The 57,459-nt window shown below is 54.7% G+C and carries 58 protein-coding genes (2 of these 58 cut by a window edge); 20 read left to right on the top strand and 38 right to left on the bottom strand.

Translation table 11 applies throughout. The annotated features are described in order from the left end of the window. Window positions 1–745 carry the 5' portion of a LysR family transcriptional regulator gene (locus tag LF95_RS14545; RefSeq protein ID WP_073955752.1) on the bottom strand. Its footprint begins 143 nt before the window's first position, so only the first 745 of its 888 coding nucleotides appear in the window; its start codon is at window positions 743–745; its stop codon lies off the left edge, out of view. A 250-nt stretch (window positions 746–995) separates the two neighbouring features. Between LF95_RS14545 and msrP the strand changes: the two genes are divergently transcribed. Then, a complete protein-coding gene (gene msrP / locus LF95_RS14540; RefSeq protein ID WP_073955751.1) occupies window positions 996–1,964 on the top strand; it encodes a protein-methionine-sulfoxide reductase catalytic subunit MsrP in 969 nt (322 codons plus the stop codon). 114 nt (window positions 1,965–2,078) lie between these two features. Continuing rightward, a complete protein-coding gene (locus LF95_RS14535; protein ID WP_073955750.1) occupies window positions 2,079–2,438 on the top strand; it encodes a cupin domain-containing protein in 360 nt (119 codons plus the stop codon). Window positions 2,439–2,524: 86 nt separating this feature from the next. Here the strand turns inward: LF95_RS14535 and uvrB are convergent, their stop codons facing one another. The 7 genes from uvrB to LF95_RS14500 all read right to left on the bottom strand — a co-directional run bounded on the left by uvrB (window position 2,525) and on the right by LF95_RS14500 (window position 10,858). Further along, window positions 2,525–4,672 carry an excinuclease ABC subunit UvrB gene (gene uvrB / locus LF95_RS14530; protein ID WP_073955749.1) on the bottom strand — a complete coding sequence of 716 codons (2,148 nt, stop codon included), beginning with the start codon at window positions 4,670–4,672 and terminating at the stop codon, window positions 2,525–2,527. A 150-nt stretch (window positions 4,673–4,822) separates the two neighbouring features. Further along, the gene (locus LF95_RS14525; RefSeq protein ID WP_073955748.1) at window positions 4,823–5,653 is read right to left on the bottom strand and encodes an ABC transporter permease; all 831 of its coding nucleotides are present in this window, start codon (window positions 5,651–5,653) and stop codon (window positions 4,823–4,825) included. A gap of 4 nt (window positions 5,654–5,657) precedes the next feature. Further along, window positions 5,658–6,695 carry an extracellular solute-binding protein gene (locus LF95_RS14520; protein WP_073955747.1) on the bottom strand — a complete coding sequence of 346 codons (1,038 nt, stop codon included), beginning with the start codon at window positions 6,693–6,695 and terminating at the stop codon, window positions 5,658–5,660. A 44-nt stretch (window positions 6,696–6,739) separates the two neighbouring features. Next, window positions 6,740–7,783 (bottom strand): ABC transporter ATP-binding protein, encoded by a 1,044-nt coding sequence (locus tag LF95_RS14515; RefSeq protein ID WP_073955746.1) that lies wholly within the window; start codon window positions 7,781–7,783, stop codon window positions 6,740–6,742. 17 nt (window positions 7,784–7,800) lie between these two features. After that, the gene (locus LF95_RS14510) at window positions 7,801–8,601 is read right to left on the bottom strand and encodes an ABC transporter permease (protein WP_143182049.1); all 801 of its coding nucleotides are present in this window, start codon (window positions 8,599–8,601) and stop codon (window positions 7,801–7,803) included. Beyond that, window positions 8,601–9,047 carry a GAF domain-containing protein gene (locus tag LF95_RS14505; RefSeq protein WP_073955744.1) on the bottom strand — a complete coding sequence of 149 codons (447 nt, stop codon included), beginning with the start codon at window positions 9,045–9,047 and terminating at the stop codon, window positions 8,601–8,603. Before LF95_RS14505 ends, LF95_RS14510 begins: the two co-directional genes overlap by 1 nt. Further along, entirely contained in the window at window positions 9,044–10,858 is a 1,815-nt protein-coding gene (locus LF95_RS14500) for a CocE/NonD family hydrolase (protein ID WP_073955743.1), read from the bottom strand. Before LF95_RS14500 ends, LF95_RS14505 begins: the two co-directional genes overlap by 4 nt. A 101-nt stretch (window positions 10,859–10,959) precedes the next feature. On the opposite strand from LF95_RS14500, the gene LF95_RS14495 reads away from it, so the two are divergent. Together LF95_RS14495 and LF95_RS14490 are read left to right on the top strand one after the other, a co-directional pair. Next, the gene (locus LF95_RS14495) at window positions 10,960–11,925 is read left to right on the top strand and encodes a LysR family transcriptional regulator (RefSeq protein WP_143182048.1); all 966 of its coding nucleotides are present in this window, start codon (window positions 10,960–10,962) and stop codon (window positions 11,923–11,925) included. A gap of 281 nt (window positions 11,926–12,206) precedes the next feature. Next, entirely contained in the window at window positions 12,207–13,409 is a 1,203-nt protein-coding gene (locus tag LF95_RS14490; protein WP_073955741.1) for an aspartate transaminase, read from the top strand. 87 nt (window positions 13,410–13,496) lie between these two features. Here the strand turns inward: LF95_RS14490 and LF95_RS14485 are convergent, their stop codons facing one another. The 8 genes from LF95_RS14485 to LF95_RS14450 form a co-directional block, all read right to left on the bottom strand. Next, window positions 13,497–13,907, bottom strand: coding sequence for a DUF3830 family protein (locus LF95_RS14485; RefSeq protein ID WP_073955740.1), 411 nt, complete (start codon window positions 13,905–13,907; stop codon window positions 13,497–13,499). A 13-nt stretch (window positions 13,908–13,920) separates the two neighbouring features. Then, entirely contained in the window at window positions 13,921–15,462 is a 1,542-nt protein-coding gene (gene hydA / locus LF95_RS14480) for a dihydropyrimidinase (RefSeq protein ID WP_256359960.1), read from the bottom strand. After that, window positions 15,368–16,096, bottom strand: a complete 729-nt coding sequence (locus tag LF95_RS14475; RefSeq protein WP_073955738.1) for an amino acid ABC transporter ATP-binding protein — start codon at window positions 16,094–16,096, stop codon at window positions 15,368–15,370. Before LF95_RS14475 ends, hydA begins: the two co-directional genes overlap by 95 nt. Continuing rightward, window positions 16,093–19,074 (bottom strand): FAD-dependent oxidoreductase, encoded by a 2,982-nt coding sequence (locus LF95_RS14470; RefSeq protein WP_073955737.1) that lies wholly within the window; start codon window positions 19,072–19,074, stop codon window positions 16,093–16,095. Before LF95_RS14470 ends, LF95_RS14475 begins: the two co-directional genes overlap by 4 nt. A 13-nt stretch (window positions 19,075–19,087) precedes the next feature. Further along, window positions 19,088–19,978, bottom strand: coding sequence for a 4-hydroxy-tetrahydrodipicolinate synthase (gene dapA / locus LF95_RS14465; RefSeq protein WP_073955736.1), 891 nt, complete (start codon window positions 19,976–19,978; stop codon window positions 19,088–19,090). Window positions 19,979–19,998: 20 nt separating this feature from the next. Further along, on the bottom strand, window positions 19,999–20,691 hold the full coding sequence (locus tag LF95_RS14460; protein ID WP_073955735.1) for an amino acid ABC transporter permease: 693 nt from the start codon (window positions 20,689–20,691) through the stop codon (window positions 19,999–20,001). Window positions 20,692–20,838: 147 nt separating this feature from the next. Then, on the bottom strand, window positions 20,839–21,663 hold the full coding sequence (locus LF95_RS14455) for an ABC transporter substrate-binding protein (protein ID WP_073956301.1): 825 nt from the start codon (window positions 21,661–21,663) through the stop codon (window positions 20,839–20,841). Window positions 21,664–21,797: 134 nt separating this feature from the next. Next, entirely contained in the window at window positions 21,798–22,448 is a 651-nt protein-coding gene (locus LF95_RS14450; protein WP_073955734.1) for a GntR family transcriptional regulator, read from the bottom strand. Between the two features lie 78 nt (window positions 22,449–22,526). Between LF95_RS14450 and LF95_RS14445 the strand changes: the two genes are divergently transcribed. Next, window positions 22,527–23,219: a GntR family transcriptional regulator gene (locus tag LF95_RS14445; protein ID WP_252509772.1), complete on the top strand. Its 693-nt coding sequence runs from the start codon at window positions 22,527–22,529 to the stop codon at window positions 23,217–23,219. On the opposite strand, the gene LF95_RS14440 is transcribed toward LF95_RS14445, so the two are convergent. Next, complete coding sequence (locus LF95_RS14440) at window positions 23,185–23,535, bottom strand: hypothetical protein (RefSeq protein ID WP_143182047.1); 351 nt, start codon at window positions 23,533–23,535, stop codon at window positions 23,185–23,187. The two genes, LF95_RS14445 and LF95_RS14440, sit on opposite strands and share 35 nt — an antisense overlap. Before the next feature lie 26 nt (window positions 23,536–23,561). Here LF95_RS14440 and LF95_RS14435 point away from each other — a divergent pair, with 26 nt between their 5' ends. Next, window positions 23,562–24,374 carry an alpha/beta fold hydrolase gene (locus LF95_RS14435; RefSeq protein ID WP_073955732.1) on the top strand — a complete coding sequence of 271 codons (813 nt, stop codon included), beginning with the start codon at window positions 23,562–23,564 and terminating at the stop codon, window positions 24,372–24,374. Between the two features lie 163 nt (window positions 24,375–24,537). Here the strand turns inward: LF95_RS14435 and LF95_RS14430 are convergent, their stop codons facing one another. Together LF95_RS14430 and LF95_RS14425 are read right to left on the bottom strand one after the other, a co-directional pair. Beyond that, on the bottom strand, window positions 24,538–25,071 hold the full coding sequence (locus tag LF95_RS14430; RefSeq protein ID WP_073955731.1) for an alkylhydroperoxidase, AhpD family: 534 nt from the start codon (window positions 25,069–25,071) through the stop codon (window positions 24,538–24,540). A 177-nt stretch (window positions 25,072–25,248) separates the two neighbouring features. Beyond that, window positions 25,249–25,776: a peroxiredoxin gene (locus LF95_RS14425; RefSeq protein WP_073955730.1), complete on the bottom strand. Its 528-nt coding sequence runs from the start codon at window positions 25,774–25,776 to the stop codon at window positions 25,249–25,251. Between the two features lie 166 nt (window positions 25,777–25,942). On the opposite strand from LF95_RS14425, the gene LF95_RS14420 reads away from it, so the two are divergent. The 3 genes from LF95_RS14420 to LF95_RS14410 all read left to right on the top strand — a co-directional run bounded on the left by LF95_RS14420 (window position 25,943) and on the right by LF95_RS14410 (window position 29,291). Continuing rightward, window positions 25,943–26,866 carry a LysR substrate-binding domain-containing protein gene (locus LF95_RS14420; protein WP_073955729.1) on the top strand — a complete coding sequence of 308 codons (924 nt, stop codon included), beginning with the start codon at window positions 25,943–25,945 and terminating at the stop codon, window positions 26,864–26,866. 116 nt (window positions 26,867–26,982) lie between these two features. Continuing rightward, window positions 26,983–28,077, top strand: coding sequence for a rhomboid family intramembrane serine protease (locus LF95_RS14415; RefSeq protein ID WP_083607696.1), 1,095 nt, complete (start codon window positions 26,983–26,985; stop codon window positions 28,075–28,077). A gap of 173 nt (window positions 28,078–28,250) precedes the next feature. Next, a complete protein-coding gene (locus tag LF95_RS14410) occupies window positions 28,251–29,291 on the top strand; it encodes a zinc-dependent alcohol dehydrogenase family protein (protein WP_073955728.1) in 1,041 nt (346 codons plus the stop codon). 106 nt (window positions 29,292–29,397) lie between these two features. On the opposite strand, the gene LF95_RS14405 is transcribed toward LF95_RS14410, so the two are convergent. The 11 genes from LF95_RS14405 to rfaD all read right to left on the bottom strand — a co-directional run bounded on the left by LF95_RS14405 (window position 29,398) and on the right by rfaD (window position 40,098). Then, window positions 29,398–29,940 (bottom strand): invasion associated locus B family protein, encoded by a 543-nt coding sequence (locus tag LF95_RS14405; RefSeq protein WP_073955727.1) that lies wholly within the window; start codon window positions 29,938–29,940, stop codon window positions 29,398–29,400. A gap of 92 nt (window positions 29,941–30,032) precedes the next feature. After that, window positions 30,033–30,773, bottom strand: coding sequence for a glutamine amidotransferase-related protein (locus tag LF95_RS14400; RefSeq protein ID WP_073955726.1), 741 nt, complete (start codon window positions 30,771–30,773; stop codon window positions 30,033–30,035). A 248-nt stretch (window positions 30,774–31,021) separates the two neighbouring features. Further along, complete coding sequence (gene ychF, locus LF95_RS14395) at window positions 31,022–32,125, bottom strand: redox-regulated ATPase YchF (RefSeq protein WP_073955725.1); 1,104 nt, start codon at window positions 32,123–32,125, stop codon at window positions 31,022–31,024. 88 nt (window positions 32,126–32,213) lie between these two features. Then, window positions 32,214–32,987, bottom strand: a complete 774-nt coding sequence (gene pth / locus LF95_RS14390) for an aminoacyl-tRNA hydrolase (protein WP_073955724.1) — start codon at window positions 32,985–32,987, stop codon at window positions 32,214–32,216. Between the two features lie 15 nt (window positions 32,988–33,002). Further along, window positions 33,003–33,620, bottom strand: a complete 618-nt coding sequence (locus tag LF95_RS14385; RefSeq protein ID WP_073955723.1) for a 50S ribosomal protein L25/general stress protein Ctc — start codon at window positions 33,618–33,620, stop codon at window positions 33,003–33,005. Window positions 33,621–33,743: 123 nt separating this feature from the next. Beyond that, entirely contained in the window at window positions 33,744–34,676 is a 933-nt protein-coding gene (locus LF95_RS14380) for a ribose-phosphate pyrophosphokinase (RefSeq protein WP_073955722.1), read from the bottom strand. Window positions 34,677–35,020: 344 nt separating this feature from the next. Beyond that, the gene (locus LF95_RS14375) at window positions 35,021–36,019 is read right to left on the bottom strand and encodes a hypothetical protein (protein ID WP_252509771.1); all 999 of its coding nucleotides are present in this window, start codon (window positions 36,017–36,019) and stop codon (window positions 35,021–35,023) included. Window positions 36,020–36,137: 118 nt separating this feature from the next. Next, complete coding sequence (gene pgeF, locus LF95_RS14370; protein ID WP_215905686.1) at window positions 36,138–36,941, bottom strand: peptidoglycan editing factor PgeF; 804 nt, start codon at window positions 36,939–36,941, stop codon at window positions 36,138–36,140. Between the two features lie 52 nt (window positions 36,942–36,993). Continuing rightward, window positions 36,994–38,127 (bottom strand): class I SAM-dependent methyltransferase, encoded by a 1,134-nt coding sequence (locus LF95_RS14365; RefSeq protein ID WP_073955720.1) that lies wholly within the window; start codon window positions 38,125–38,127, stop codon window positions 36,994–36,996. 3 nt (window positions 38,128–38,130) lie between these two features. After that, window positions 38,131–38,976, bottom strand: a complete 846-nt coding sequence (gene lgt, locus LF95_RS14360; RefSeq protein ID WP_073955719.1) for a prolipoprotein diacylglyceryl transferase — start codon at window positions 38,974–38,976, stop codon at window positions 38,131–38,133. Window positions 38,977–39,111: 135 nt separating this feature from the next. Then, window positions 39,112–40,098, bottom strand: a complete 987-nt coding sequence (rfaD, locus tag LF95_RS14355) for an ADP-glyceromanno-heptose 6-epimerase (protein WP_073955718.1) — start codon at window positions 40,096–40,098, stop codon at window positions 39,112–39,114. Window positions 40,099–40,323: 225 nt separating this feature from the next. Between rfaD and LF95_RS14350 the strand changes: the two genes are divergently transcribed. From LF95_RS14350 to LF95_RS14325, 6 genes are all read left to right on the top strand, one after another. Then, window positions 40,324–40,662: an accessory factor UbiK family protein gene (locus LF95_RS14350; protein ID WP_073955717.1), complete on the top strand. Its 339-nt coding sequence runs from the start codon at window positions 40,324–40,326 to the stop codon at window positions 40,660–40,662. Window positions 40,663–40,933: 271 nt separating this feature from the next. Next, on the top strand, window positions 40,934–41,410 hold the full coding sequence (locus tag LF95_RS14345) for a type III secretion system chaperone family protein (RefSeq protein WP_252509770.1): 477 nt from the start codon (window positions 40,934–40,936) through the stop codon (window positions 41,408–41,410). Between the two features lie 259 nt (window positions 41,411–41,669). After that, window positions 41,670–42,485, top strand: a complete 816-nt coding sequence (gene proC / locus LF95_RS14340; protein ID WP_073955715.1) for a pyrroline-5-carboxylate reductase — start codon at window positions 41,670–41,672, stop codon at window positions 42,483–42,485. Window positions 42,486–42,602: 117 nt separating this feature from the next. Continuing rightward, window positions 42,603–43,274: a TetR family transcriptional regulator gene (locus tag LF95_RS14335; protein ID WP_073955714.1), complete on the top strand. Its 672-nt coding sequence runs from the start codon at window positions 42,603–42,605 to the stop codon at window positions 43,272–43,274. Between the two features lie 275 nt (window positions 43,275–43,549). After that, the gene (locus LF95_RS14330; protein ID WP_073955713.1) at window positions 43,550–44,005 is read left to right on the top strand and encodes a phasin family protein; all 456 of its coding nucleotides are present in this window, start codon (window positions 43,550–43,552) and stop codon (window positions 44,003–44,005) included. A 197-nt stretch (window positions 44,006–44,202) separates the two neighbouring features. Further along, on the top strand, window positions 44,203–44,547 hold the full coding sequence (locus LF95_RS14325; protein WP_073956298.1) for a tRNA-binding protein: 345 nt from the start codon (window positions 44,203–44,205) through the stop codon (window positions 44,545–44,547). 95 nt (window positions 44,548–44,642) lie between these two features. Here LF95_RS14325 and LF95_RS14320 read toward each other — a convergent pair whose 3' ends face one another. Together LF95_RS14320 and LF95_RS14315 are read right to left on the bottom strand one after the other, a co-directional pair. Then, a complete protein-coding gene (locus LF95_RS14320) occupies window positions 44,643–46,133 on the bottom strand; it encodes a methyl-accepting chemotaxis protein (protein ID WP_073955712.1) in 1,491 nt (496 codons plus the stop codon). A 269-nt stretch (window positions 46,134–46,402) separates the two neighbouring features. Next, complete coding sequence (locus tag LF95_RS14315; RefSeq protein WP_073955711.1) at window positions 46,403–47,179, bottom strand: ferredoxin--NADP reductase; 777 nt, start codon at window positions 47,177–47,179, stop codon at window positions 46,403–46,405. 310 nt (window positions 47,180–47,489) lie between these two features. Here LF95_RS14315 and LF95_RS14310 point away from each other — a divergent pair, with 310 nt between their 5' ends. Continuing rightward, a complete protein-coding gene (locus LF95_RS14310) occupies window positions 47,490–48,155 on the top strand; it encodes a GntR family transcriptional regulator (RefSeq protein ID WP_073956297.1) in 666 nt (221 codons plus the stop codon). Window positions 48,156–48,189: 34 nt separating this feature from the next. Here the strand turns inward: LF95_RS14310 and LF95_RS14305 are convergent, their stop codons facing one another. The 3 genes from LF95_RS14305 to LF95_RS14295 form a co-directional block, all read right to left on the bottom strand. Beyond that, window positions 48,190–49,527, bottom strand: coding sequence for an ATP-binding protein (locus tag LF95_RS14305; protein WP_073955710.1), 1,338 nt, complete (start codon window positions 49,525–49,527; stop codon window positions 48,190–48,192). Between the two features lie 58 nt (window positions 49,528–49,585). Further along, on the bottom strand, window positions 49,586–50,311 hold the full coding sequence (locus LF95_RS14300; protein ID WP_073955709.1) for a response regulator: 726 nt from the start codon (window positions 50,309–50,311) through the stop codon (window positions 49,586–49,588). Between the two features lie 95 nt (window positions 50,312–50,406). Next, the gene (locus LF95_RS14295) at window positions 50,407–50,925 is read right to left on the bottom strand and encodes a MarR family winged helix-turn-helix transcriptional regulator (RefSeq protein ID WP_073955708.1); all 519 of its coding nucleotides are present in this window, start codon (window positions 50,923–50,925) and stop codon (window positions 50,407–50,409) included. Between the two features lie 113 nt (window positions 50,926–51,038). Between LF95_RS14295 and LF95_RS14290 the strand changes: the two genes are divergently transcribed. Further along, window positions 51,039–51,935: a branched-chain amino acid aminotransferase gene (locus tag LF95_RS14290; protein WP_073955707.1), complete on the top strand. Its 897-nt coding sequence runs from the start codon at window positions 51,039–51,041 to the stop codon at window positions 51,933–51,935. Between the two features lie 89 nt (window positions 51,936–52,024). On the opposite strand, the gene LF95_RS14285 is transcribed toward LF95_RS14290, so the two are convergent. Then, a complete protein-coding gene (locus LF95_RS14285) occupies window positions 52,025–53,236 on the bottom strand; it encodes a citrate synthase family protein (RefSeq protein ID WP_073956296.1) in 1,212 nt (403 codons plus the stop codon). Between the two features lie 104 nt (window positions 53,237–53,340). On the opposite strand from LF95_RS14285, the gene LF95_RS14280 reads away from it, so the two are divergent. Then, a complete protein-coding gene (locus tag LF95_RS14280) occupies window positions 53,341–54,840 on the top strand; it encodes a CoA transferase (protein ID WP_083607694.1) in 1,500 nt (499 codons plus the stop codon). A gap of 82 nt (window positions 54,841–54,922) precedes the next feature. Here the strand turns inward: LF95_RS14280 and hemF are convergent, their stop codons facing one another. After that, window positions 54,923–55,786 carry an oxygen-dependent coproporphyrinogen oxidase gene (hemF, locus tag LF95_RS14275; protein WP_073955705.1) on the bottom strand — a complete coding sequence of 288 codons (864 nt, stop codon included), beginning with the start codon at window positions 55,784–55,786 and terminating at the stop codon, window positions 54,923–54,925. After that, complete coding sequence (locus tag LF95_RS14270) at window positions 55,783–56,256, bottom strand: tRNA (cytidine(34)-2'-O)-methyltransferase (protein WP_143182046.1); 474 nt, start codon at window positions 56,254–56,256, stop codon at window positions 55,783–55,785. Before LF95_RS14270 ends, hemF begins: the two co-directional genes overlap by 4 nt. 395 nt (window positions 56,257–56,651) lie before the next feature. On the opposite strand from LF95_RS14270, the gene petA reads away from it, so the two are divergent. Both petA and LF95_RS14260 read left to right on the top strand, forming a co-directional pair. Further along, window positions 56,652–57,200, top strand: coding sequence for a ubiquinol-cytochrome c reductase iron-sulfur subunit (petA, locus tag LF95_RS14265; RefSeq protein WP_073955703.1), 549 nt, complete (start codon window positions 56,652–56,654; stop codon window positions 57,198–57,200). Window positions 57,201–57,211: 11 nt separating this feature from the next. After that, a protein-coding gene (locus LF95_RS14260; RefSeq protein WP_073955702.1) for a cytochrome b crosses the window boundary here: on the top strand, window positions 57,212–57,459 show its beginning. 1,021 nt of this gene lie beyond the right edge of the window; only the first 248 of its 1,269 coding nucleotides appear in the window; its start codon is at window positions 57,212–57,214; its stop codon lies beyond the right edge, outside the window.

The following is a 57,459-nucleotide window of genomic DNA, read 5'->3' as shown; positions in this document are numbered from 1 at the left end:
AAACCGAATTTTTGACCATCAAAGTTGGCAAAACACCAATGCCAAAACCATCGCCAACCAGATGCTTTACAGTTGAAAGAGATGCCGACCCATGCAGGGCGGGTGGCGAAATATCCGGGGCGGAAAAAATGCCTTCAACCTCGCGAAAGGGTGGTGTGCCCTTGGGAAAAGTCACAATCGCATGGGCTGCCAGGTCGGCAATCGACAGGGGCGTATCAGGCAGATCCATCGACTCGCTACAGAACCAGCCAAGATGAACCGGCTTCAGGGCCGCTGCAACCGCACCTTGTGGCAACGATTCCCTAAGCAGCACGGCAACATCAAGTGCATCATCGGCCATAGCCGTGGCAAGCTGCGCGGATGTATCGACCGACAGCTCGAAGCGAACATCGGGATAATCATCTTTCAGCTTGTTTAGCATTCCGGTCAGGATGGTATGGACAATCGTTTCGGCAACCCCGATACGGACCGTGCCGCTCAATTTTTCCCGCTGGGTAAATTCCTGCCAGATCCTGTCGCGCGCCCGCGATAATCTTTGCGCTTCCTCCAGAAAACGCCGCCCCGCAGCGGTTAGTCGAACCTGGCGGTTGCTGCGGTCAAACAACATCATGCCCAGTTTCTTTTCCAGGGCGGAAACCCGCGACGAAATTGCCGATTGCGACAAATTGTATTTTTGCGCCGCCGCCCGAAAACCACCGGCCCGGACAATATCCTGCAAAATCTCTATATCTTTGAATTCAAACATTTTTCGCCTGCATATCCTGTTCGCATGCCCCACGTCACAATAGGGGCGACTGTTTTTCGATCATGTTAGCGCCAAACCAATCGCCTGGCACGATCAATCCGATGTTGTGCGCTGAACGTAGGATAAAACAGCTATAAAAAACCGCCTAAACGTGCCGCAAAGCAGGGCATCACTGCCATATCACCCATGTTTGATTTGCCCTAAGCGGGTTTTTGCCGCGAAATCGGCACATGCCATATTGGAGGGTCATATGCTAATCCGCGTTCGGAAGGGATGGGAAATCCCCGAGAGAGAGACCACACCCGAGGCGATTTACCGCAATCGCCGCAAATTCATTCAGGGTATCGCCGCAGGCACGATTGGTGCCGCCGCAAGCACCCTGCCGCTGGGTCGTGCCTTTGCCCAGGCGGCCATGCCAAATGCCGACCTGTACCCGGCCAAACGCAATGATGCCTACAAAGTGGATCGGCCGATTACCCCCAAGGAAAAGGCAACGCATTACAATAATTTCTATGAGTTCGGGTCACACAAATTCATTGCCGATGCCGCACAGGCGCTTAAAATTTCGCCCTGGAAAGTAAAAATCGACGGCATGGTAGAAAAGCCCATCGAAATCGATTTCGACGAACTTGTGCGCAAAATGCCGCTCGAAGAACGGGTTTATCGTTTCCGCTGTGTCGAGGCCTGGGCCATGACCGTGCCCTGGACCGGTTTCCCCATGAAGGCCCTGGTGGATTTTGCCAAGCCGACATCGGGGGCAAAATATGTCGAAATGCAAACCGCCGAACAGGAAGACACCATGCCGGGCCTCAAGCAGTTCTGGTATCCGTGGCCCTATATTGAAGGCCTGACAATGGCCGAGGCCACCAACGAACTGACAATGATTGCCACCGGCCTGTATGGTGAGCCTATCCCCAAACAAAACGGCGCGCCACTAAGGTTGGTCACACCGTGGAAATACGGTTTTAAAAACATCAAATCCATTGTGCGTTTTACCTTTACCGACAAACGCCCGGTCAGTTACTGGCAGCAGATTGCCGATAACGAATATGGTTTCTGGGCCAATGTGAACCCCAAGGTGCCCCATCCCCGCTGGAGCCAGGCCCAGGAACGCCTGCTGTCAAACGGTGAAGAAGTCCCCACCCAGTTGTTTAACGGCTATGCCGACTATGTCGCCGACATGTATAAAGGCATGGAAGGGGAAAAACTTTACATGTAATCGCCATTTGCGTTTAAAACGCATGGCTGCTTTGTCAGGGTCGGCTTTGTGCCGGCCCTTCGTTCCGGTTTATGTTGCGGGCAATCCCCACAACCGGAACGGAGGGTCCTCACGATGCCCGACGCATCACTGGCAAATCTTTTTGCCGCACTTCCAGATGCCAAAAACAGCGAAATCTTCGACGAAATCCTGCGCTCTCCGTGCTTGCGGATCGAACGCATTGTGTCACGCGGCCAATCCTCGCCCGAAACTGGCTGGTATGACCAACAACCGGCCGAATGGGTGATCCTGCTGACTGGCAGTGCCGAAATTGTGTTTGAAGGCGAAGATAACGGCCATGTCCTGAAACCCGGCGACCATCTTTACATCCCGCCCGGATGCCGCCACCGGGTTGCCTGGACAGAAAAAGATACCGACACCGTCTGGCTGGCCGTATTTTTTGACGGACGTGGCGTACATTACAACGCCGCCTGAGAACCCGCCTTTCCTACGCCTGCAAAAAAGGCTGCATTCATCAACGATGCAGCCTTTCGCGTTTGATGCCAAATCCTTCAGCCCCCTTATGGGCCTTTACGCCGCCGCCCCTTGTATTTCGGCTTGTTGGCCGATTTGGAGCCCGGCCCGGCGCTGCCATCTTTGGGCGTGATATCACGCGCCATCGGCCCGGCCTCGGCAAGGCCCAGTTCCTGATTTTCCAGGCGTTTGACTTCATCACGCAGGCGGGCGGCTTCCTCGAATTCAAGGTTGCCCGCAGCTTCGCGCATGCGCTTTTCAAGCTCCTCGATATGGGCACGCAAATTATGCCCAATCATCACATCGCCCGAAACACCGGTATCGACCGTAACATAATCATGCTCGGCCACACTTTCGATCACATCATGGATACGACTGCGGATTGAGGCCGGGGTAATGCCATGTTCCTCGTTATAGGCAACCTGCTTTTCACGGCGCCGGTTGGTTTCCCCAATCGCATATTCCAGGCTGTCGGTCATTTTATCGGCATATAAAATCACCCGGCCATCCAGGTTACGCGCGGCCCGGCCAATCGTCTGCACCAGCGATGTTTTGGAGCGCAAAAAGCCTTCCTTATCCGCATCCAAAATCGCCACCAGCGCACATTCGGGAATATCCAGCCCCTCCCGCAGAAGGTTAATCCCCACCAGCACGTCAAACACGCCAAGGCGCAAATCACGGATGATCTCGATGCGCTCCAATGTATCAATATCGGAATGCAAATAGCGCACCCGCACGCCATTTTCGTGCAGATATTCGGTCAAATCCTCGGCCATGCGCTTGGTCAGGGTTGTCACCAAAACACGCTGGCTTTTCTGCGCACATTCCTTCGCTTCGGCCAGCAAATCATCAACCTGGGTTTCGACCGGGCGAATGATACAAACCGGGTCGATCAGGCCAGTCGGACGAATAACCTGTTCGGCAAAAACGCCACCGGTCTGGTTAATTTCCCACGGGCCCGGTGTGGCCGATACAAACACGCTTTGCGGGCGCATCGCGTCCCATTCGTCAAATTTCAGCGGCCGGTTGTCGACACAGCTAGGCAGGCGAAAGCCATGTTCAGCCAGCGTGAATTTGCGATTATAGTCACCCTTGAACATGCCGCCGATCTGCGGCACGGCAACGTGGCTTTCATCGACAAATAACAGGGCATTTTCAGGCAGATATTCAAACAAAGTCGGCGGCGGTTCACCGGGATTACGGCCCGAAAGCCAGCGGGAATAGTTTTCAATGCCCTTGCAGTGACCCACCGTTTCCATCATTTCCAAATCAAAGGTGGTGCGCTGTTCAATCCGTTCGGCGGCCAGCAATTTGCCTTCCTGCTGAAATTGCGCCAGCCGGTCCTTTAATTCCTGTTTAATGCCGTGCATCGCCTGCACCAGGGTCGGACGTGGTGTCACATGGTGGGAATTGGCATAAACCGTGACCGAATCCATGCTGGCATATTTATGCCCGGTCAGCGGGTCAAATTCGGCCAGTTCCTCGATCTCGTCGCCAAACATCGATACCCGCCAGGCGCGGTCTTCGGAGTGGGCCGGGAAAATTTCCAAAACATCCCCGCGCACGCGAAAGGTGCCACGGGTAAAGGCAGCATCATTGCGGGTATATTGCAGCTCGACCAGACGTTTCATAATGTCGTTGCGGTCAACTTCATCGCCCACCGCAATGCGCTGTGTCATCTCAAGGTAGGTTTCCACCGCGCCAATACCGTAAATGCACGACACCGATGCCACGATGATACAGTCATTGCGCTCTAGAATGGCGCGCGTGGCAGCATGGCGCATCCGGTCGATCTGTTCATTGATCGAACTGTCTTTTTCAATATAGGTGTCGGTCCGCGCCACATAGGCTTCGGGCTGGTAATAGTCGTAATAGGAAACGAAATATTCCACCGCATTTTCCGGGAAGAAGCTTTTCATCTCGGAATAAAGCTGGGCGGCCAGGGTTTTATTCGGCGCCAGCACCAGGGCCGGGCGCTGGGTTTTGGCAATGATATTGGCAATGGTAAATGTCTTGCCCGACCCGGTCACACCCAGCAAAACCTGGTCACGCTCGCCCTGCTCGATGCCGTCATACAGCTCGGCAATCGCCTGCGGCTGGTCGCCCGACGGCTCATATTCCGTCACCAGCTTAAACTTCCGCGATCCTTCAACCGGCGGGCGGCGTTTGGTCAAAAATTCTGGCAGCGCATTCATCGGGCAGACCCCTGTTTTATCCTGCCCCTAGTTATAAGGTAGATAGGACCAATCGCAAGCCCTGCTCCTGACAGTTCCTGACAGGTTTTGTCACTATGCTGTCACCCCCTTGGGCAAAACGACACCAGACAGTAGTCAAAAACCAGGTTCTCAGCCCGCCTTATAACGCTTTGCGATAATGGAACTGCCCACCGTCGTCAAAATAACCGTCACCATCAGCAAGATAAACGCCAGCGCAGCACCAAAAGGCCAGTTTGACGCCTTGGCGAACTGTTCATACACAACAGGTGCCATCATCTGAAACTGCGGCCCTCCAAGCAACAACGGCGTTGCATAGGCATTCATGCAAAGAATGAACACCAGTGAGGCACCGGCCAGCACACCGGGCAGGGACAGCGGGACAAGCACCCGGAAAAAGGCGGTTGTCGGACGCGCGCCCAAATTGGCCGCCGCATCTTCAACCTGGCGCGGGATACTTTCAATAACCGACGCCAGCGTCAGGATCATATAAGGCAGAACGATGCCCACCGTTGCGAAAATCACGGCACCGGGCGTGTAAAGCAACGTCAGGGGCTCGGAAATAATGCCAAGTCCCAACAATGTCGCATTTATAAGCCCGGTGGTGCTTAACAGCGCAATATATCCTGCCGAACGCACCACACCGCCCACAAGCAGTGGAAACATTGTCAGGATTGTCCATTTGCTCTTCCAGCGGCCTTCCATCCGTGCCAGCCAATAGGCAGGGCCATAAGCCAGCAGCGTTGTTAACACCGTACAGGTCAGAGCAATGGTAATCGTCGTTACCAGGATTTTCTGATAGTACGGATCAACGACTGCCTTGGCATAATTCTCGAACGTGAATGCCTGTTGCATGATGTAAAGCGGATCATATTCGTTAAACGAATACCGCAACATCAACAGCATGGGGCCGCCCAACAGAAGAAGGACAAGAAGTCCCGCCGGAAGAACAAGTTTTGCCATTTTGTCAGCCTTTGAGCACGCGGTTCCAGGTATCCAGAAGCTTGGTCTGGTTTTCCAGAATAAAGTCAAAATCGGGTTGCCACAGGCGGTTTTGTTCGGCTTCGGAAAAGCCGATTTTTTCTTCTAGTTCCGGGCTGATATGGCCGTTCTTCACGGTCGGCAAATAGCCCATTTTCTCAGCGAAGGCCTTTTGTACTGCAGGATCAAGCAGCGCATTCATATAGGCCATTCCGCCCTCGGGGTTGCGGGCATTTTTCGGCACCGCAGCCTCGTAAACGGCAGGGAAAGCGCCTTCTTCGGGCACAACCCAGCCCAGATCAATTCCGGATTTGGACCAGCTATACCCACGGGCCGCCGAAATAATCGTGATCCAGATATCGCCCGATGCCAACGCCTGACCAACAGCCTCTGTAGAGGGCAAAAGCTTTGCATCCAGCTCTTTCCAGGCGGCAACACCCTTTTCACTGCCGTCAAAGTCAGACAGCGTGCCGCCATTATGGATCGCCGCATAGGCCATGTTGGACGTATAAAGAAAATCGCTCAGGCCGATCTTGCCTTTATATTTCGGGTTCCACAGCTCTGCGATGGATTGCGGCGGGGTTGTGATCAGGTCCTTGCGATAAACAATCGTATGTGCCGAATAAATCAATGGCACCGAATGCGCCTTTTTCAGAAACGGCAGAATATTGTCGTAATTGGGAACGTTGGACGCATCCAGTTTCTCGACAGCGCCCACCTTGGCGGCGGCGTACATATCAAAATCTGCCAGCAGGGCAGCATCCATGCTGCCGCGACGTTGCATCCGTTCGGAAATCAGTTTGGTACGACGGGGAACCGGACCGGATATTTCCTGAAGAACGTTATAGCCCGCGGACTTCATAACCGTTTCGTCAACATTCGCCTTGAGCAAATCGCCAAAGGTCCCCCCCCATGTCCCGACAACAACATCGTTTGTTTGTGCCATCAATTTTCCGGGCACCATTGAAACAGCCGACAATGCCGCAGCCGTAGCTAGAAAAGAACGACGGGTTAAGTTAGCCATGAGTCTCTCCTGATATATGTTTGATATTTTGATATTTTTTATTGTTAGTGGGTAAGAAGCCGCACCGACGCGACATCCCAGTCAAGCCGAACCGGATCCCCGACACGCAAGCCCGCGCGCTGGTCATCCGGCCCCGGTGTTGCCATAACAACCGAGATCGAAGTGTCACCAACCATCACCGTGTATTCCGTTTGCGCCCCAAGATAGAGACGTTCGCGCAGGGTGCCTTCGACCCCCTCGCCGTCACGCGACAAGCTGATTTTTTCGGGCCGCAAGGTGTAATATTGCGCATCAGCCTGTATCCCGGGCATTGTCGGCATAACGGTGCCGTCTGCAGTCCGGAATTGCCCGTCCTCGACACGGCCCTTAACGACATTTGACCGCCCGACAAAATCGGCGACAAAGGCATCGGCTGGCTGCTCGTATAAATCCTGTGCCGTGCCCGATTGGCGTACACGACCGGCTTCCATCAATACAAGCTTGTCAGACATGGTCAGGGCTTCTTCCTGATCATGCGTCACCATCAGTGTGGTCAGTTCCAAAGACTGCTGAAGCCCGCGAATTTCGCTGCGGACTTCCCCGCGCAATTTGGCATCAAGATTGGAAAGTGGCTCATCAAGCAAAAAGACATCCGGGTTCAGAACAAGCCCGCGTGCCAACGCAACCCGCTGCTGCTGCCCGCCTGAAAGCTGGCGCGGGTAACGGTCTGCAAAGTGATCAAGCCTGACACGTTTGAGTGCCTCGATACTTTTTTCCTCGCGCTCGGCCTTGCCAACTTTGCGCATTTCCAGGCCAAAACCAACATTCTGGGCAACCGTCATGTGGGGAAACAGCGCATAGGACTGAAACACCAGTGCCGTATTGCGTGCATAAGGCGGCAGATTTGTAACATCCCGGCCATTGATCAGGATCGACCCGGCACTGGGCTCGACAAACCCGGCGACCATCCGCAATGTGGTTGTCTTGCCGCATCCCGAAGGCCCAAGAAGCGATACAAGCTCTCCTTTGAGGATGTGCATGCTCATATCGGTTACGGCAACCGCTTCGCCAAATTTCTTGCAGACATTCACAAGTTCCAAAGATTTCATAGATCCGATCTCCAATGTCAGACGATGCGGGAGAGTTTTACGTAACGGTCGGTGATCAACATCATCGCCGCGATGACAACAACCTGAATGGTCGCAACCGCAGCCAGCGTCGGGTCGATCTGGAACTCAAGATAGTTCAGCATCGCGATTGGCAGAGTGCTCATTCCCGGACCAACAAGAAGCAAAGTCAGTTCAAGGTTTTCAAAACTCTGGATAAAGGAAAACATCGAGGCGGCGACAATCGCCGGGCGCATCATCGGCAGCGTCACCCGCACAAAAACAGTCCAGGGGCGGGCGCCAAGGTTGGCGGCGGCCTCTTCTATGCTTTTGTCCAGTCCCTGTAATCCAGCGGTAGCAACCCGCACGGTCCAGGGGATCGTCAGCAAGATATGCGCGGCGACCAGGCCTGGCAAAGTACCGACAATATCCATATCCAACTGGTTCTGCGCGAGCAGAAAAGTAAGATAAAGTGCCGTGCCCGCCACAATACCCGGCACAATAATAGGTCCCAAAAGAAAGGTCGTGATTGCCTGCTTGCCGCGGATTGCACTGCGCGTAAGTGCCAATGCTGCTGCCATCCCCAATGGCACACCAATAATGGTCGCCAGTGCCGCCACCTTGAAACTGACGAAAAATCCGCTCAGAAATTCTTCGCGATCAATTGCGTTCGCATACCATTCCAGCGAAAAGCCCGAAGGCGGAAACGTAATGATGGTGTCTTTGAAAAAGGATGTCAAAACCAGCAAAAACACCGGCAGCAACATGACAAGATAGGCGAGAATAATCACGCCCCGGTAGGTCAGGCGTGTCAACCGCATCAGAGTATCTCCCTTGAAGTCTGATCCAAAAAGCATGACGCATTTTGATCTGCGATCGTTTGCAGGCGGGCAAGGGTTTCTGTCGAAAACCGCCCTGCCCGCGCCATCAAATTAAGCTGTCCCAGCACTTCGCCAGACGGTGCGCGAACCGGAATATTGACGATCGCGTCACACCCCCCATCGACAATTCTTTGCCAGTCCGGAAAACCGGCCTGCAATGCCTCCAGCCCGTTAGTTAATACCGGGGCCTTGGCATCGCGAACGCGCGCCATTGTCGGTGCATCCTCAAATCGCTTGAAACCGGCATCCGGAAAACGATCCGGATGGGTCGAGTAAATCCGTTCGCCTCCGTCGGGGTAATACCGCAGGGCCGTTGCCGCGATGATGTCTGTCACATCGCGCATTTGACCCAGCATCGTATCCATCCCCTTTGCCGTCGCCCTCATGTTGCAGATGTCTCCTGTTCCAGCGGCAACACAAGCCGGGTGTCCGACAATTCAAGCGTGATATTTGCCATTTTGCCGTGGGGCACTTTTTTAAAGTGATCCTTATCCGCCCCGGTAATTGAAAGGCGCAATTTACTGCCTTTCGCCAAGGTCCAGGCCGTCGGCAATAGCGGAATGCGAATGCGCTGTGCCTCGTTCAATGGCAAGGGGCGCGCACTGTCCCGGTGATAGCTGCGAAACGGCCAATTAATGCGAATATTATCCGGTGCGTCCTCTTCATCACGGAAAATCGCCCGCAAAATACCTTCGGTGATGTAACGCTCCGTTCCGTCGGCTTCCACTTCGGTCAAATAAATGAAAAGCCCCGCATCCGGTGCATCAAAACGGGCTGTCATCTCAAGCACCGCATGGCCGGCAAGGGCAATATCTTCCGTCATTGGCGCACTATCGAACGACAACATAAGGCCCGTGCGCCCCTGCCAGTCAAAATAATAGTTCCGTGAATCCAGCCCCGATATGCGTTCGTAACGGGTTTCAAAACCGGTTCCGGTTTCTGGCACACATTGATAGGCTGCCGTCCCGGTTGCGCTGTGCGTGCCAAGTCCGCCCGCCTGATCAGGATGCAAAACAAGCTGTGCCGGTTTTGGTGGCCAGGTTTCGGCCTCGCCCCATGCCTCTTCGTGCAGTTTGAAATAGGCAACAGGTGGCTCGGTCCGCAAACCGGTATCCATGCCCATCAGATATGTATCAAAAAACCGCAAAACGGCCCCCAACATCGAAAATGTCGGGGTTTCCGACGCGCGCCACGGCGAAACATCAATACGGGCACCATGATCCCACGGACCAAGCAAAAGGTGATGCGGGTTTTTATTCAGCGTCAAAAACCGCGAAATCGCCCCATTGGCATAACCCGCCCCATCCATCCAGCCAGACATCGACAAAATCGCGACATCCTCATTTACGCCATCACAATAGGAATAAGGGCTGATGGAGGCACTGGAATAATCGGGGTCATAAGGCAGGCCCTGCTCGCGATAGGACAAATCCGCCATGAAATCGGTCTGGCGGAAATTGGCCTGGTGCTCTGCCACCGCCTCGGCCACCAACGCCCCTGATGGGTCCTCGTCAACCGGTTGCGGCCCCAGATAATCCGGGCTGGCATAATATTTATAGTTCTTGAGATAGGCCCGCTGATCAAGATCGAGCCCCTTCATCAGGTCATCATATACCCGGGTCAGCGAAACGCACTGCATGCCCCCCGGAAAATAATTATCCGAATATGTATCCCAAACAGAAAACAACGGCGCGATGGCCTTTACCGCCGGATGCCCCGTCGATGCCAGAAAATCCGATGCCGCGCCAAGATAGGAAATACCCGTCGCCCCAATAACACCATTGGACCAGTTCTGGTCGATCACCCAATCAGCGACCTCGGCGCTGTCAAAACGCTCTGCCGGGGAACGAAACCCGTCCCGGGTTCCAAAACTGGCCCCGGTACCGCGCACATCAATTACAATCACCGCATATCCACGCGGGACAAAATAATCGCTGAATTTCCCGGTATTCGGGTTTGGAATCTCTGTCGAGCCCGCTGCCAGCTTAAAACGGCGGAAATAGGGAGTAAAAAGCAGCAACGCAGGAAATTTTGCCTCCGGGTCTGCGCCTTGCGGCAAATAAACATCGACCGCTAGTCGGCAGCCGTCGCGCATCGTCACATACAAGGATGCGGGGCTTTCCGGCAATGTGTAAGGCACAGGGCGCTTTGCCTCATAGGCGGCAATTCGGCTTTGCAGGTCCGGGAAGGAGGTCATCAAAATGCTTCCGTGTTTGTTATTCTTATAAGTTAGACAAGCGAATAAATTTACTTGCGTAAAGTGAGTTATTCTTCACTTTAGTTACGTTTTACGAAAGTGTGAGCGTTTATACTGAGGGGGAAATGGCCTTGCCGATCAATCATAAATCGCTGGAGGCTCTGCGCGCCTTTGTCGAAACCGGCTCTGTCAACGGGGCATCGGATCGCCTTTTTAGAACCGCCCCTCAAATAAGCCGCCTGCTTTCTGCGCTGGAGGACGAGGTTGGTTTTCCCGTGTTATCTCGCCGCGGACGACGGCTTCGGCTCACCAAAGAAGGCAAGGAATTTTATCAGGAAGTAGAAAGGCTTATGCTGTGCCACGATGATCTGAATTTACGCGCAGATCAAATCAGGCGCGGCAAAACCGAACATATTCGCATCCTCGCCGCCCCCTTTATTTCCCATGCCGTCATCAACCAGACCCTAGCGCACATCATGATGCGCCGCCCCGATATGACAGCTCAAATCGACTCTCGTGTGCGCCTTGATATTGATGTTTGGGTGACAGAAGAAACCTTTGATCTCGGCATCGCACCCCTGCCAATTAAAGAGGGTGTTTTTAACATCGAACCCTTTCTGGAATTGCCAATGGTCGCGGTTATGAACCCGTCGCATCCCCTGGCTGCCCAAAAAATCGTCACGTTTGATGATTTTTCCAGCCATCAAATCATTGCGACTCACGCGCGTTCCCTGCTAGGTCAGCATCTTCAGTCGCTTGTCAAAAGAACGGGGAAACGCCTTAATGTCCGTGTCGAGGCACGTAACGGCGTTATCGCCTGTCAGATGGCGGGGCTTAACCTTGGCTGCTGCCTTGCCGATCCTTTTGTCGCCCTGTCTAGCGGCGTTGACGATTTGGTGATCCGGCCCTTTGAGCCCGGTGGCATTTTAAAATACGGGTTTCTGTATCCGGCCGGTCGCAATCGAACCGAAATCGTCGATGAAGTCGCCACCGAAATTCGACACCGTACCACCGAGCTTGCGCGTCATATTTTCGATGACGATGTCCGGTTGTCCTTACGACTATAAAGGGCGAAGGCACAGATACCCTTTGCCAGCCTGCCCCTGCACAGTGCAGGCAAAAGCAGGACGCGCCGCCAGTAGCATCAAAACTTTTACGGAACCCACACCGGCCAAGCGCGTTTAACAGGCCGTATCATCGCAGAACCCGTAATCAAGACCTTAAAACATCCCAAAGAACCCGCAAAAGCGCCTAAACCAACTTGAATTGCGTTAAAACCGGGCGTAGGGTCCGAACCGGAAGAACAAGAGTCTTTCCATTTCTCATTTCATTCCAGGGAAACAGACCAATGGCGTTTATTGCCGACCGTTTGAGCCGTATCAAACCTTCTCCTACCATTGCTGTCACCACCAAGGCCGCAGAACTCAAAGCTGCTGGCGTTGATGTTATCGGCCTTGGCGCAGGCGAGCCGGATTTCGATACCCCCGACAACATCAAAAATGCTGCAAAAGCCGCCCTTGATGCTGGCAAGACCAAATACACTCCGGTCGCTGGCACCCCGGAATTGCGCAAGGCGATTGTTGCCAAGTTCAAACGCGAAAACGACCTGGAATACACCATCGACGAAATCACCGTTGGCTGTGGCGGCAAACAGACGCTGTTTAACGCCCTGTTTGCCACGCTGAACCCGGGTGATGAAGTTGTCATTCCGGCCCCTTACTGGGTGTCCTACCCGGACATGACCCTGATGGCCGAAGGCACCCCCGTGGTTGTCGAATGCCAGGAAGAAAACGACTTCAAAATCACCGCTGCCGAACTTGAAGCCGCGATTACGCCGAAAACCAAATGGCTGGTCCTGAACTCGCCCTCCAACCCGACGGGTGCGGCCTATTCACGCGCCGAACTGCGCGCCCTGGCCGATGTTCTGCTGAAACACGACCACGTTTATATCATGTCGGACGACATGTATGAGCACCTGGTCTATGACGGTTTTGAATTCACCACCATCGCCCAGGTCGAACCGAAGCTGAAGGCTCGCACCCTGACGTGCAACGGTGTGTCCAAATCCTATGCCATGACCGGCTGGCGTTTGGGCTATGCCGCAGGCCCGGTTGAACTGATCAAGGCGATCAACAAGGTTCAGTCGCAAAGCAGCACGCATACCTCGTCGATCAGCCAGGCCGCCTCGGTCGAGGCGCTGAACGGCCCGCAGGACTTCCTTGCCGAACGCGCCGAAGTGTTCAAATCGCGCCGCGACCTGGTTGTGGCAAAAATTAACGAATGCGAAGGGCTGAGCTGCAAAACGCCGGAAGGGGCATTTTATGTTTATCCGTCGTGCGCCGGTACCATTGGTAAAACCACGCCGGATGGCAAAAAGATCGAAACCGATACCGATTTCGTGACCTACCTTCTGGAAGCCGAAGGCGTTGCCGCGGTTCAGGGAACGGCCTTTGGCCTGGCCCCTTATTTCCGCATTTCCTATGCCACCTCGACCGAGGCATTGGAAGAAGCCTGCAAGCGCATTAAACGCGCCTGTGCCGCTTTGAAATAAGACGTTTCATCAAGGTTCATCTCATGACAAAGCCCGGTCCAGAAGGACCGGGCTTTGTTGTTTCAGGCGAAAACCCTTTGCCTGTCATCAGGCGGCTTCAAAACGGATTTTATGCGCCCCTTTCCACAAAACCGCATTGCCCAGTTCGGGCAATTTATCAAGGTTTGAGGTGATAGTGATAAAGTGATTGCCGGCCAACTGGCCCATTTTCGATGAAAAATCCACCCCGCCATAGGCCAGCAGAATTTCCGTTTCGCTAATCCCGCCCGGATACAAAATGATGTGGCCCGGTGCCGGGTGGCTGGTGTGGTTTTCATAATCCACGCCAAAGGTGTAATCGCCCAGCGGAATCCAAACCCCTTCACCCGACCAGCGCACATGCACGATATCACCTTCATATGGCAGCAATTTACGAAACGCTTCCGAGGTTTTCGGCGCCTTTTCGCATTCAAGCCAGGCATCGAATTCATAAGGGCCAGCGTAAACTTTCAACTTCATTGCAGTCTCCTGATCAAACGGAAGCGGGGAATAAACGATTATGGGCAGGGCGATAACGGCCATCGCCTTTTTGCCCGGTAAGGATGCCATCCCTGACCATGACCTTGCCACCCAGCACAATTGTGGTGGGCCAGCCGGTCAATTCCAGGCCTTCATAGGGGGAATAATCGGAACCATCATGCAAATCGGCATGGCGCACGGTGCGTTTTTCCGCCGGGTCCCAAATTGCAATATCGGCATCCGCCCCAATGGCAATGGTGCCTTTTTGCGGATACAGCCCATAGGTTTTGGCGTGGTTGGTCGATGTCATGGCAACAAAGCGGTTAATATCAATGCGCCCTTTCATCACCCCTTCGGAAAACAGGATCGGCATGCGGGTTTCAACACCGGGAATGCCGTTGGGGATATGGCGAAAACTGGTAAGGCCCTTGGGGGTTCGCTTGCCTTGCGGGTCATCATAACGAAACGGGCAATGATCGGACGAAAACAGATCAAACACACCGGTTTCAATGCCGCGCCAGCATTCGGCCTGGGCGGCCTTGTCACGCGGTGGGGGCGAGCAGACAAACTTCGCCCCTTCCCAATCCATCCCGTCCAGATCATCAGCCGTTAACATCAGATATTGCGGGCAGGTTTCGCCAACCACCTTTGATCCCCGGCTGCGCGCACGCGATATTTCATCGCGGGCTTCGCCATTGGAAACATGCACAATCACAATCGGCACATCGACAACTTCGGCCAGGGCCAGGGCGCGATGGGTGGCCTCGCGTTCCACCGCAACCGGGCGGGTGGTCGCGTGGGTGCGCGGGGCAACATCACCCACCTTTTCATGCTTTTCGATCAAAAAGCGAATGGCATCCTCGTTTTCACAATGCACCATCACCGTGGCCCCGGTATCACGCGCCACATCCAGGGTGCGCAAAATCGCGGCATCATCCAGGCGCAAATCCTCGTAGGTCATAAAAACCTTAAGCGAAGTATAACCATCAGCAATCAGGGCAGGCAGGTCCTGGCCCAGTACGGCCTGCGTTGGATCACAAATGATCAGATGAAAGCTGACATCGGTGTAACATTTACCCTCCGCCTGATCGTGATAATCCTTCAGTGTTTCACGAAGCGGGGTGCCCTTTTCCTGCAGGCAGAAGGGCATGATGGTGGTGTTTCCGCCAAAAAGAGCCGACAGCGTACCACTTTCAAAATCATCGGCCATGACAATCCCCTCGCCCGAGGGCTGCGAGATATGAACATGGCTATCAATGCCGCCAGGCAGAACATATTTGCCAGCGGCATCAATTTGCTGTGCACCGCCCGACAGGTTGTCGCCCATCTGTACAATCTTTCCATCACGAATGGCGATGTCGCATTTGAAGGTATCCGATGCCGTGGCAACGACACCGTTTTTGATCACAAGATCAAACTGGCTCATGGATCGTCTCTCTTTGCTGGTCGATCGGTTGGGGTTAGTGCGCCAGAATTTTGCTAAGGAACCCTTCGGTGCGCGGGTTGCGGTTTCCGGCAAAGAATTCTTCTGTCGGGCAATCTTCAACAATTTCACCGCGATCAATAAAAATCATGCGGGTGGCAACCCGGCGGGCAAATCCCATTTCGTGGGTCACGACCATCATGGTCATGCCGTCACGGGCAAGCCCGGTCATCACATCGAGCACTTCCGAAATCATTTCCGGGTCCAGGGCGGATGTTGGCTCGTCAAACAGCATCGCCATCGGTTCCATCGCCAGGGCACGGGCAATGGCAACGCGCTGTTGCTGCCCGCCCGAAAGCTGAAGCGGATATTTGGGGGCCTGTGCCGCCAACCCCACCCGATCAAGCAATTCCAGCGCCTTTTTGCGCGACAATTCCGGGCTGCGCCCCAAAACCGTGCGCTGGGCCAGCATGATATTGTCGATGATCGTTAAATGCGGAAAAAGTTCAAAGTTTTGAAAAACCATGCCCACCCGGCTGCGCAAATCTGGCAGGTCGGTTGCCGGGTCGCCCACCTCGATGCCATCCACACGGATGGACCCTTCCTGAAACGGCTCCAGCGCATTGACGCATTTGATCAGGGTGGATTTACCCGACCCGGAAGGCCCGCAAATTACGACCACTTCGCCTTTATCAACACCGGTAGAGCAGTTTTTCAGGACCTGATAATCGCCATACCATTTGCTTACATCGGTTAATTCAATCATGGCTGTCCTTTGGAAAAACGTGAAATCGAAAAGGGTTCAAGCCCGCGTGCCTGCCTTTGGCCGGAAATCAGCCCGGCGGTGATATGCCCCACCAGCGGGCCAAGCGTGTAGCCGTTTGAGGTAACAGCATTAAAGAAGCCGGGCTGGTCGGGGTGTTCCCCCAAAATGGGTGCGCCATCAATATTGATGTTCATCGCCGCCCAGCTGCGAATGATGTGAAGTTTGCGCAAGGCGGGCACCACATGCTGGGCGACCCACAAATTGCCTTCCAGACTATCAAGTAACGGGCGCGGATGGTGATGCACCGGGTCCAGCCCTGCCGTCCAGCCACCGCCAATAATGAAATTACCGTTGCTGGCCTGCTTTAAGGTCAAATGCCGGTCCGCATGGGCAACAAGGCAGCCAATCAGCGGCGCAACGGCTTCGGTCACAACCATTTGCAGGGGTACCCCAAAAACCGGCACCTCCAGGCCCAGCATTTTGCCAATGCGCGATGCGTAAGCCCCCGCCGCATTGACAATATTTTTAGCACGTACGACACCGCGCCCGGTGGTGACGGCAAAATACGCCCCGTCTTTTTCAATACGGGTCACTTCGGCACGGTCAAACACACTGGCACCTGCAACACGGGCGGCATCCAGCACGCATTGGGTGGCAACCAGCGGGTTGATTTTGCCTTCCTGCGGGCAATAGGCCGCACCGGCAAATTTACGTGACAGAGCTGGTTCGAGGGCAAACAATTCATCCCTGCCGATCACCTGGCAATCCACCCCCATGCTGCGTTCCGCGCGGGTTTTCGCCTCCAGAAACCGCATGTCATGGTCGCTTTCGGCCACCATGACGCCACCGGTGATTTTCATTTCAAAATCGGCGGCGAGATCATTTTGCAAATCGGCCCATAACTGGATTGAATCGCGTTGAAGCGGCAGGGTTTGCTGGGCCGGCGTTCCACCGCCTTCGGCCCGTGCACCATGATCAAACGATAAAAGCTGCGCATGCAGGCTGCCCGCATTCCCGCCCGATGCCAGCGAATTGGGATAGGCCCTGTCTATCACCACAACATCACGGCCCGCCTGCGCCAAAAACAATGCCGTCGAAATGCCCGCAATACCTGCGCCAATCACCAGTGTTTCGGTGTGCGATACCGGCAGCGGGTCGGCGCAATAGAGCGGTGGGTTTTGTGGCAAATAGCTGCGTTTGTGCCCGCCCCATTCGGGTTTTTCGCGTGCCAGTGCCGCCAATGGCACCGGTCGCAACGGCATTTGCGGGGCAAGGAAACCGGTTTTTTCACTTATCTGGCGTTTGCCAGGGCCCGTTGGACTGGCATGATGAATGTGGTGGGCTGCGGCAATCGCCTGTACATTGTGGCTGCAATACCGCCCCTGACAACGGCCCATGCCCGCACGCGACAATCGTTTCAGCGTGGCAACATCATCGCAGGCGGTTTGCGCAAGAGCACGCAGGGTTTGCAGGGTCACTTTTTCGCACCGGCAAATTTCGGTATCACCGGGAAGATCATTAACACTGGTTTCATCAACCTGATAAAGCGACCATAGTGCGCGTTGAAACGCCTGATAGCGGGCCAGTTTAGCCGCAATCCCCCCGGTACGGACTGCAAAACCCAGTTTTTGGGCAAGGGTCGCTCCGGTCAATTTGCCCTGGGTCAGGGCAACATGGGCACCACCAAACTGCGCGGCTTCACCAATGCTGTAAATGTCATCCTGGGTGGTTTTGCCTGTCGCATCGCGCCGGGCAACCAGTTGCCCCTTTACCACATCATGCGCGCAGCCCAGCAAACGCGACAGTTCGTTTGATGCTGTAAACCCACCCCCCAAAAGAACGGTATCAGCGTTAAAAACCCGGGCGCCGTCGGGCGTTGCAACCTCGACCGTTTGCACCGTGCCTGTTTCACTGGCCAGAATACGGGTGACGCTGCTGCCCCATAAAACCGGCACGCCTCCCAGCCTAAGGGCGGATACCTGCCGTGCCCCACGCAGGGCCAGTTGCGGGTCCTTTTGAAACAGTTGCAACAAGTTTGCCGGTTGCTGCCACGGCGATGGTGCAGCCTCCAGCACGGCCACCACATCCGCGCCGATTTTGCGCAATTCCGTTGCCACTTGCAAATTTAAGGGGCCATTGCCCGCAATCAGGATACGCTTGCCCGGCGCTGTGCCATAACTGCGCAAAAAGGTTTGCGCTGCCCCTGTGGTCATCACACCGGGCAGGGTCCAGCCGGGGATCGGGGCCGGGCGTTCAAAGGCCCCGGTGGCAATGACCAAAGCCCCGGGAAACACATAAAACGCGCCTTCCGGGCCATACAAACCCACTTTCAGGCGACCATCCCCCTGGCGTTCCGCCCCCCAGACAACGGTTTTTTCGGAAAGACTCACCCCGGCATCACGGGCCTGCGTAATCAGCTTTGCGCCGGCCGATATTTGCGCATCATGCTGATAATGCTGCTGTGCCGTGCCCGATGACGGCTGTTTGAAATATTGCCCCCCCGGTGCGGACCGGTCATCCACCATCATCACCCTGGCCCCTGCCTGTGCAGCCATGACCGCCGCTGCCAACCCGGCAGGCCCGGCCCCAACCACAAGAATGTCGGTTTCATCGCTGGAAATATTCGTCGGTGGGGTGGTGATTTCCGTAATCGTGTTGGTCGTCGCGGCGTAGGGCGTGCCAATCGCGGGCCGGGCCGCCTGCGTGCTGACCTGCATGTTGGGTTCTACCAGCGTCATGCAGGATCGCTGGCTGGCAACATGGTCAATCGTCACCAGGCATTCGTTGCAAACGCCCATGCCGCAAAACACACCCCGGCCCTGCGCTTCGGATACAGGTGCAAGGTTGCGAATGCCCGCCGCATAAAGGGCGGCAGCAACGCTTTGCCCGCGCTGTGCGGTCATGGCACGCCCATCATAAAAGAATTGCACTTCTGTGCTTTCATCCGGGCGGGGTGTGGTTGGGAACGGGCTTTGCATGGGCCAGTTTGCCTTATTGCGCAAAGGTCAGATTAAAATCCGACACCAGTTGTTGCATCACCTGGTCCTGGGCCCTGGGCAAAGGCAAGCGCGGCGGGCGCGGCGGCCCTGCCTGAAACCCCATATGCGACAATAACGATTTTGTCCCCGCGACATAGGCCTGCCCGGCCACTGCCTCAATAATCGGCAGCCATTTCAGGTAAAGCGCACGGGCTTCGTCGATTTTGCCTTCATCGGCAACCAGTTCAAAAATGCGTGCCATTGGCCCAGGCGCGACATTGGATGCCACCGCCACCCAGCCCTGCGCCCCCATGACAAAGGATTCAAACCCAAGAATACCGCCAAACACGGTCATGTTTTCCCCGGCGAACCGGATAATGTCGCGCACGCGCGTGATTTCCAGGGTGGATTCCTTGATATAATCGCAGCCATCAATTTGCGCGATACGGGCCACCAGGTCGGGTTTCAAATCAACATTCGACGTTGCCGGGTTGTTGTAAACCATAACCGGAATGGAAATCGCCTCGGCAATGGTCTGATAATGCACCACAAGTTCATCATCGGTCGGGGTGGAATAAAAGGGCGGGATCACCATCACCCCGTCCGCCCCCATTGTTTGGGCAATCCTGCTGAGCCGGACCGCTTCGCGGGTATCTTCCGCCCCTGTGCCAATCAACACCGGAACACGCCCGGCGACGGTTTCAATCACGGTGCGGGCAACGGCATCGCGTTCTTCCTGTGACAGCGACAAAAATTCGCCGGTTGATCCCAGCGGGATCAGGCCATGAATGCCCTGGCGAATTTGCCAGTCGGTAAAATCGACAAGGGCTTTAAGATCCAGGGAGCCGTCATCGGCAAGGGGGGTAATCATAACGGTGAAAACACCGCGAAACTTGAGGCTCATTTTATCGAAATCCTGGAAAATCAACGTTGTTCTGCAAGCGATACATGGGCCGTCGAACGGCCAAATCTTTTTTCAATTCTGCGCTGCACCAGGTCCCACAATGTGGTCAGAACCAGGTAATAAATGGCGGCAACGGCAAACAGTTCCAGCACCATGAATTTTTCCTGGATCAAAACCTGGGTGCGGCGCAAAAGTTCTTCCATTGAAATAACCGACGTCACAGACGTGGTTTTCAACAGGCCATTCACCGAATTGCCCAAGGGCGGAATAATCACCTTGAAAGCCTGGGGCATCACAATGTGACGCATGATTTTGCGTTCGGTCATGCCCAATGCCCGACCGGCACGGGTTTGCCCCTCGGGCACGGCCTGGATCCCGGAACGGATAATTTCGGCAAGATAGGCCGCCTCGTTCAAAGCCAAGCCCAGCAAGGCGGCCTCAATCACGCTAAAGCGGATGCCAAGCTGGGGAAGGGCTGTGTAAATAATGATCAACTGAACCAGAAGCGGAGTTCCGCGAAACAGCCAGATATAAAAACGGGCAAAAATTTTAACCGGTTGCGCATGTGACCGCCGCATCAGGGCAAGGATAAAGCCCAGCACCAAACCGCCAATCAGGGAAACGACTGTCAGCCAGATTGTTGTGACAACACCGCCCAGGATATAGGAATTAAACAAATATCCGAAAAAGCCGGGCCAGTTCCAAGTTTCCATGTCGTTCGCTTTCGGGAAGTTAGGGCAAGACAGAAGCCGCGCGGGATCGGCCTGTGAACATGATGTTGTCCATGTGAGGGGTGCCGGAAACAGAACAACAAGCAAGGGAGAAAACACGCCTTCCTGTTTCCGGCGGGTGGTTCCGGGTTATTTGATTTCGTATTTGGCCTTGGGAACCGCGATGCCATATTCGCCAAACAGTTTGGCGATGGTGCCATCGGCTTTCATATCGTCCATGACCTTCAGCACGGCTTCGGCCAGTGGACGGTTTTTAAACGCCAGCGCCACCGGGGCCGGATACAGACCGCTTAACACGCGGTCAAAATCGCCACGGGCATCATATTCCTTGGCAACGGCATCAATCGAAACAACACCGTCAACCTGCCCCGCCCGCAAGGCCTGATAGGCCAGAGCGAAATTATCAAACGTGCGAATATCCAGGCCTTTCAGCCCCTCGGCCTTCAGCTCGGCATCCATTGCCCGGGTTTTGCTTTCTTCAAAACCGCCAATTTCAACACCGATAACCTTTCCGGCCAGATCCTCTTTTTTGCTGACAGATTTGCCTGTGCCCGGCGCCATCGAAATGCTGATGGCCTGGTCTTCATACGGGATCATTTCCATGATCTTGGCGCGTTCTTCGTTATAGAAAATGCCGGTATTGATCATGTCCCAGCGTCCCCCTGCGAGGCCCGGAATCATGGCCGAAAATTCGATGCGAATATATTCAGGGGTCAGGCATAAACGCTTGGCAATCATTTTACCCAGCTCCACTCGCATCCCTTTCAAATCGCCATTTGAATCGATGAACTGTAATGGCGGCAAGGTCGGGTTGGTGGACATGATCAGCGTGCCAGGCTTCACCAAGTCGGAATCGGGAACAGCCGGGCTGCAGGATGCCGCAAAAACAGGCGACGTGCCGACACCCAAAACCGCTGCACAAATGGCGGTAGCAAAAAACAGACGTGAAAGCATGATAACCCCTGTGAGTGATATTGTTTCTATGTCATTTTTGCCAATCGCATTCGATTGGTATACCACTTTAATACACAAAAAATATGCACACGACAAGTGCAACAAAATCACCTGCTCAAAAATCATGCAAGATCTTAAAAATTCTCGATAATTTTTTGTCTTATTTCATGCAAATGGCGGTGCATGGCTTCCTTTGCCCCCGCTGCATCATGCACGGCAAGGGCATTCACAATCATCCGGTGATCAGCAGAACCGGGCTTGCCCCGCCCTGAAAGCTGGTGGCGTTCAAAGATGGCAGTATAGCGGCGCATCTCGATAATTGTCTTGAAAATAAAGGGGTTGCCGCTGCTTTCACCAATTGTTTGATGCAATATGTCATCGAAATCCCACAGCACATCCGCCTCGACATCCGATGTGTTTTCGATGTCGCTTAATAACGAGTCGAGCCGCTTTAAATCCGCGGCACTCATGCGCTCTGCCGCCAGCGCGGCCGCCGTAGGCTCGATCAAAAGGCGCAAATTCAGGCAATTCAGATAATCCTCCAGCGTTACCACCCGCACCGTCAGGATACCCCGGCTATTGCGCACCAAAAGCCCCTGCCCCTCCAGACGGCCCAGCGCATCGCGCATGGGCGAACGCGAAACACCCATTTGGTCGGCAAGACGACGTTCCTGCACAATGGTGCCCCCGGCCAGTTGGCCCTCAAGGATGCTTTTTAACAAACGCGCAAAAACACTGTCTGCAAGGCTTTGATTGTCGGGAGTGCTGTTTGATGGCTCTTTCAATTATCTGTACTCACGCTGGATTCTTATTAGTATATATTCGGTATACCGCGTGAAACCGATAGAATGAAAAGGAAATACATGTCGGGGAGCAAGGAAAATTCCATGATCATCGCGCGTGGCGAGGAAACCGGCGGGCCTCATAACCTAGCGACATTAACCTACAAGGCCGTTTCCGAGATGATCCGTCACCGCCGCCTCAATGGGGGCGATGTGATTGTCGAGGCACGTCTGGCCGAAACACTGGGTATTTCCCGCACCCCCCTTCGCGAAGCCCTCCAGCGCCTGGAAGGCGAAGGACTGGTACGCAAGGGCGATGGACGGAATTATGTCGTACGACGTGTTGATGTCGGGGAATATTTGCAAAGCCTGCGCCTGCGTAAAATCATCGAACCCGAAGCCGCCGTTCTTGCCATGAGCGCCATCCCCCGCAAGCAATTGATGTCCGTGCGCCGCGAAATCGAAGACCTGATGGATGGCACAGCCTATCACACCGATGCCCACTGGTTTTCGGACGACAACCTGCACAATATGATCATCGATCATTGTGGCAACGAGGTCATGGCACAAACCCTGCGGGGCCTGCGGGCAACCACGCGGCTGTTTGAAATTGCCCGTCTGAAAGAACGCCTGCAACCGGATTCGTCAGAACATCTCGCCATCATCGAGGCCCTGTCCGCCCATGACGAAGCAAAAGTACGCGAAACGGTTGCCGTCCATGTCCAAAGCCTGATCAGCTTTACCCGCCATCATTTGGGCATTCCATCGGCCTGAAAATGATCGTCCATTTCAGGCGACCTGCCCGTGATAGCAGCGCAATCATGACCAGATTTGCGATTTTGATCGTTGGGGTTTGAAGCCCTTTGGCCTGCCCCTTCCAGAATTCCAACTGGCAGAGCTTCTGAAACGCCCGGCTGTTTAGATCATCCCGCAGTGACGCATATACCACCATGCGCAGATGTTTTTCTTTAATCCAAGACAAAGCTGGCATGAGCACGGGAGCCTTCGGAACACCGCTGCACACTGCTGCACACCGCTGCACTTGCCGGGAGGCATAATCTTCGCCATGATAAAACCAATATTCACGCACCAAAATACCGATAATTCAGGGTTCCCATGCAAAAAGACAATTTCCACGCTATTGTCGACGGTGTTCGCCTTGCCTGTCAGCACCTTGTCCCGGATCATTCCCGGCTTTGCGCCGGGGCGGAGGATCAGGCCGATGCCCCCACCATCATCCTGCTGCATGAGGCCCTGGGCACCATTCGCATGTGGCGCGATTTTCCGCAAAGGCTGGCAAATGCAACCGGGCTCTCCTGCCTGGTATATGAAAGGCGTGGTCATGGCACATCCGACCCGCAAACGGTGGTCCCACGCCCGATAGATTTCCATAACGAGGAAACCGACCGTTTCCTGCATGGCCTGATTTCCAGCCTAAAGCTGAAAAATCCCATCCTGTTTGGTCACAGTGACGGGGCCACCATTGCGCTAAAATATGCCGCCCGTTTTCCCACCGTGCCCCGCGCCGTCATCAGCCTGGCCGCCCATGTTTTTGTCGAGGATGTCACGATCGACGGCATCGAAATGGCGGCCCGAACCTATGCCAGCACAGACTGGAAATCACGGCTTGAACGTCACCATTTTGACCAGACCAACACCGTCTTTCGCGCCTGGGTCGATACCTGGCGCCAACCGGCCTTCCGCGACTGGCAAATGATCGACGAACTGCCTGCCATCACCTGCCCCGCCCTGATCCTGCAGGGCGATGACGACCAGTTTGGCAGTGACGAACAAGTCACCACCATCGCCCACCATGTCAGCGGCCCCGTTACCAGCCACATCATCCCCAGTTGCGGGCACATTCCCCACCTTGAATCCCCCGCTGCCGTTCTCGAGTCGGTTCGTCACTTTCTGGACACTTATTGTTAGTTAAATCAGAATGTTACAATTTTTCCCCAAAACAACAGGCTTCAAATCAGTTACAAAAAAACCCGATGGCCGGGGGCGACCATCGGGTTAGGGTCAAGAATGACAGCACTTTTTTCTTCTGCCATTCTTCCTGTCCTTTTGGGGGAAAAGGACAGGCAATAAATTATCCCTCGAGGGCTTCCTCGGCATCCAGAACGGCAGCGACCGCATGAATGACCGAAGCGATACGCACGGCGTTCTGAACAATTTCCTTGTTGAACCCTGCCTGCTTCAATACCTTTTCGTGGCTATCGATGCACATGCCACAACCGTTGATCGCAGATACTGCAAGAGAAAACAACTCGAAATCCGCTTTATCAATACCCGGCTTGCCAATAATGTTCATGCGCAGGCGGGCAGGCATGGTGGCATATTCTTTTTCCGACACCAGATGCGTGAAGCGATAATAGATATTGTTCATGCCCATAATGGCCGCAGCGCCCTTGGACGCTTCAATCGCTTCGTCTGAGAGTTTCCCGTCGGCTTCGGCGGCTACAGCACGCAGCAATTTTGCATTGCGCGACGCATAGGCACAGGCCAGGGCCGTTCCGTAAATCTGCTGGTCGGTCATGCCCGGGTTGGAAAACAGGGTTCCCAGGTTCAGCTTCAAGTCCTTGGCATAGGCCGGCAAGGAGTCTTTAATTTCAGCGATAGACATCGAAAACATCCTGAATTTTGTGAAGAAATTAACGCTACTTCCGGCACGCCTTGGCGAACCGGCGCAACCTTGTTTGGCTGCGCGTGACCCGAATGGCACGGCAAATTCCGTGCGGGCCAGGATGGACCGGGCATTACCTGCCCGGTCCGAAATTCAAGCGAGGTCCAAGCCAAAGGCTTAGAGGGTGGCTTCACCCTTGTTCCAGTTGCACGGGCAAAGCTCGTCGGTCTGCAGTGCATCGAGAATACGCAGGGTTTCCTGCGGGTTACGACCCACAGAAAGATCGTTCACCTGAACGTGGCGGATAATGCCTTCCGGATCAACGATGAAGGTCGCACGCAGAGCAACGCCTTCGCCCTTTGCGATCACGCCCAGCGCATTTGCCAGTTCTTTCTTTTCGTCAGCCAGCCAGACAAACGGGCTGTCGCCCAGGTCTTCGTGGTGGGTACGCCATGCAGCATGGACAAAATCGGTATCGGTCGAGCAACCGAGCAGAACGGCATCACGATCTTCAAAATCGCCGTTCAGTTCGCCATAACCAACGATTTCGGTCGGGCAGACAAAGGTAAAGTCCTTCGGCCAGAAGAACAGAATCTTCCATTTTCCGTCAAAAGATTTGTCTGTAACCGGGGCAAAGCTGTCTGCGGTTTTGCCCGAAACACCGGTAAGATTGAATTCCGGGAGGGTATCTCCAACGGTGAGCATTGCTGTACTCCTAACGCTTGATGTTTATAATCCCTGTAAGGCCCCCGATGGGCCTCTCTAGATTTAGTTTGCATGTGCAAAAAGCAACATCGCTGGTGGCGATTTGTAGTTAATTGCTTTACCTATGACCAATAAAATAAATCTGGTTTTTCGATAGGAAAAATTTATGGCGGCCCAACCCAGCATCAAACAGCTCAAATATCTGGTCGCGCTGGCGGAAACCGGCCATTTCGGTCGCGCTGCCGAGGCCTGCTTCATCACGCAGCCCAGCCTGTCAGCCGCAATCAGCGAGCTTGAAAACCTGCTGGGTGCACAACTTGTGGAACGCAACAAGCGCCAGGTGCTGATTACCGCCCTGGGGCAGGAAGTTGTTTCGCGGGCGCGGCATATTTTGCGCGAGGTCGACGAACTGGCCGTTGTTGCCCATGCCGCCAACCAGCCATTGGTCGGCCCGATCAATATCGGCGTCATCCCCACCATCGGCCCCTATCTTCTGCCCGATGTCATGGCGCGCCTGCGCAGTGGTTTTCCCAAAATGCAGCCCTTCCTGCGCGAAGACCAGACAGCCAAGCTGGTGGATCTGCTTTTGGGCGGCAAACTGGACCTGGCCCTGATTGCCCTGCCAATAGAGGAAAACGGCCTTGAGGAAATGGACCTGTTTGAAGACAGATTCGTTTTTGCCTGCAGCCCGGACAATCCGTTAACGGCCAAAAAGAAAATCAATATCGACGATATCAAGGACGAAAAGCTGCTGTTGCTTGAAGACGGCCATTGCCTGCGCGATCAGGCACTGGAAATCTGCCAGCGTGCAGGTTGGAGCAAATCCGCCGACTTTCAGGCCAACAGCCTGTCCACCCTGGTGCAAATGGTCGCAGCGGGCATCGGATCGACCCTGTTACCTGAAATGGCCCTGGAAGTTGAGGCTCGCCGCCGCGATACCATCGCCATTTTGCCCTTTGAAAACCCGGTGCCGGTTCGCCGGATTGGCCTGGTGTGGCGTCGCAGCTCGGCCCGCAAGGCCGAATACCGCAAACTGGGAGCCTATTTGCGTGGGTCACTAAACCCTTGTAAAGCCGCCGATGTTGCCTGAAAGTCTCCCGAACATCGCAGCCCGGACACCTAAACTGACATCGTGCCAAAGCTGCACCCAACAAAATATATTTACCAAATTGACCGATCAGAGAATTTTTACGGAACCAAACGCCCATGCTGCCCATCAAGGATAACAATCCCACTACCCTGACACCCTGGGTCACATGGGGCCTGATTGCCGTAAATGTCATTGTTTTCCTGATGACCCTGTCCCTGGGGCACCGTGGCATCATTCGCGCCAATATCGAATATGGGGCGATCCCGGCAGTGCTGTTTGGTCATGTCGAACTACCGTCAGAGCTGGCTGCCTTCCCGCCTGGTTACGAATTTCTGACCATTTTCACCGCCATGTTCATGCATGGGGGTTGGATGCACATTGGCGGCAACATGCTGTATCTGTGGGTTTTTGGCAATAATGTCGAAGATGCGATGGGGCATTGGCGGTTTTTGGCCTTTTATCTTTTGTGCGGTGTGGCGGCCGCCCTGGGCCATGCCCTGGCCGATACATCATCCCAAATCCCCATGATCGGCGCCTCCGGTGCCCTGGCCGGGGTTTTGGGGGCCTATTTTCTGCTTTATCCCAAGGCGCGGGTTCTGGTGTGGTTTTTCTGGGTGCTTATTTTTTATGTTCCGGCCGTTGTTGTGCTGGGATTCTGGATCGGCATGCAGGTGATCAACCTGACAAGCGGGGTCAATGATGGTGTGGCGTGGGCCGCCCATGTTGCCGGTTTTGCCGCCGGTTTGCTTTTGATTCCGTTTTTCAAATATCGCCATGTCCCCCTGTGGCAGGGTGGGCCAAAACAACAACCGGTTTTTGGGGTTTATCGCCCCGGCCGCTATCGCAACAGCAAGGGTGGCACCAGCCCCGAATTCCGCTTTGATGCGCCGCCCTGGGCCGCTGCCTATGAGCGTGAAAAGGCCCAAAAACGCGATGCCCGGCACGGGTTTTCCAGGGCCCCTTCTTCGGGCACGCAACAGTCAAAAGACAATTCACCCCCCTGGACCTGGCGTCCCGGCGATGTGATTTATGGGGATGATCTAAGCGATAAAAACGCCCCTTCAAACAAACCAGGCCCGCAGCCCTGGGGACCATCGCCGGATCAGGAAACAAATAATACCTCGCATGCTTCCCCCGCCAATCGGCCCAAACGGCACGGCATTGGTGTACCGGGCGTGCGTCGCAAACCGCCCAAAGGGAATGCGGATTAAAACACGCCACCAAAACAGGCCGACATGCGAAATCGTCTGGCGTGAAACGTCACACCACTGGTAAAAAGTTCTTTCCCGATGGTTTCGGCACCAGCAAAACCACGATAGACTATTGATATTTAATGGCTTGGGAAGGGTTTCCCGTCGCGTTTTGTTTTCACTGGAGATACCTGATGCGTGCTGCATTTTTTGAGGAATTTCAGGGACCGATCGAAGTCCAGAAACTGCCGGACCCCGAGCCAGCCGAGGATGGTGTGGTGATTGAAGTCGGCGCGACCGGGCTGTGCCGCAGCGACTGGCACGGCTGGATGGGCCACGATCCCGACATTCAGTTGCCCCACGTACCAGGCCACGAATTTGCCGGCAGCATTGTGGCCATTGGCAAAAACGTAAAACGCTTTCGCGTGGGTGACCGCGTCACGGTGCCGTTTGTTTCGGGCTGCGGGCACTGCCCGGAATGCCGCAGTGGTAACCAGCAGGTTTGCGACCGTCAGTTTCAGCCCGGATTCACCGCATGGGGCAGCTTTGCCGAATATGTTGCGATTGATTATGCCGATGGCAACCTTGTCGCCCTGCCCGAAGAACTGGATTACGTCACCGCTGCCAGCCTTGGCTGCCGGTTCGCAACCAGTTTTCGCGGCGTGATTGACCAGGGCCAGGTGCGGGCTGGTCAATGGGTGGCGGTGCATGGCTGTGGCGGTGTTGGTCTTTCGGCCATCATGATTGCGGCTGCCACCGGGGCAAATGTGATTGCCGTGGACATTGACGACGAAAAACTCGCCTTTGCCAAAACCATCGGTGCCAATGCCACCATCAATGCCAAATCGATCAAAGATGTTGCCGGGGCGGTTCGCGATCTTTCTGGCGGCGGGGCCCATATTTCGGTTGACGGGCTTGGCAGTGCTGTAACGTGCTTTAATTCCGTATCCTGCCTGCGCAAACGCGGCAAACATATCCAGATCGGCCTTATGACCGGCGATCATGCCCATGCCAAAATTCCGATGGACCGGGTTGTCGCCCACGAACTTGAAGTTCTGGGCAGCCACGGCATGCAGGCCTTTCGCTATGATGCCATGCTCGACATGATTGCGACAGGCAAGATCGTGCCGCAAAAGCTGATTGGTGATCGCATTACCCTGGCCGAAGGGGCCACCGCCCTTATGAATATGGACAGTTTTGTCGGCACCGGTGTCACGGTCATTGACCGTTTTTAACGCCGTACCCAATCGACAATAACAAAAAATGCCGGGTATCACACACGCGATAACCGGCATCTTTTTCAGACCAAGCCCATGCCGGGGATACCGGCCTTCGGAACCGTTAACTCAAGGAATTCAGCGCAGCGGTAAAGCCGCTCAGCGATGCCTTGATCACCTGGGTCTGTTCGTTCCCCCAGGCGCGGAAGCCGACAAACAGGGTCGCACCAGCCTTCATCGCGCCGACAAGTTCATCATTCATGACCAAAGCGGCATCACAGCCTGCATTGGTGCATTTGCTGTAAATGACCTTGATTTCCTTGCCCTCATCCACCTTGATGACGATGCCCGGACGCAAATCAACGCCCAGCGGCAATTGCATGTTAAGAACCGAGAATTGTTCCTTGGTTTTGGGATTGGTGGCTTTTTGCACCGTCACGGCCAGGATACGACCGACAGTTTCCTTTTTGCCATCCACATCCTTTTGCAGGAACACCTGCTGGCCAATCTGGCAACGGTCCGGGTTCTTTTGGTCACATTCTTTTTTCCACAGCGGGTCCTTGCCGGCATCCTGTGCCATTGCCGGGGCCGATACCGCAGAAACAGCCATAAACGCACCGACGGCGGCAAACACACACCGAACCAGCGTCGCCTTGCCAAACAGCATTCTTATTCTCCCGTTAAAATGAAAAAGCGCATCATGTGACAGGGAGAGACCCTCCCTTTGCGCTTTAAAGACATGTACAATGGTCTAGCGAACTAACGGCCTCGTGTCGAGCACCTTGATACAGAGGTTGCAGGTGATAAAACCTGCCGGGCAAAAGTCGCAAACCATTGACCAAAGGCGGCATCATATTTTTGCCGACCTGCACGTTGCTGATCAGGGTTCTGGGCGTTGGCCTGGGCTGTTTTATCTGCCGCTTTCTCAAGCCAGCTTTCATGTATTTCGTCATCGACTTCGGGATGAAACTGAAGGCCCCAAATTCGATGATCCACATGATAGGCCTGATGGGGAAACACATCGCCCGTCATCAACAATTCACCCCCGGCAGGAACGTCGAAACCTTCACTATGCCAGTGATAGACCATCATATGGGCAGGAAAAAGGTCTCGTCCGGCCGGGGTCACATAGGCCGGATAATAACCGATTTCGGTTTGTTCCCGATCATGCGGGCGCACCGCAGCACCCAGATTGCGCGCCATCATCTGGGCGCCAAGGCAAATGCCCAGATACCACACATCGGCATCCACGACACGCGGCAACCATTCCATGATACGGGCAACGTTGGGTTCGTGATCGTCATTTGCGCTCATGGGGCCACCAAAAACGATTACCCCCTGATAGGCAGAAAGATCCGTTGGCAAATCCTCGCCCTCGCCGGGACGGCGAATATCAAACGTATATCCCATCTCGGCCAGAACCCGGCCCACCCGGCCAGGGCGACCGTGGGCCGAATTAAAAACCAACAGAACCTGTGCTAAACCCGAAAGACAATTCACAGCATCATTCCTGTTTTCATCTTGCCATTTTGCAATCCATCACGGTGCCTGGCAAAGTTCCGACAGAACCAACCGGCATGTGTGGTTTGCATCATTCCAGTTTAGAACAGGGTGACGGTTGCACCGCACAAAGGCAAGGTTCTTGCGACATATTTCTGCCAACAGCCACCATTTTACACCCATGGCGACAAAAAAGGCCGCCATGCACACCACATGACGGCCTGAAATTTCGAAATCACATCGAGTGATCAGACATTGAATTTAAAGTGGAAAATATCGCCGTCCTTGACGATATAGTTTTTCCCTTCCTGGCGCAGCTTGCCAGCCTCGCGCGCCCCGGCCTCGCCGTTGCAAGCGATGAAATCGTCATAGGCCATTGTTTCGGCCTTAATAAAACCGCGCTCGAAATCGGTATGGATCACACCAGCCGCATTCGGCGCAGTTGCGCCGTCAAACACGGTCCAGGCACGGGCCTCTTTCGGACCAACAGTAAAGAAGGTCAGAAGGTTCAGAAGTTTGTAGCCTTCGCGAATAACACGGGCGAGACCGGTTTCTTCAAGGCCCAGGCTTTCCAGAAACTCTTCTTTTTCCTCGGCACTTTCCAGCAGGGCAACTTCGGATTCAATTGCGGCCGAAACCACCACCGAACGTGCCCCCTGAGCGGCCGCCATTTCGGCCACCTTGGCGGAAAATTCGTTGCCGTCCGCCGCACTGTCTTCGTCAACATTACAGGCATACAAAACCGGCTTGCTGGTCAGAAGCTGCAACATGCGAAACGCCTTGGCTTCGTCTTCGTTGTTCACTTCCACAACACGCGCCGGTTTGCCATCACGCAGCACTTCCAGGGTGCGTTCGACCAGTTCCAGGGTCAGCTTGGCATCCTTGTCGTTGCCCTTGGCACGCTTTTGCAGGCCGGTCACACGCTTTTCCAGGCTTTCCATATCGGCCAGCATCAGCTCGGTTTCGATGGTTTCCGCATCGCGCACCGGGTCAACCGAGCCTTCAACATGGGTGATGTCGCCATCTTCAAAGCAGCGCAGCACATGCACAATGGCATCGGTTTCGCGGATATTAGCCAAAAACTGGTTGCCCAGGCCTTCACCCTTGGACGCACCACGCACCAAACCGGCAATATCAACAAATTCCAGCTGGGTCGGAATGATGGTTGCCGACTTGGAAATGGCAACGATTTTATCAAGGCGATCATCGGGAACGCTCACACGGCCGGTATTCGGCTCGATCGTGCAGAACGGAAAATTGGCCGCTTCGGCGGCTGCCGTCTGTGTCAGGGCGTTAAACAGGGTCGATTTCCCAACATTGGGCAAACCAACGATACCACATTTGAATCCCATCTTTTTCGGGCTCCGTCACATCTGAATTTCAATATATCACCCGCAATGCCACACATGGGCAGGGCCGGTCACTCACTTTTGCGCAAACTTATTTTTTCAGGCGAAATGCCTTGGCAAGGGCTGCGGCCATCGAGGTCGGCGCATCGTCCTTCTGGTCGCTTCCGGCGTTCTTCGCCGCAGAATTTTCCTTTGCCGGCTTTTCTTTCACCGGGCCCTGGCCTGTGTTTTTTGCCCCGTCGGGCGCACCAGTTGCTTTTTGCGGCTTTACCGGTTTTTCCGCCTTTGGTTTGGGCGGCGAAACAAAATTGGCAACCTTGCTCATAAAGGCACTTTCATCCCCCTTGATCAGGCGCGGCAATTCCTGCGCGACTCCGTCAAGAAGGGCTGTCAGCCAGCCATTTTGTTCGGATTTGGAAAAATCCCCCAAAACATGACCATGCACCAGCGCCTTGTCGCCCGGATGGCCAATGCCCAGCCGTACCCGGCGATAATCCTTACCACAATGGGCATCGATCGAACGCAGGCCATTATGCCCGCCATGCCCGCCTGCCCGTTTGACCCGCAACTTGCCCGGTGGCAAATCCAGTTCGTCATGCAGGACGATCACATCTTCAATCGGAATTTTATAAAACCGCAGCACTTCCCCGACCGATTGCCCGGACAGGTTCATAAAGGTTTCAGGCTTCAAAACCAAAACCTTGATCCCGTCAATATCGCCTTCGGCCAGTTGCCCCTGAAACTTGCGCCGCCAGGGGCCAAAAGAATAGCGGCGGACGATTTCGTCCGCCGCCATAAAGCCGATATTGTGACGATTGCCGGCATATCCCGAACCCGGGTTTCCCAGTCCAACCACCAAAAACATCGCAAGTCCCCGATTTTATTCTTCGGTTGCGTCTTCTTCATCACCAGCAGCGTTATCTTCGGATTTCAAAGATGACGGTGCAGCAATGGTTGCAACGGTGAAGTCACGGTCGGTAATGGTCGGCTCGGCACCTTTCGGCAGGGTCGTTGCCGAAATGTGAATCGAGTCGCCAACTTCAAAACCGCTCAGATCGAAGACCAGCTCTTCCGGAATTGCCTTCGGATCGCAGTTCAGTTCAACATCATGACGAACGATGTTGAGAACGCCACCGCGTTTCAGGCCCGGAGATTTTTCTTCATTGATAAAGCGAACCGGAACTTCAACCGTCAGCTTGTGATCTTTTGCAAAGCGCAGAAGGTCAACATGGATCGGTTCGTCGGTCACTTTGTCAAACTGAACGTCGCGCGGCAGAACGTCATAGGACGTGCCAGCAACATCAATGGTCAACACGTGCGAGAAGAAACCCGGCTTGTGCAGCAGTTTCACGAGCGGACGCGGGTCAATCTGGAACATAACAGGTTCTTGTTTTGCACCATAGATGACACCAGGGACCATACCGGCACGACGCACGGCACGGGCGGCCCCCTTTCCGGCCCGTTCACGGATTTCCGCAGTAAGAGTGGCATTTGCCATCGGAAAAGCTCCTTGAACTAAGACAGTATCGTTTCCGCAGGTCGGTGTGACTCACCGCTGAAAGCCCACGAAAACAAGCGCGCTGGCCTCCAGGGGTGCCAGCGCAGCGAGGGCCTTATACCCTCAATCAAAAAGAACGGAAACAGATTTTTCTTCCGAAATACGACGAATTGCTTCTGCCATCAGGGGCGCGATGGGCAATTGACGAATTTTCGCACACCCGCGCACTGCTTCGGAGGCTTTGATCGAGTCCGTTGTGACAACTTCGCTCATCGGCGAATTGGCAATACGCTCCACTGCCGGGCCGGACAAAACACCGTGGCTGACATAAGCCGCAACCGACGATGCCCCGCGTTCCTTAAGAGCTGTTGCCGCATTGCACAGGGTACCAGCGGAATCCACAATATCGTCAACCAGGATGCAGGCCGCATCCTTTACATCACCAATAACGTGCATGACTTCGGAAATACCGGCCTTGGGGCGGCGTTTATCGATAATCGCCAGTTCCGCGTCCAGGCGTTTTGCAACCGAACGCGCACGGGCCACACCGCCCACATCCGGGCTGACGATGACCAGTTTCTGGCCTTCAAACTTCGCGCGGATGTCGCTGGTCAAAACAGGCGATGCAAACAGGTTATCAAGCGGAATGTCGAAAAAGCCCTGAATCTGACCGGCATGAAGGTCCATCGTCAAAACGCGGTCGGCACCAGCAACCGTAATCAGGTTGGCAACCAGCTTGGCCGAAATCGGGGTGCGGGGCCCGGATTTGCGGTCCTGGCGGGCATACCCGAAATAGGGCATAACGGCGGTGATACGACGCGCGGAACCGCGACGCAGCGCATCAAGCATCACCAGCAGTTCCATTAAATTGTCATTTGCCGGAAAAGATGTACTCTGAATCACAAAAACGTCCTCACCGCGGACGTTTTCCTGAATTTCACACCAGATTTCCTGATCGGAGAATCGTTTCACATCTGCACGGGTCAACGGCAGATTCAAATGATCCGCAATGGATTCTGCCAACGGCAGATTGCTGTTACAGGCGAGGATTTTCATGTGGGGCCTCGGTTTATGGGTGCCGGGAAAGCGATAAATGTGCCTACGCAGCCCCCCATAGGGACCGCGGCGGCTTTATAACCAGACCTTAACAGTCTGTAAATGGTCGCTATGGCTAACAGGCCGGTCTTTTCACGCATGAAAGATATGCAAAGCCCGTAGGCACGGCCAGTGCATCCTATCAGATTTCACACCAACAAACACAAAACCACGAGTTGCCAGTAGCAACATACCGTTCACCCAAGGGAAGGTTTCACACTGTAACCGAGTCCCCTTGCGCGGCAGCACGGAATTTATCCATTTGTTTTATCACGGGCTTTACCGCACCCTTACGCCAGTGCCCCTTATTTATCGGGACGCAACAACAGGCCTCGGTCCCGGGCAATCTGCCCCAGGGCCCCTTCAAGCGCATCCACCGCCGCCTGGGCGGCCAGGGATGCAACACTGCCCCATTTCTGATCCAGCTTGCCATGCGGGACGGCATTGTTCTGCGTCATTTGGCCCAGTTCATGGCCGCTATCATCTAACAGCACCCAGTCAATCGATACCCGGTCAATCTCGGGCGTGCCCTGGGCCTTTTTCACCGGCTGCACAGTGATCGACGCAGACAGGACAATGGTTTGCGGGCCGATATCATCATCCACCGTAATGCGCTTGGCCTGCAAAAATGCACGGGCGGAGCGCTTCAGGGCCTCATTGCCATCGCCGGGCGCACCGGCAAATGCAACAAGGGCCACCTTTAACGGCTTTGCCATTGCCATTGATGGGCGATCACCGCTGATCTTTGTCACCACCCACGCTGCCGGGGCCTTTACCAACTGGTCAAATTCAAGGGCGGCTGGGTCATCTTGTTGTCCCCCCCCGTTGGAAAGTCTGGAAACCTTGCGGGCAATATCGGGCGGCACATTCATTGACCCGTCTTCGGAGCCGGTTGGCCCACCGGCAAACCAGCTTTGCGCACTGATCTGGCCGGTATTGGACATCGAGTCTATCGCAAGACCCTGATCATTATATAACAGCCACGTCACATCAACATGGGCCTGCCCACCATCATCTAGCCGGGCTGTTACATTGGGATGGAGCACATATTTCCCCGGCGAGGGATCTTCGGAATAAGCGGCGATATCGCCTGCACGCAGGGTACGCACCATTGCCCGGGCCAAATGGCGCGCCGCACCATCGGGCAAATCACGCGCGATATCCACCTTCACGGTTTGGGCATCGGGCACATCAAGAAGTTCCGGGTTGCCTTCGCGCCCCGCCCCTTCAAACGGCCGTGGCAGTTGACCACAGGCTGCCAAAAGCCCAACCAGCATCACAATAGTCAAAAAACGCAAAGCCATTGTCATATCTGTCTTCACATCATCGCCACACAGCCCACCATCGACGCTATGATGATAAAGGCAAATAACATGATCATATGGGGCACGGCCAAAACCCTTTCGTCATCCGCAGTACTGGCTAGCCCAGCATAATCGCCGAAAGCTGGCGCCCATAATCGGGCTCGCCGCGCAATGTGGTGCGACGATAACTGAAAAACAACTGTTCTTCGACCAGTGTATCGCAGGCCAGAAGATCAACCTTTGCAATGCCGGTATCACAGGTGCGCCGATATACATATTCCGGCAAATCAAACATGTAATGCCCGTCACGGTCTGAAGGATCAAACAGGTCATCATCGCCGCGCGGACCAGAAAGGATGCGCGCGCGAAACCCGGCATCCACCTCGTAAGAAGCACGGCCAATGCAGGGGCCAATGGCGGCAACAATATTTGCGCGGCTGGCACCCAGCTTTTCCATCGCCACAACCGTGCTTTCCGACACACCGGCAAAGGACCCGCGCCAGCCCGAATGGCATGCCCCAATCACCTGCTTGACCGGGTCACAAAACAGAACTGGTGTGCAATCGGCCGTTAAAATACCCAGCATGACATTTTCGCGGTCCGTCACCATCGCGTCAGCGCGGGGCAGTTCATCACGCGTAAGCGGACGTTCAAGCACCGCAACATCGGTGCCATGCACCTGGTAAACCGTTGTCAGCCTGTCAGATGTCGTCCCGAAGGCAGCCGCAGCAAGCGCACGGTTACGGGCAACAATTTCCGCATCATCATCCGAGCCAAAACCCACATTCAAACCAGCATGAATACCGTTGCTCATTCCCCCTTCACGGGTGAAAAAGCCGTGTTTAAGGCCGCTCATGCCACCAAAAACATCCGACGTCAGATACGAAATACCGCTATCGGTTTTAATCAGGTTATCTGGCATCAGCTTCCTCCATCCGATTCACCTGCAACGCCTGCAAAATCAGCCTGCATTCTTATCCCTCGGCCCCGCTTACACAGGGGGGCGGCGCACTCTCGCGACCATAGGCGATCAGCACTTTAAAAAGCGTTCCCATCTGGTCGGCATCGACAAGGCGGTTAAGGGCGGCATCAATGGCCTTTGCCTGATCAACCGTGGCGGACTGTTTTAACAATTCCGCCCGCTGCTCGATGCCCAGCATTTTCAAAAATGTTCCCTGACCCAGCACCGCACCCGTGCGGGCATCCGCCTGGGAAAAGGTCCGCGCCAAAGCACCAAAATCAACATGGGTGGTCAAATCGGCATCGCCCGGCATGGCAAGAACAGGATGATATTTGTGATGCCGCAGGGCCTGCAGGGTATCACCAAAGGCACTATGGGGATGACCATAATCAATCATCAGCGCGGCCCCGCCATCGCGGTTGATGCGATGCGCAATCTGGTTGGCAATCGAAATGGCCATTGGCGATGCCTCAAACACATCGCCGACCTTGGCGGTCGGGCGCAATTTCACCGGCACCAGCGCATCGGTCATTGGGGCCAAGGGCCCATTGGTAAAACACAATTCACCACTTTCGGCCGAAATCGCCACCAGCCTTTCGCGCCAGCCATCCTTGCCAAACTGAAACTGGCGCACTGGCAGGGCATCGAAAAACTCGTTGGCGATCACCACCATCGGTGCATTCTGATTTTCGGGAATATCCTCGAAACTGTCATGCCATACAGCGGGAACACCATAAGGCATAATCGAGGTTTGCTGATGGGTGCGCAAAACCGGGCTGGTTTCGACAAAACGCACGGTCAGGGCATCGCAAAAACCAGGCACATTGCGCACCGCGCGCAGGGCATCGGCCATCAGGGTGCCGCGCCCCGGCCCCAGTTCCACCAGCTGCAGGCGCGACGGGCTGCCCATCTGCTGCCAGGTTACAGCAACCCACAGGCCAATCAGTTCACCAAACATCTGGCTGATTTCCGGGGCCGTCACAAAATCGCCCGCCTGGCCGAACGGGTCCTGCTTGCGATAATATCCCCATTGCGGGTGGGCCAGGGCCTCGGTCATATAGTCCGCAACCGAAATCGGCCCGGCAATCGAAATCCGGCGTTTTAAATGATCCAGCAGCGGCGATGTCTGGTTTTCTTTATCGGTCATGGTTCAGGATTTTGCCGTTTTGGAAGTGTTTTCATCGGCGGGTTTCTGCCCCACCAGGGCCGGACGTTTCAAACCATAAATCGCCACACCCGCCCCGATCAGAACCATCGGCACCGACAAAAGCTGCCCCATCGTTGCACCAAACATCAAATAACCAAGCTGCTGATCAGGCTGGCGGAAAAATTCGACGATAATGCGGCTGATGCCATATCCTGCCAGGAACACACCCCCGACAACACCGGTATGGGACCGCATTTTTTCACTGCGTGAAATGGCAAACAAAATACAAAAAAGCGCGATGCCTTCCAGGCCTGCTTCATAAAGCTGGCTGGGATGGCGCGGTTCCGGCCCGCCGCGCGGAAACACCATGCCCCAGGGCACATCGGTGACGCGACCAAACAGCTCACCATTGATGAAATTGGCGATCCGGCCAAAAAACAGGCCTATCGGGGCTGCTGCAGCCACGGCATCGACCACGCCCAAAAACGAAATCCCGCGATGCCGGGCAAACCAGAACACGGCAATAATCACGCCCAGCATCCCGCCATGAAACGACATGCCGCCTTCCCATACCTTGAGGATATGCGACGGGTTCGCCAGATAAAAATCCAGGTTGTAAAACAGCACATACCCCGTGCGCCCGCCCACAATAACCCCAAGGGTCGCCCAAAACAGCAGGTCATCGACCTGGTTGCGCGTCATCACATAGGGGGGCTTGCTGATATAATACAGGGTATAGCGCCACCCGATAATCAGCCCGGCAATATAGGCCAGCGCATACCAGCGAATGGCCAGCGGACCAATGGCAATGGCAACAGGATCAATTGCCGGAAAGGCAAGACTGAGCATCGAGATGCACTCCGTTCGGATGGCATTTAAGGTATCACCGCCCCTGATAATCAGGATAAGGCGGCAGGATCATGGCACTAGGGCGCTATTTATAAAAATGACAAAATATTACGCCCACCACATTGTCAGGCGGATTTAACGAAACGGGTCATCGGTCGCAAGGAAGTCCTGCACATATTGGCGCACCCCTTCCTCCAGCGGTGTCATCGGCGCGTCATAGCCACTGGCACGCAGCTTGGACATATCGGCCTCGGTGAAATACTGGTATTTGTCGCGAATGGCCTCGGGCGTTGGCACAAATTTGATATCGGGTTCCTTGCCCATTGCGGCAAAAACCGCCAGCGCCAAATCCTTGAAACTGCGCGCCTTGCCGGTACCGACATTAAAAAGGTCGGAAACCTCCGGGTGGTCATACAGCCACATGATGATATTGACCACATCACCAACCCAGACAAAATCGCGCAACTGCCCGCCATCTTCATAATCCGGGTGGTGGGATTTAAACAAAGTGGCCTGTTCGCCCGCCGACAGTTTGTCATACATTTGCGACACGACCGACCGCATCCCGCCCTTATGATATTCGTTCGGGCCGTAAACGTTAAAAAACTTCAGCCCGGCCCACTGTTTGGGCCGAAAACCGTTTTGGTCCAGGATTCGGCGAAACCGGCGGTCGGTGGCATGTTTGGACCAGCCATAGGCATTCAATGGCTGCAATTTTGCCAGGTCGTCCTGCTCGAATATATCGGCAAAGCCCTGTTTGCCATCGCCATAAGTTGCCGCAGACGAGGCATAAATCAGCCGGGCCGAATGGCGCGAACACCATTCCCACAAAAAGGTCGTCAGCTTGAAATTATTGGCAACGATCTTGTCAGCATCGCGTTCGGTGGTTGCCGAAATCGCGCCCATATGAAAAATCGCGTCAATGTCATTGGGGTGGGCTTCCAGAAATGCCGGTAATTCATCGGGATGAACAATGTCGCGCAATTCGCGCTTGGCAATATTGCGCCATTTGATGCCATCGCGCAGGCGATCCACAATAACAATGTCGGTTTCCCCGCGATCCTGAAGGGCGGCGACAATATTGGACCCGATAAACCCGGCCCCACCAGTAACGACAAGCATCGTTTTCTCCTGCTTTTGCGGCGGCTTGTCCGGCGAACGGACGCCAGCGGCGCGTGATCATACCCACATAAAAATGCCTGGCGCATTTATAGGCACCCCAACCGGCCACGGCAAGGCAAGTACGTGTCACAAAACGGCGATGGATGTTCATTACTTGCCCGAATGGCAAATAAAACCATATTATAAGCACAGGAAATTCAACCCCCTTACAAGCCGGAGCCTGAAATGCAGATCAATAACCGCCTTCTTGATGACCTTACCCGCGTCACCAACAGTGCCCTGGGCACCATGACCGGCGTCAAGGGCGAGGTTGATGCACTGGTGCGCCAGCAGTTTGAGAAAATCCTGCTCAATATGGACCTCGTCACGCGCGAGGAATTTGACGTGACGCGCGACATCGCCACTAAATCCGCCCAGCGTGCCGAGGCCCTTGAGGCACAGGTCGCCGCCCTTGAAGACCGCCTGGCAAAACTGGAAGCCGCCGAAAACGCACCCAAGGCTGAGGCCAAAACCGGCGCCAAGACCACAAAAACCGCCAAGGCCAAACCAGCCAGCGAGGCATAATCGCCCCGCATCGGGCCATAAAGCGAATTATTTTTCGGTCCGTCTTTCGACGCATTGGCAAAATAACAGCCTAAAAAGCCTTTCACCTGTGCCGGTTAATCAAAATCCACGGCGGATCAACCCCAAGGTTGATCCGCCCTTGTGTTTCACGCAATGCGCCTTTGTATCCACAGTGGTTGCAAGCCCGCCAGGACGGCCCTATAGTGCGCGCCCTTTGGCGATACAGACTGATTGATTTTATATGAACGACCTGATGCAGGATAACGGCGAAATGGACGACGACAATCCGCTGTTGCTTGTCGAAGACATCGCCCAAACCAACCAGTGGAACCTTGAACGGCGCAGCGCAGACGAGATCGTTGTCGAGATTCCAGGGCACTGGTGCACGTATCTTGTGTATTTCACCTGGCGCGACGATGCCGAAGCCCTGCATATCGCCTGCTGCTTCGATTTGTTCGTGCCAGACCCGGTGCGCCCGCGCATGTATGAATTGCTAGCCAAGTGCAATGAACAGCTCTGGATCGGGCATTTTGGCCTGTGGCTGGAAGAAAACATGCCGCTGTTTCGCCACACCCTGCTCTTTGGCGGCGATGTACCGCCCGCAACCGAACAGTTTGAAGAGCTGATCGAAATCGCCATTTCCGAATGCGAACGCTTTTTTCCGGCCTTCAACTTTGTCCTCGGTCATGGAAAAAGCCCGGACGAGGCCCTTGCCAACGCCATGCTCGAACCCGTGGGCCAGGCGTAAACCGGCCAAGCATAAAACATCCCTGGCGGTTTTAAACATCGCCGATCCCGCACCCTGCCCCGGCAGGGTGTTTTTTGCATTTGGGGCAAAAAATGGCAACATCCATTCTTTGGTCCTGTCCCTGGCGGCAAAGCCCGGCTTCTGGTCGCCATCGCTTGACCCACCTTTAGAACACGGGTACGGCTTTAGGGACGCGCATAGGCGGACCAAATTAAAGATCACGCAAAATCTATGTCACCGTCATAAAACAGGGGAAGTCATGAAAACACGGTTGTTGCTGGTTGGCTGCGGTAAAATGGGGGGTGCCATGCTCGAAGGCTGGCTGGCCCGTGGCCTGAATTCCGACAATGTCTATGTCATTGAACAGGCCGACACCGCCGAAAACCTTGAAACCCGGCTGGGGGTTCATGGCCTTACCGACCTTTCCGAAATGCCGGAAAATTTTGTGCCCCAGGTTGTTCTGTTTGCCGTCAAACCACAGGTTTTGCCCGATATTCTTGAACTCTATAAGCCCCTGGTCCGGGCAGAAACGGTGTTTTTGTCGGTCGCAGCGGGTCGGACGACATCGTTCTTTGCCAAGACACTGGGCGACACCGCCCGCATTGTTCGCGCCATGCCCAACACCCCGGCATCGGTTTCGCGCGGCATGACGGTGATGTTCCCGACCGATTATGTCAGCACCGCCCAGCGCGACATGTGTGAAACCCTGCTTCAGGCGGTTGGCGAAGTCTCCTGGCTTGATGATGAAAGCCTGATGGATGCCGTTACCGCCGTCTCGGGCAGCGGCCCGGCTTACGTCTTTCATATGGTCGAGGCCCTGGCCCAGGCGGGTGTAAATGCGGGCCTGCCCGAAGAACAGGCCATGCTGCTGGCCCGGCAAACCATTGTGGGTGCGGGCTTCCTGCTCGATCAAAGCCCTGAAACCGCCGAAACCCTGCGTAAAAACGTCACCAGCCCCGGCGGCACCACGGCGGCAGCCCTAAATGTGCTGATGGACCCGCAAAATGGCCTGACGGAGCTTATGACCAAAGCCGTCGAAGCCGCCCGCAAACGCTCCGTCGAATTGGCCGGATAACCCTGTTTGCCGTGCGCGGGGATTGCATTTGCCGCGATCCCCGCCACATCATAAACAATACCGTTGCGACAAAACCGGAACGGCGCATACCATGCCTTTGCAAGACAGGAGCGTTCCATGCCAGCCAAAAAAGATCCGCGCGACACCGTCATAAACGCTGCAATGGAGCTTGCCGCAGAACGGCGCTGGCATTTGGTCACACTGATCGACATTTCGCAAAAATCCGGCGTTGCGATGGACCGGATATATCCGCTGTTTCAAAACAAAAGCGATATTTTGCGGGCCTTTGTGCAAAGGGTCGATCAGCAGGTTCTGGCCGAACTGGACGCAGATGACTTTGATCAACCCCGCCATGACCGTTTGATCGATATCATCATGGCCCGCTTTGATGCCCTGGCCCCCTATCGCCCGGCGCTCAAATCCATCCTCAAGGATTTTGGCGATGTTGGCCTGGCCGATGGCGCGCGTGCGGCCAAAACCGGTTTTACTTCGATGCGCTGGATGCTGGAAGCGGCCGGTTTTGAAACCGGCGGCCTGCAGGGCTGCCTGCGCGTCACCGGCCTTACGGCCATTTACGCGCGGTGTTTCCGCCAATGGCTGGATGACGATACCCCCGATTACGGGCCGACAATGGCCCTGCTTGACAAAAGCCTGAGCCAGGGCGGCAACTGGGACATGCAATTTGGAAAAGGCCTGTCGCGTGTGGCAGATGTGCGAAACAAATTCACCCAACGCTGCCGCAAAACGGCCACTAATCACAGCGACACTCCTGCACGGGAAAACACCTGACCTGCCTGCCTTTCCCGTCAAACAGCACAATGTCGCTCTGCTGCCCCGCCTGTAAGAAGCGGTTATCATTGGCATAATTCGCCCTGTATAATCGCCTCCGCCATCAAACACCCCAAGTTGTCGACTGCAACAAAAACATAACTCAAGATTTTTTGTGCAGTGCAAAATAATACTTGACCCCCGGGGCAAAATCGGGCACATTGCAGCTGAAATTGTGCGGCGCACAATAGCGCCTCATTAGATAACTCGTCGCATTGAAAATGGAGTGCCCTTCAATGACCGCCGCAAAAAAAGCTACCAACCCGTTTTTTGACGTTGATTTCACCAAATTCACCACCGACTTCAAAATGCCGGGTGTTGACATCAACGAAATGATGGCCTTTCAGCGCAAGAATGTTGAAGCCCTGACCAAAGCAAACAAAATTGCTTTTGATGGCTTCCAGGCTGTTGCACAGCGCCAGAGCGAAATCTTCAAGACCATGATGGAAAAAGCTACCACTCAGGGTAAAGATTTCTCTGCTGCTTCGGGCGAAACCCCGATGGCTGCTGCTGCCAAACAGACCGCTGCTGCGAAAACCGCCTATGAAGAAGCCCTTGCCAACGCAAAGGAACTTTCTGGCCTGGTCAGCAAGTCCCAGGAAGAAGCTCTTGGCCTGCTGCAGGCTCGCTTCACCGAATCGCTGGACGAACTGAAGTCCGCGATCGAAAAAACCGAAGCCGCAGCGAAATAAGTTTCTGATAACTTCCCGTTATCAAACTTCCGGCAGGGCCTTTGGCCCTGCCGTTTTTCTTTGTCTGATGCGCATATTTCAGCCCCCTACTTCATTCGGGCTTTTGCTCAAACTCCTGATTTTACCCCTTAAACTGTCCGGCCTTTGCGCCTTGCCCGCAGGACCGGTATTTTAAGGGCAAACAGATGGAGGACCATATGAGCGAAATCAGTTTTGATGATTTCCTGAAAGTCGATATCCGGGTGGGAACAGTCATTGATGCCCAACCCTTCCCCGAAGCCCGCCGCCCTGCCATCAAACTATGGGTGGATTTTGGCGACGAGATCGGTGTAAAAAAAACTTCGGCACAAATCACCAAATATTACAGCCCGGAAAAACTGATCGGCACGCAGGTGGCTGGCGTTGTCAATTTCCCGCCCCGCCAAATCGGCCCCTTCATGTCGGAGGTTCTATGTCTGGGATTTTCCGATGGAACCGCCGATAACGGCATTGTGCTGATCCGGCCAGAACAGAAAGTCCCCAATGGGGAACGCCTGTTATAAGGCTTCATGCCTTAGGCAATAAAACATAAAACAACCCGCACAAAAAACTGGCCGGTGACAACATCGTCACCGGCCAGCCTTTTTTCGTCTCGAACTTAACGGGCCAGAACCATCGCTGCTTCGCGGGTACGGCCAACCGATCCGGAAACCAGGCCAGAGCCACCTTTGATCTGGTTAATGGTGGCGGCGAAACTTTCCACCGATACCGCCATCGACTGCATGTTAACAGAAACCTCACCCGTCACCGCGCTCTGCTCCTCGACCGCCGAGGAAATGCTGGTGACGTTATTGACCACCCCTTCCACCTCGGAACGGATCTCGGCCAGAACAGAGGCAACTTCTTTGGCAATGCCCTGAACCCCGCCAATATCAGCCGAAATCTGTTCGGTGGCACGGGCCGCCTGTTTGGCAAGGTTTTTAACCTCGTTTGCCACCACGGCAAACCCCTTGCCCGCTTCACCCGCCCGGGCCGATTCGATCGTTGCGTTCAGCGCCAGCAGGTTGATCTGGCTGGCAATATTCTGGATCACCTCAACGATATTCCCCATCGAGGATACAACTTCATCCATGCGTTCAGTTGATTCACCCGCCTTTACCGTTTTATCAAACATCTGGTCAGTAGAGCTTCGTGCTGCCGACATACTGCGCGAAATTTCGGTAATGGATGCCAGCAATTCTTCGGCACTGGCTGCAACTGCCTGAACATTGGCCGACGTTTCTTCGGATGTGCGATAGGCGTGATTTGCCTGGTCATCCAAGTCATGCAGATTGTGATCAATCTCGGCAAAGTTGACATCGATCATCTCTTTGAGATCATCAAGAAGTTCAACCTGCTCGGTAATGTCAGTCGCATATTTCACGACTTTGTATGGTTTGCCGTCCGGATCAAGAATCGGGTTATAGGATGCCTGTATCCATACAACGCGGCCGCCCTTGCCGATGCGCTTGAACTGCTTGGCAATAAAATTCCCCCGCCCCAGTTCACGCCAAAATTCCTGGTAATCGGCGCTGTGCGCATAATCAGCTTCAACAAACATCCGGTGGCTTTTGCCTTTGATTTCCGCCAGCGAATATCCCATTACCGACAGGAAATTCTCGTTGGCATCCAAAATGTTGCCTTTCAGGTCAAATTCAATCACCGCCTGACTGCGCCAGATGGCATTGACCCGGCCATCCTGCTCGGCAGCCCGTTCCCGACGCTCGGTAATATTGGAAGCAAATTTGACAATCTTCACAACCCGGCCCGACTGATCACAAATCGGGTTGTAGCTGGCTTCGATCCAAACGCGACGGCCATCTTTGGTTTTGCGCGGGAATGCAGATTGCTTAAACTTGCCCGCTGCCAAATCAGTCCAGAAATTTCTATAGTCCGCCGAGTTTGCGATTTTATCTTCGACAAACATTGCATGATGCTTGCCCTGAATTTCTTCAATCCGATAGCCCATCAGGTTCAAAAAATTGTCATTCGCCCGAAGAATATGGCCCTTGGGGTCAAACTCGATCACCGCCAGCGATTTTTCCAAAGCCTGAAGAGTTTCCGCTGCCAGAACGTTTTTATCGGACGAGAAGAAATTAAAGTAAGACATAACACACCCTATCTACTGTCTCGCCAGATTCCCGAACCCGTTTCGCATCTGGCATCATTGCCTGAGGGTGAAATTAATACGTATGTATAGATCGCCATATCCCTAAATAGGGATAATCCTTAACATCAGGACTAGATATTCCACTACTCCGCATTAAACCTTTTTATTTCAAATAGATAACATCAAATTTTTGCCCCAAATGCCAAAAAACAAAAGGGCACCGTACGAAACGATGCCCTTTTTGCGACTGTCCAAGTGACAGAAAATGGTTATTTCTCGACAAAGGCCTTTTCAATCACGAAATGCCCCGGTTCGTTCATATTGCCTTCTTTACCACCCCATTCCAGCAACATCGCGCGGGTATCGGCAATCATTTGCGGGTTTCCACACAGCATGAAGCGGTCATTTTCCAGCGTCGGTTTTTCCAGGCCCAGATCTTCGTAGATCTTGCCCGATGCCATCAATTCGGTAATACGCCCCTGATGGGTAAATTCCTCGCGCGTGACGGTCGGATAATACAGAAGCTTCTTCTGCACTTCCTCGCCAAAGAACTCGTTATGAGGCAATTCATTGTGGATGAATTCCTGATAGGCCAGTTCCCGCACTTCGCGACAACCATGAACCAGAATCACCTTTTCATAGCGCTCATAGGTCTCGTAATCACGAATGACGCTCATGAACGGGGCAAGGCCGGTCCCCGTGGATAACAGCCACAGATTTTTGCCCGGCAACAGGTTATCATGGATCAGGGTTCCCGTCGGCTTACGCCCAACCAGGATTTTGTCCCCCACCTTGATATGCTGTAACCGCGAGGTCAAAGGACCATTCGGCACCTTGATCGAGAAAAATTCCAGTTCCTCGTCATAATTGGCGCTGACCATCGAATAGGCGCGAACAAGCGGCTTGCCCTCGACCTCGAGTCCAATCATCGCAAACTGACCATTGAGAAACCGGAAACCCGGGTCCCGCGTGGTTTTGAAGGTGAACAGGGTATCCGTCCAGTGATGAACGTAAGTGACGGTTTCTTCGTTAAAATTGCTAGCCATAGTGCTGCATCAATCCGTTTCGACAGTAGCTTTCAGTCAGACCGTGGCGGGAAAGCAATACACGGTTCCCGGCCCGATATGGATGCCAAGTTGAGGCGATTTAACATCAATACACCGTATATCGCAAGAAAACATTCAATGACGGTGTATTTTTATCAAAACCAACTTTGATCCATATCAATTTTATGTAAAATATTGTCTGACAATATTATGGGTATCTCACATCATCTTGCGCTGCAATATGTGGCCCGCCAACCACAATGGCAAGGACAAGCCAGCCCTGTCGTCCTTTCTGAACGGAAAAACATCCATGCCCTCGCAGAACAATATTCCCACCGTTCAGCATATATGCCAAATCATCACCCAGGCCATTCGCGAAGGCCGCCTTGCCCCTGGACAACGTCTGACCGAGGCGGAATTTACCCGCAAGCTTGCAGTCAGCCGCCCCACCATACGCGAAGCCTTTCGCCAGCTTTGCAATGACGGGCTTTTGCAGTTCGAACCCCATCGCGGGGCAAGTGTGCGTCAGCTGACCCGGCACGAACTTGACGACCTGTTTGTCATTCGTGCCAGTCTGGAGGCCTTGGCCGTGCGTCTCTCCGCCCCGCTGCTAGAACAGGCACCAGGGCCCCTGCTGCAAATTCAGGCCAGTTTGGACAAAGCCGAACAGGAAGGGGATCGAAAAAAAATGGCAAAATATAACATCGCATTTCACCAGCTATTTGCCGAAACCAGCGGCAATACCCTGTTACAATCCATCCTTAACCGGCTGACCAATTCGGTTTATTGGCTACAGTTACAGGCCTTGATCCACGATGAACAGGTAATGCACACCAATAGCCAGCATCAGCAAATTACGGCGGCAATTCTGGCTGGCAGGGGCGATGATGCCGCCCTGATCATGACCGATCATATCGAAAGATCCCGCCAACTGACCCAGTGGCTTGATGATTCGCGTTTTGCACAGGCGGACTAATTCATCAGCCCGCCCGTTAAAGCCTTCTGCCAGATCAGCGATGCCCGATGGGTAAAACCAGTCGTACACGCAGACCACCGCCTGGCGAATCTTCCAGCAACACATCACCGCCATGACCACGGGCAGAATCCCGCGCAATCGTCATGCCCAGACCAACGCCGCCGGTTGCCTGATTGCGAGATTCTTCCAGACGATAAAACGGCTTGAAAACCTCTTCACGTTTTTCCGCTGGAATCCCCGGCCCGTCATCATCGAACAGAATTTCGAAATCATTGCCGCGCCGCCCGGCCCGGATCGACAGGTTCGACGCATAGCGCCCGGCATTGCCAATAATATTGGCAACACAGCGCCGTACCGACTGACGGCGAATTTCCATCATCTGATTATCTTCTACATGCAGGTCAATCTGCTGACCTTCACGCAGGGCTTCGCCCACCAGTTCGGTCAGCAATTTGCCAATATCGGTTTCCACCGCCTGCTCGCCCTCTTCGCCACGGGCAAATGCCAAATAGGCATCCACCATGCGCTCCATATCCTGCACATCCTGCTTTAGGGCATCAACCCCGGGCGACATCCCCTGCATGGCAAGTTCAAGTTTCATACGGGTCAACGGGGTGCGTAAATCGTGTGACACGCCGGCCAAAAGGGCAGTTCGTTGCGACAAATGGCGCTGAATACGATCACGCATGGCCATAAAGGATGTGGCTGCCATGCGCACTTCGGATGCACCTTCGGGCTTGAAATCCGCCACGCTCACCCCCCGACCAAACTGGTCGGCCGCCTTGGCAAGGCGGCGGATGGGACGCACCTGATTGCGCATGAACAAAACCGCCACCCCATAGAGGATCAGGGCGGTCCCGGCGATCCACATAAAGAAAATATATGTCGTCGAGCTATAAAGCCGCTTGCGCGGTGCCACCACGGATAACACCCCGTCACGCAACTGCACCCGAATTTCCAGCAACCGGTCATCAACATCCAGATCAAAATAAAACGGCCGGTCCAACCGTTCCTTCAGGGCAGTAAAAAGCTCCGCCGAGACGAGGCCATAAGGCGGCTGGGTGATCTGCTTTTCCAGAATGGCACCTGGTTCAAAGACAACATCAAGCTGCATGCGCCGCCGGACATTTTCAACCAGGGCATCAAAATGGCCTTCATCGGGATACTGGCCAATATAATCGACCACATAGGCTACGTCGCCCGCCAGCCCACGGCTAAGTTGCTTGGCAATCGTATCCCAGTGCCTCTCGAAAAAGATCAGCACGGTAACGATCTGCAACAGCAGCATCGGCGTCATCAGGATCAGCAAAGACCGGCCCAGAAGGCCCGTCGGCAGCAGGGATTTGACCCATCCAGAAAGTGCGTTGCCCAAAACCGTCACCCTTTATCGATATGATCGATCATTGATTGTATTGCCGCAATGCAGCAGCTCAGTCTGTGTAAAGGACATATCCCCGACCACGTACTGTCTGCAAGTATCTTGGCTGTTTTGGGTCATCCTCAAGTTTCCGGCGCAATCGTGTTACCTGCACATCAATGCTGCGCGATGCCGCAGGATCAGCACTGCCAGTGCCGCCCGTCAACTCAAAAAGCTGTTCGCGCGAGGTGGTTTGCCCGGTCCGCCGCGCAAGGGCTGCCAACAGGTCCTGCTCTGCCGTGGTCAGATAAACATGTTCGTCGCCCCGTTGCAGAACCATGCGTTCCATATCAAAGCAAAAATTACCAAACATCACTTCGGTGGTTTCCACTTTGCCAGGTACATCGTTTTCCGGGCGGGTGCCATAACGGCGCAAAATCGCTTCGATGCGCAAAACAAGCTCGCGCGGTTCAAACGGTTTTGCCAAATAATCATCCGCCCCGGCCTCAAGCCCGGCGATGCGATCATCGGTTTCGGTAAGGGCCGTCAGCATCATGATCGGCACCGTCATACCGCGATCCCGCAAGGACCGCGCCAGGTCAACCCCTTTCTCGCCGGGCATAAGAACATCAATCACCAGCAGGTCAAAGGTAAATGCCTCCAGGCGCGCCCGCGCCTCGGTGGCATCACGGGCGACTGTTACCATAAACCCGTTTTCACCCAGATAGCGTTTGAGCAAATCGCGCAGCCTGTCATCGTCATCAACGACCAGAATATGCGGCAACCCGATCTCGACCATTCAACCCATCCCAAAACTTTATCGCATCAGGGAAATATACCTGCCCGGTCCTTGGGCGCAATCCATGATCACGCGCAAAACACCCGCAGGCAACCTTACCCCATGCGACGACGCAAGCCATTGGGCAACAGCTCGTCTTCAAACCGGGCGCGGTCATTCGGCCCCAGCATGCCCAGCATTACCTTGCGAAATCCCTCAACGGCTTCCGCCCCGGCTTCGCGATAGGCATTGGCAATCAGCACCCGCTGGTTTTCTGACAGTTTGCGTTCCAGTTCCTCGCCTTTTTCCGTTACGGTCAATAATCGCTGGCGACGATCCTGCACGCCGGTTTTCTGTTCAATAAAACCCTCGCGCACCAACTGGCCCAGAACCCGTGACAGGGACTGCTTGGTAATTTGCAAAATTGCCAAAAGCTCGCTGACATTGATGCCGGGATTGCGACTGACAAAATGAATAACCCGATGATGGGCGCGACCGAAATTATATTGCTCCAAAATCAGATCGGCTTCGGCCGTGAAATCACGATAGGCATAAAACAACAGTTCCATGCCCTGACGAAGCTCTTCCTCGCGCAGGAAAAGCGGATTGACCTTGCGTGTCGAGATATCTGCCATGCTGTTCCGTTATGTCAGTTATATTGACATATTAATCTATGAATGTTACTTCGGCTACATGTTTAGGGACATAAAGTTACGTTCAAGCGACCCTTTTAAATGGAATTTGGCAAATGACGACTCCCACCTTTGATAACCGCGACGGTTTTATCTGGTTTAATGGCGAACTGAAACCCTGGCGCGACAGCACGCTGCATGTTCTCAGCCATGCTTTGCATTATGCCAGCGCAGTATTTGAAGGGGAACGCTCTTATAACGGCAAAGTCTTCAAACTTGCTGAACATGGTGAACGCCTGATCAAATCGGGCAAAATTCTCGACATGACCATCCCCTACAGCTCCGCCGAACTGGACGCTGCCGTTCTTGAAACGCTCAAGGCCAACAACATTGTGGATGGCTATGTCCGTCGTATTGCCTGGCGTGGTAGCGAAATGATGGGTGTCGCCGCCCAGACCACCAAAATCAACGTTGCCATCGCAACCTGGCAATGGCCGAGCTATTTCAAACCCGAAGAACGCCTCAAAGGCATTCGTCTGGACCTGTCGAAATGGGCTCGCCCGGCACCGAACACCGCACCGACCGATGCCAAGGCTGCCGGCCTTTACATGATCTGCACCATGTCCAAACACGATGCGGAACGCAAAGGTTACGCCGATGCCATGCTGCTTGATTATCGCGGTCATGTTGCCGAGGCCACCGGTGCCAACGTCTTCTTTGCCAAAGACGGCAAATTGCACACCCCGACCCCGGATTGCTTCCTGAACGGCATTACGCGGCGCACCGTGATCGACCTTGCCAAGGCACGCGGCATCGAAGTCATTGAACGGACGATCCTGCCCGAAGAAATGGCCGGTTTTGAAGAATGCTTCCTGACCGGCACGGCTGCTGAAGTCACCCCGGTTTCAGAAATCGGCCAGTACAAATTTACCCCGGGCCAGATCTGCAAAACCCTAATGGAAGACTATATGGCGCTTGTCACCGGCCAAAAGGCCGCTGTTGCGGCTGAATAAACCGGTCCGAATTGCCTGCCAAATTCCAAGCGACCAAAGCCCGGCACAAGATATGATGCCGGGCTTTTTTGCTGGGTATTTGCAACCTGTCACGCCGTTACCGGTTCGGGACCGACATACACAGCACGCGGACGGATCAACTGGCTCTGGCGTCGTTGCTCCAGGGCATGGGCAATCCAGCCAACAGCCCGGCCCAACGCAAACACACAAAATGCAGCCCCTTCTGGCAGGGTCAAATACCGCCGCATCGCTACCAGGGCAAAATCAATGCCCGGTGCCTTCCCTGTCAGCGACGTCATGGTTTCGGAAATGTCTGCTGCCATCAGAAATTCAGGCTCAATCAAATCCAGCAGGGCCTTTGCCCGTACATCCCCCGCCGGATAAAGCGGATGCCCAAAACCGGGAAATTCCACCCCGGCCGCCAATTGGCGACGCAACTGCTGCGCCATGTTCCGCATATCAAGGGCCTGCCAGGCGGTTTCAATCCGTTCGGTCATGCCACCATGCAGTCCGCCACTCAGGGCCGCCAAACCGCCAATAATCGCCATTCGCAGGCTGGCCTCGGTCGAGGCAACACAGCGGGCGGTAAAGCTGGACGCATTCAATTCATGATCCGCACACAGCACAAGTGCGCGGCGTACCAGATCGGCCCCGACCGCATCCAGCCCCCACGCCCGCGCCAATTGCATATGCAAGGGATGATGGTCTCTATCCCGCCCGGTCACACAGGCAAAAAGCGCCGCGAGCAACCGGGACGCTCCGGCGGCAAGGCGGGTTTCATCCTGCTGCCAAATGCCGGTTTCACCATCTTCGGAGGCAATGGCAAACAGTGGCAACAATGCCTCGATCACCGGGACCTTTGCATAATGGTTTTTTAAGTGCGACCAGCCGTCGGGCAACACCGGCGCTGGAACATCCAGACGGCCCAAATCCGGCAAATCCCAAAGCAGGCTTGCCACCTCCTCCAGACTGGCCCGGTCCGCAAGCTCAACAGCCCTTTGGCCACGATAATAAAGCTGCCCGTCACGGATCAGCGTGATTCCCGATTCGAGAACCGGCATCCCCCAATCCAGGGTGGATTTGGCAATATCAACCGGTTTGTGTCCCCGTTTGCGCTTCCCGGCCAGTTCGGTCACATCGGCACGGGCATAACAATGGCGTCGGCTGTCCCCCTTTACCGGATGCGCACGCAAAAGCCCGCGGCTGACATAGGCATACAGCGTTGCCCGCGATACCCCCAACTGGCCGGCCGCCTGTTCGGCACTGATAAAACGGGACGTGTCGAAATGTTGATTTGTCATGACCAATATATGTTGATTTATATAATCAATATTGACGATATATTGAATCTGGCGTGCTGTATAGATCTGTTTATCAGACAAACACGACCGCCAAGGAGGCCGCCATGACTGGTGCCAGCGCCCCGTCTTCCAACCGCCCATTCCCTTCAGGGGAGAGATCCGGCACGCCGGATACTCCGGAGCCGTTCGATCATTTTGCGTGCGAAATCTGGAGCGCAGTCGGCGGTAATCCGGCCATGACCAACGCTATTTCGCAAACCACTAACGGTGCCCTGCCATCGGTCTTTGCCGTAACCGATCTGGCGGCGTCCTCGGTTGCCTGTGCCGGTTTGGCGATTGCCGAGCTTGCAGGCCTGATCCGCAATCAGGGCAAAAATACCACCCTGCCCCTGCCGGTAAATGTTGACCGGCGACTGGCATCAGCCTGGTTTTCGTCAAGCTATCGGCCCGTCGGCTGGGCCCCTGCGGCCAAGTGGGATGCCATTGCCGGGGATTATCAGGGGCAGGATGGCTGGGTCCGCCTGCATACCAACGCCCCGCATCATCGCCGCGCCGCCCTTGAAGTGCTTAACATCACACCAGAAGATGCCAGCCGGCAAAGCGTTGCCAAAACGGTGGCAAACTGGCCGATCAATGCGCTGGAAACTGCCATTGTCGAAAAAGGGGGATGTGCTGCCGCAATGCGTTCCATCACGGCATGGCAACAGCATCCCCAGGGCCAGGCCGTTGCCAGCGAGCCGCTGGTGCATGTGGAAACACATTCACTTCCCACTTCGGAACCCCCTGAAAACGCACATTTCCCCCTTACCGGCACGATTGAACGTCCGCTTGCCGGGGTAAAAGTGCTGGATCTAACGCGCATTCTGGCCGGGCCGGTGGGCACCCGGTTTTTGGCGGGGTTTGGAGCCGATGTGTTGCGCATTGACCCGCCCGGCTGGGATGAACCCACAATATTGCCCGACGTGACACTGGGCAAACGCTGTGCCCGACTTGATTTGCGCGACGATCAGGACCGCGACAGGTTTCGCACCCTTCTGGCAGAAGCCGACATTCTGGTGCATGGCTATCGCGCCAATGCCCTTGAACGCCTGGGCCTAGGGGCCGAGGCCCGCCGCGCCCTTAACCCCGGTCTGGTTGATGTGGCCCTGAATGCCTATGGCTGGTCCGGGCCGTGGCAGTTTCGACGCGGTTTTGACAGCCTGGTACAAATGAGCAGCGGCATCGCCAATCACGGCATGAAAAGCTACCAATCGGACAAACCCGCGCCATTGCCGGTACAGGCATTGGACCACGCGGCTGGGTATATTCTTGCCACCAGCGCCATTCGCGGCCTGGTCGACCGCCATAAAAACGGGCACGGCAAATGCTACCGCACCTCTCTGGCACGGGTGGCGGCATTGTTGTGCGAATATCAGCCCACTTCTCCGGACGCCTCTTCGCCCCCACCCTTCGCCGACCTTGCCGACAGCGATTACATGCAGGCCGCCGAGCCGTCCGGCAGTGGAGATGTGCAGCGCTTATACCCGCCGCTTGAAATTGGCGGCATCCCGATGCGCTGGTCCCTGCCGGCCGGGCTTTTGGGCGCAAGCCCGCCAAAATGGTAAAAAAGCCCCACATCACATGTACAAAAGGCCTGCATCACACAGGCCTTTTGTCATCTTTTCCAAACAATCAAATGCCCGCCGCCTAGGGCCAGTTTGCCATTGGCGGCAGCGACATCAGGATGGCTTCGGTATTGCCGCCCGTCATTATGCCAAACCGTGTGCCCCGGTCATGCAGCAGGTTAAACTCAACATACCGGCCGCGTTTGACCAGTTGCGCCTCGCGCTGGTCCATCGTCCAGTCATCGTTATAATGGCGTTCCACCAGGGTGGGATACACATTGAGAAACGCCTTGCCAACATCCTGGGTAAAGGCAAAATCGGCGTCCCAGTCGTTTTCCAGATAATCATAAAAAATACCGCCCACGCCACGCGGCTCATTGCGGTGCGGCAGCCAGAAATATTCATCGCACCACTTTTTAAAGCGGTCGTAATAATCCTCGCCATGCGCATCACACGCAACCTTAAAGGCCCCATGAAAATCGGCGGTGTCGGCATCGTCGGGAAAAACGGGGGTTAAATCCGCCCCGCCGCCAAACCATGCCTTGGATGTCACGATATGGCGGGTATTCATATGCACGGCAGGCACAAGGGGCGAACAGGGATGCGCCACCAGCGAAATGCCCGCAGCCCAGAAATTGGGGTTTTCGTCGGCCCCCGGTATTTCCTTGCGGAATTTTTCGGAGAACTCGCCATAAACGGTGGAAATATTCACCCCGACTTTTTCAAAAACACGGCCCCGCATAACCGACATTTCACCACCACCCTGATTTTCACCACGATCCCAGCGGGTGCGCTCGAACCGGCCAGCGGGACGGTCCGATAACGGGCCGGTGCAGGCATCTTCAAGCTGTTCAAAACGGGCGCAAATCTGGTCTCGCAGGGATTTGAACCAGTCAGCGGCCTGCTTTTTACGTACTTCGGTCTGGCGGGCTGTTTCATCACTCATTCAGGGGTTCCCGGAAAACTGTTGGTCTGACGCATGGCTTCACCGACGGTCATAGCCGCCGCCATTGCTACATTCAAGGATCGCATCCCCGGACGCAACGGAATAACCACCCGCGCATCAACCGATTCATGCACCTGGTCGGGAACACCCCGGCTTTCAGCGCCCAGCATCAAAATATCATCGGCGCGATACTCAAAATCACAATAGGGGACAGCCCCCTTTGTCGTCATCAGTACCAAGCGCCCGGGAAGGTCTCCCCTTGACCGCGCCTGCTCAAAAGCCTGCCAGTCCGCGTGGCGCTGATAATTTGCCGCTTCGAGATAATCCATCCCGGCACGCTTCAAACTGGCCGATGTCAAAAGGAAGCCACAGGGCTCGATAATATCAACCCCTACCCCCAGGCAGGCGGCCATACGTAAAATTGTCCCGGTATTTTGCGGAATATCGGGCTCAAACAAACAAATTCTCATGATGGATCAACAGACTCGCGCAATTTTGTATAAAAACGCCCTAAAAAATGTTACCAAAAGTTTCATAGCGTTACAGGAGTTTCCCGCTTCTGGGACCGGGTCTTTAACAAAGTAGCTTGTTATAGCGGGTATCACACAAGGGTGCCAGTGCTAGGAAAAGTCTTGTTTGACGTAGGGTTTTTAGAGTGTTTCCAAAACCAGAGCGTTTATTAATGCACACCTTTCCCGCCAAGTTATCCTTAACAAAGGCCGTTATTGTTAGTATACGAAATTCGATTCAGGCCTGAAGGGCGCGGGAGCAGAAAACTTTTTTCGAATTGAAGTAAGTCAATGATCCCGGCGATGAATTCAGGCATTCCGCATGCCTGTTTTGGGGGCAGAAAGAGGAATACATCATGTCTCAAACGGCGCAATCATCCGGGGAGCACCCGGACGAGAACCGCAGGGATTTCCTGACCCTTGCGACCACAGCGGTCGGTGTCGTCGGCACCGGCATGGCACTGTGGCCGTTCGTGGACAGCATGAACCCGTCCAAGGACGTTCTGGCACTGGCCTCGGTCGAAGTGAACCTGTCAAACATTCCGGTCGGACAGGCCATCAAGGTCATGTGGCGCGGTAAACCCGTGTTTATTCGCCATCGCACCGAACGCGAAATTAAAGAAGCAGAAGACGTGGCATTGAACCAGTTGGTCGATCCCGAGGCCGACGATGCCCGTGTGAAGAAAAAAGAATGGCTGATCGTCGTCGGCGTGTGCACCCATTTGGGCTGCATTCCGATGGGCACCGCAACCGGGGAACCGCGCGGTGACTTTGACGGCTGGTATTGCCCGTGTCACGGGTCGCACTATGACAGTTCAGGCCGCATCCGCAAGGGTCCGGCACCGAAGAACCTTGTTGTGCCGACCTATACCTTCCTCACCGACACGTCGGTCAAGATCGGCTAAGGGAGTGTAAGATGAGCGCGCCTGTATGGAATAACAAAGTGGTAAAATGGGTCGATGATCGTCTTCCGATCTTTTCGATGCTGCACCATTCCGCTTACGAATATCCGACACCGAAAAACCTGTCCTATATGTGGAACTTTGGTTCCCTGGCCGGTTTTGTTCTGGTGACGATGATCCTTACCGGGATCTTCCTGGTGATGAACTATACGCCGCATGCCGATATGGCATTTGATTCCGTTGAACGCATCATGCGTGACGT

Source organism: Thalassospira sp. TSL5-1 (assembly GCF_001907695.1).
Taxonomy (GTDB): domain Bacteria; phylum Pseudomonadota; class Alphaproteobacteria; order Rhodospirillales; family Thalassospiraceae; genus Thalassospira.
This window is presented reverse-complemented; position numbering and strand designations above follow the sequence as displayed.

Coding starts and splice junctions, on each gene's coding strand:
- msrP (WP_073955751.1), top strand. CDS start 996: ATGCTAATCCGCGTTCGGAAGGGATGGGAAATCCCCGAGAGAGAGACC.
- LF95_RS14535 (WP_073955750.1), top strand. CDS start 2,079: ATGCCCGACGCATCACTGGCAAATCTTTTTGCCGCACTTCCAGATGCC.
- uvrB (WP_073955749.1), bottom strand. CDS start 4,672: ATGAATGCGCTGCCAGAATTTTTGACCAAACGCCGCCCGCCGGTTGAA.
- LF95_RS14525 (WP_073955748.1), bottom strand. CDS start 5,653: ATGGCAAAACTTGTTCTTCCGGCGGGACTTCTTGTCCTTCTTCTGTTG.
- LF95_RS14520 (WP_073955747.1), bottom strand. CDS start 6,695: ATGGCTAACTTAACCCGTCGTTCTTTTCTAGCTACGGCTGCGGCATTG.
- LF95_RS14515 (WP_073955746.1), bottom strand. CDS start 7,783: ATGAAATCTTTGGAACTTGTGAATGTCTGCAAGAAATTTGGCGAAGCG.
- LF95_RS14510 (WP_143182049.1), bottom strand. CDS start 8,601: ATGCGGTTGACACGCCTGACCTACCGGGGCGTGATTATTCTCGCCTAT.
- LF95_RS14505 (WP_073955744.1), bottom strand. CDS start 9,047: ATGAGGGCGACGGCAAAGGGGATGGATACGATGCTGGGTCAAATGCGC.
- LF95_RS14500 (WP_073955743.1), bottom strand. CDS start 10,858: ATGACCTCCTTCCCGGACCTGCAAAGCCGAATTGCCGCCTATGAGGCA.
- LF95_RS14490 (WP_073955741.1), top strand. CDS start 12,207: ATGGCGTTTATTGCCGACCGTTTGAGCCGTATCAAACCTTCTCCTACC.
- LF95_RS14485 (WP_073955740.1), bottom strand. CDS start 13,907: ATGAAGTTGAAAGTTTACGCTGGCCCTTATGAATTCGATGCCTGGCTT.
- LF95_RS14475 (WP_073955738.1), bottom strand. CDS start 16,096: ATGATTGAATTAACCGATGTAAGCAAATGGTATGGCGATTATCAGGTC.
- LF95_RS14470 (WP_073955737.1), bottom strand. CDS start 19,074: ATGCAAAGCCCGTTCCCAACCACACCCCGCCCGGATGAAAGCACAGAA.
- dapA (WP_073955736.1), bottom strand. CDS start 19,978: ATGAGCCTCAAGTTTCGCGGTGTTTTCACCGTTATGATTACCCCCCTT.
- LF95_RS14460 (WP_073955735.1), bottom strand. CDS start 20,691: ATGGAAACTTGGAACTGGCCCGGCTTTTTCGGATATTTGTTTAATTCC.
- LF95_RS14455 (WP_073956301.1), bottom strand. CDS start 21,663: ATGCTTTCACGTCTGTTTTTTGCTACCGCCATTTGTGCAGCGGTTTTG.
- LF95_RS14445 (WP_252509772.1), top strand. CDS start 22,527: ATGTCGGGGAGCAAGGAAAATTCCATGATCATCGCGCGTGGCGAGGAA.
- LF95_RS14435 (WP_073955732.1), top strand. CDS start 23,562: ATGCAAAAAGACAATTTCCACGCTATTGTCGACGGTGTTCGCCTTGCC.
- LF95_RS14430 (WP_073955731.1), bottom strand. CDS start 25,071: ATGTCTATCGCTGAAATTAAAGACTCCTTGCCGGCCTATGCCAAGGAC.
- LF95_RS14425 (WP_073955730.1), bottom strand. CDS start 25,776: ATGCTCACCGTTGGAGATACCCTCCCGGAATTCAATCTTACCGGTGTT.
- LF95_RS14420 (WP_073955729.1), top strand. CDS start 25,943: ATGGCGGCCCAACCCAGCATCAAACAGCTCAAATATCTGGTCGCGCTG.
- LF95_RS14415 (WP_083607696.1), top strand. CDS start 26,983: ATGCTGCCCATCAAGGATAACAATCCCACTACCCTGACACCCTGGGTC.
- LF95_RS14410 (WP_073955728.1), top strand. CDS start 28,251: ATGCGTGCTGCATTTTTTGAGGAATTTCAGGGACCGATCGAAGTCCAG.
- LF95_RS14405 (WP_073955727.1), bottom strand. CDS start 29,940: ATGCTGTTTGGCAAGGCGACGCTGGTTCGGTGTGTGTTTGCCGCCGTC.
- ychF (WP_073955725.1), bottom strand. CDS start 32,125: ATGGGATTCAAATGTGGTATCGTTGGTTTGCCCAATGTTGGGAAATCG.
- pth (WP_073955724.1), bottom strand. CDS start 32,987: ATGTTTTTGGTGGTTGGACTGGGAAACCCGGGTTCGGGATATGCCGGC.
- LF95_RS14385 (WP_073955723.1), bottom strand. CDS start 33,620: ATGGCAAATGCCACTCTTACTGCGGAAATCCGTGAACGGGCCGGAAAG.
- LF95_RS14380 (WP_073955722.1), bottom strand. CDS start 34,676: ATGAAAATCCTCGCCTGTAACAGCAATCTGCCGTTGGCAGAATCCATT.
- LF95_RS14375 (WP_252509771.1), bottom strand. CDS start 36,019: ATGGCTTTGCGTTTTTTGACTATTGTGATGCTGGTTGGGCTTTTGGCA.
- pgeF (WP_215905686.1), bottom strand. CDS start 36,941: ATGCCAGATAACCTGATTAAAACCGATAGCGGTATTTCGTATCTGACG.
- LF95_RS14365 (WP_073955720.1), bottom strand. CDS start 38,127: ATGACCGATAAAGAAAACCAGACATCGCCGCTGCTGGATCATTTAAAA.
- lgt (WP_073955719.1), bottom strand. CDS start 38,976: ATGCTCAGTCTTGCCTTTCCGGCAATTGATCCTGTTGCCATTGCCATT.
- rfaD (WP_073955718.1), bottom strand. CDS start 40,098: ATGCTTGTCGTTACTGGTGGGGCCGGGTTTATCGGGTCCAATATTGTC.
- LF95_RS14350 (WP_073955717.1), top strand. CDS start 40,324: ATGCAGATCAATAACCGCCTTCTTGATGACCTTACCCGCGTCACCAAC.
- LF95_RS14345 (WP_252509770.1), top strand. CDS start 40,934: ATGGACGACGACAATCCGCTGTTGCTTGTCGAAGACATCGCCCAAACC.
- proC (WP_073955715.1), top strand. CDS start 41,670: ATGAAAACACGGTTGTTGCTGGTTGGCTGCGGTAAAATGGGGGGTGCC.
- LF95_RS14335 (WP_073955714.1), top strand. CDS start 42,603: ATGCCAGCCAAAAAAGATCCGCGCGACACCGTCATAAACGCTGCAATG.
- LF95_RS14330 (WP_073955713.1), top strand. CDS start 43,550: ATGACCGCCGCAAAAAAAGCTACCAACCCGTTTTTTGACGTTGATTTC.
- LF95_RS14325 (WP_073956298.1), top strand. CDS start 44,203: ATGAGCGAAATCAGTTTTGATGATTTCCTGAAAGTCGATATCCGGGTG.
- LF95_RS14320 (WP_073955712.1), bottom strand. CDS start 46,133: ATGTCTTACTTTAATTTCTTCTCGTCCGATAAAAACGTTCTGGCAGCG.
- LF95_RS14315 (WP_073955711.1), bottom strand. CDS start 47,179: ATGGCTAGCAATTTTAACGAAGAAACCGTCACTTACGTTCATCACTGG.
- LF95_RS14310 (WP_073956297.1), top strand. CDS start 47,490: ATGCCCTCGCAGAACAATATTCCCACCGTTCAGCATATATGCCAAATC.
- LF95_RS14300 (WP_073955709.1), bottom strand. CDS start 50,311: ATGGTCGAGATCGGGTTGCCGCATATTCTGGTCGTTGATGACGATGAC.
- LF95_RS14295 (WP_073955708.1), bottom strand. CDS start 50,925: ATGGCAGATATCTCGACACGCAAGGTCAATCCGCTTTTCCTGCGCGAG.
- LF95_RS14290 (WP_073955707.1), top strand. CDS start 51,039: ATGACGACTCCCACCTTTGATAACCGCGACGGTTTTATCTGGTTTAAT.
- LF95_RS14285 (WP_073956296.1), bottom strand. CDS start 53,236: ATGACAAATCAACATTTCGACACGTCCCGTTTTATCAGTGCCGAACAG.
- LF95_RS14280 (WP_083607694.1), top strand. CDS start 53,341: ATGACTGGTGCCAGCGCCCCGTCTTCCAACCGCCCATTCCCTTCAGGG.
- hemF (WP_073955705.1), bottom strand. CDS start 55,786: ATGAGTGATGAAACAGCCCGCCAGACCGAAGTACGTAAAAAGCAGGCC.
- LF95_RS14270 (WP_143182046.1), bottom strand. CDS start 56,256: ATGAGAATTTGTTTGTTTGAGCCCGATATTCCGCAAAATACCGGGACA.
- petA (WP_073955703.1), top strand. CDS start 56,652: ATGTCTCAAACGGCGCAATCATCCGGGGAGCACCCGGACGAGAACCGC.